Source organism: Bradyrhizobium sp. AUGA SZCCT0160 (assembly GCF_018130105.1).
Lineage (GTDB): Bacteria > Pseudomonadota > Alphaproteobacteria > Rhizobiales > Xanthobacteraceae > Bradyrhizobium.
Genome location: NZ_JAFCMD010000008.1, coordinates 1 through 57,671, shown reverse-complemented (window position 1 = coordinate 57,671; position 57,671 = coordinate 1). Strand labels below are relative to the sequence as shown.

Sequence of the window (57,671 nt, the reverse complement as noted above, 5' to 3'; positions counted from 1 at the left end):
CGGCCAAAGGCGCGCATTGCCCAACGATTTCAATGTGGGTGAACTGTTCGAGGATGTCCCGGTAGCCGGGCAACATGATCCGGACGTCGCTCCACGGGCGCAGCGCCCGGGGCAGGGCGGCGGAAACGGCGGCAAGACCGCCCACCCGGACGAAGTCATCCATTTCCGTGGTTACGAATAAGACCTTCAAGGAACGCCCTCGTACCAACCTGAACTATGACTGATGCAAGAAAGGGTCCAATTTTGATCTACGGCAATGCGCCAGGTAGCCGGTGGTTCCTGGAGAAACGCTTCCATGCCGTGACCGCGCAATCTAGGGTCATGCCGCGCCAGGAAAACCAAAAGGCGAACGAGAAGCCGCAAGGCCGAGGGAGCATCGAGTATGACCATAGATAATCCAGATGAGGGGAATTTGACAGGGAGCTTCGCTGGCCTGCGCGTTATCGATTTTTCAACCACGATCGCCGGTCCCCACTGCACGCGGATGCTCGCCGACATGGGCGCCGAGGTCATCAAGATCGAAACCGTCGAAGGCGAGACCATGCGGACCCGTCCACCGGTGCGGAATCATTGCAGCACCGCGTTCGGGCAGCTCAATGTCGGCAAGAACAGCCTCGTGCTCGATCTGAAATCGCCCGAGGGAGTGGAGGCGGTGCGCCGGCTGGTGGCGAACGCGGACGTGCTGGTCGAGAATTTCCGCCCCGGTGTGATGCGGCGATTGAAGCTCGATTACGCTTCACTGCACGCCCTCAATCCGAAACTGATTTACTGCTCGATCTCCGGCTACGGCCAGACCGGGCCATCGGCCGAACTGCCGGCCTATGCGCCGGTGATCCATGCGGCCTCGGGGTATGAGATGGCGCATCTGGCCTATCAGCCCGGGCGTACCCGGCCGGACTATTGCGGCATCTATCATGCCGACGTGCTCACCGGCGTCTACGCGTTCGGCGCGATCTCGGCGGCGCTGTATCAGCGCGCCCACAATGAAAAGGGCCAGCACATCGACGTTTCGATGCTGGAATCGATGCTGAGCCTGACATTGAACGAATTGCAGTGGTCGCAGTTCGAGGTCAAGGCGACCCAGCGGCCGATGTTCGGCCCGATCGAAACCTCGGACGGTTATGTCATGGTCGCGATCGCCAGCGAAAAAACCTTCCAGAGCCTGATGAAGGTGATCGGTCATCCCGAGTGGGTCAGCGACCCGCGCTTTGCGAAATATTCCGATCGCCGGGAAAACTGGGGCAACCTGATGGAGGGCGTCGAGGCGTGGTCGCGCGCGGTAACGACCGAGCAGTGTCTCGTCGCACTCAATGAGCACGGCGTGCCGTCATCGGCCTATCGCACGGTGGCCGAGGCGCTGAAGGATCCGCAGATCGCCCATCGCGGCGCGTTGGCCGAGGTCCAGGATGGCGGCGGCAGCTTCAAGGTCCTCAATCTGCCGTTCCGCATGTCGGGCGCCAGGGTTTCTGCCGCGAAACGCATGTCGACCCTTGGCGAGCACACGCGTGCCTACCTGAAAGAGACCGGCCTGTCGGAAGACGAAATCGCGGCCTTTGCCGGCAAACCGCCGAAGTCGGCGCGCGGTTGAGGGCGATCGCGCTTCGGCAACAAGGCCCAAGCCTGCGGCTTTTCATCCCGCCTCGCGAACGGCCTTGCCCGGGACTGCGATTCCAGACAATCTTACCGTCAGCCATCGACGATCCGGAACACCGGACGGACGACACTTTGAGAGGGAGCATCCATGACAGCTGCGGTCCGGTCGAGCGCACTCGCGCGATTATTTCTTGTGGCGGGATTTGCGGTCTCGCTCTGTGCCGTTCCCGCCAACGCCCAGAAGAAGGGCGGCAGCATCACGATGGGGCTCGAACTCGATATTGCAGGCTTCGACCCGCTGAAGGTCGGCGTGTACGATACGGCCGCCTTGACGGCGGCTGCGGCGATCTTCGACACCCTCACCTATCTCGATGACAAGGGCGTCGTTCAACCGAAGCTCGCGCTGTCCTGGTCGTCCTCGGAGGATTTCAAGACCTGGACCTTCAAGCTGCGGCCCGGAGTCAAGTTCCACGACGGCACACCGTTCAATGCGAAAGCCTTCAAGGAGAATTTCGACCGGCAGAAAGATCCGGCCAACAAGTGCCGCTGCGCGTTTTACATTTCGTTCGTCAATTCCGTGGAGGCGACCGATGAACTGACACTGGTCTACAATCTGAAGGATCCGTCGGTGAACTTGCCGTCGCTGGTGAGCTTCGCAAGCGGGAACAATTCCGTGCATTCACCGACGGCGTGGAAAGCCAAGGGAGACGACTACAACCGCAATCCGGTCGGCACCGGACCGTTCATATTGAAATCCTGGACCGCGGGCGACCGCTTGGTGCTTGAGAAGAACCCGGACTACTGGGACAAGGACCGCGTTTATCTCGATCGCATCGTCCTGAAGCCGCTGCCGGACGCGCAGTCGCGTTTCGCCAGCCTGCAATCCGGCGAAGCCGATGTCATCTGGGACGATGAGGCCGACGCCGACAATATCCAGAAGGCGCAGAAGGATCCGAAGCTGACGGTGCATACCTATGCCGGCTCCGGCGCGGCGGTTGCAGCCTTCAACACCAAGGTCGCGCCGTTCGACGACGTTCGCGTGCGCCAGGCGCTGGTGATGGCGCTCGATCGCAAGAAGATGTCGCAGGCGCTTACCAATGGCCTGGCCCGGCCAGCCACCAACCCCTATGGCGACGGCTCCTGGGTCAAATGCAAGGACGATGGTGCGCTTCCTGAAGACGCCGAGAAGGCGAAGGCGCTGATCAAGGAATACGGCAAGCCGGTCGAGTTCAAGATGCTCGTCACGGCGACGCCGCGCGGGCGCGCCACCGGCCAGGTGCTGCAACAGTTCTGGAAACGGGTCGGCGCCAACATGGAAATCGAGCAGGTCGACCAGGCCACGATCCCGCCACGTGCCTTCATGCGCCAGTTCCAGGTCACGCCATGGCGGATCGTCGATCTGGCCGATCCCGACGTCCAGATGTATGCCAATTTCCGCACCGGCAGCCCGGTTGCGCTGGCTAACTATTCGAACCCGGAACTAGATCAACTGCTCGACCGCGCGCGGGTCACCGCCGACCAGGCCAAGCGCGCCGAGGATTACTGCGCCATCAGCCGGCTCATCAACAAGGAAGCGATCTGGTACTGGACCTTCCAGAACACCTATTACGCAATGTCGAGCGCGAAGGTTAAAGGCTTGCCGAAGATGTACAGCGGAATCGTCGACGTATCCCGCGTCTGGCTGGAATAACAGCGCATGCTCGGTTTCGTCGCGCGAAGGCTCCTGTATCTCGTGCCGGTGCTGATCGCGGTATCGCTGCTGACGTTTCTGATCGCGTCGCTGCTGCCGGGCGATCTCGCCTACACGATCCTCGGCGATCAGGCGACCCCGGAAAAGGTTGCGGCCCTTCGTCAGGAAATGGGATTGGACCAGCCGATCTGGGTCCGTTACTTCGGCTGGCTCGGTAACATCCTCCAGGGCGATCTGGGCCGATCGTTCCGTACCGGACAAACCGTATTGCAGGCGGTTACCGAGCGGCTTCCGATCTCGCTGGAACTCATGGTCCTGGCCCAGGTCATCGCGCTCGCAATCGGCGTTCCCCTGGCGATCATTTGTGCTGCGCGCAGCGGCGGACCGTTCGATCGCTTCATGACCGGCACCGCTTTCGGCATGCTGTCGGTGCCGACTTTTCTGTCGGCGATCCTGCTGATCTATCTGTTTGCGGTGGAGTTGCGCTGGCTGCCGGCGACGGGCTACGTGCCGTTCGGCGAAGATCCGGCCAAAAACCTGCGGTTCATGGTGCTGCCGGCGTTGACGCTGGCGCTCGCCGAATGGCCCGGCATCATGCGCGTGCTTCGCTCCGACATGATCGCGACGCTGCAGGAAGATTATATCGCGCTGGCCAAGGCCAAAGGCCTGAAGGCATCGCGCATCCTGTTCGTGCACGCGCTGAAGCCTTCGTCGCTGACGCTGGTCACGATCACCGGAATCAATATCGGGCGATTGATCGGCGGCGCCGTCATCGTCGAGACGGTTTTTGCGCTGCCGGGAATCGGCCGGCTCCTGGTCGGCGCCATTACCACGCGCGACCTCATCATTCTGCAGGGCGTGGTGCTGCTGGTCGGAGCCGGATTCGTGCTGATCAACTTCATCGTCGATATGCTCTACGCCATGCTCGATCCGAGGATCCGCCATGGCCACGCTTGAACTCGGCATCGACGCGTCAGTTGCCGAAGCCCCGGTGCGGCGCGGCCGCCGGCTCGGACCGCTGTTCTGGATGGCGATCGTCTGGATGATTTTCGTGTTTGCGGTGGCGATCTTCGCCGACGTGCTGCCGCTGCCGAGCCCGACCGACATGGACATGCTGGAAAAGCGCGCACCGTTCTCGGCAGAGCACTGGCTTGGCACCGACGGCCTCGGCCGCGACGAACTCGCCCGGGTGATCTACGGCGCGCGGATATCGCTGATTGTGGGGCTGTGTGCGCCGATCATCGGGCTCACCTTCGGCGGCGCGCTCGGCATCCTGGCGGGCTATTTCCGCGGCCGATTCGAATCGGTGGTGGTCGGCAGCATGGATGTGCTGCTGGCGTTTCCGCCGCTGATTCTGGCGCTGGCCGTGACCGCCTATCTCGGCCAGTCGATCCTGCACTTGACCTTTATTCTCGGCCTGCTCGGCGTTCCCGCCTTCATGCGGGTGGCGCGGGCGGCAACGCTGACACTGGCGCGCCGCGAATTCGTGATCGCGGCGCAGGCGCTAGGCGCGACGCATACGCGCATCCTGCTGCGCGAGTTGCTGCCTAACGTGATGCTGCCGTTGTTTGCGTTCTTCCTGCTCGCCGTCGCCATCACCATCGTGGCCGAAGGTTCATTGTCGTTCCTGGGCCTCGGCGTGCCGCCGCCGATATCGAGCTGGGGCAGCATGATCGGGGAGGGGCGCGAAAGTCTCGAGATGGCGCCCCGGCTGGCCTTCATTCCCGCCATCGCGATGTTCCTGACCGTCTTGTCCTTTAACCTGGTCGGCGACACGCTCCGGGCTCTCACAGATCCCCGTCAGGGCGCGCTGTGACAGAGGGTACCCTGCTTTCCGTCGAGGATGTCATCGTCGATTTGCCGACGCCGCGCGGCAATCTGCGCGCGGTGGACCGTGTCGACCTCACCATTGGCGTCGGTCGGACGCTCGGCGTGGTCGGCGAGTCCGGTTGCGGCAAGACCATGCTGTCGCGCGCGATCCTGCAATTGCTGCCGAAAAGAGCAAAACTCTCCGGCCGCGTGATGTTCGACGGGCAGGATCTGCTGCAGCTGTCGCCGGAAAAACTGCGCAAGCTTCGTGGCCGTTCGCTGGCGGTGGTGTTCCAGGATCCGATGACCTCGCTCAATCCGGTGCTGACCATCGGCACCCAGTTGATTGAGACCCTGCAGGAACACCTCGAACTCGATATGGCCGCCGCGACCAGGCGCAGCGTCGAGCTGCTCGCAGCGGTCGGCATTCCCGCGCCCGAGCAGCGCCTGATGCAATATCCGCATCAGCTGTCGGGCGGCATGCGGCAACGTGTGGCGATCGCGATCGCGCTATCCTGCGAGCCGAAGCTGCTGATCGCGGACGAGCCGACCACCGCGCTCGATGTCACGATCCAGGCCCAGATCCTCGATTTGCTGGCGCGCGAACAGCGCCGCCGGCATATGGCGATGATCCTGATCACCCATGACCTCGGCGTCGTCGCCGGCCGCACCGACGAGGTCGCGGTCATGTATGCAGGCCGCGTGGTGGAGCGTGCACCGACGCCGGCCTTGTTCAAGAAAATGCGGATGCCCTATACCGAGGCGCTGCTTGCAGCGCTTCCAAAGATCGACGCCGCGCCACATACGCCGCTGCCGGCGATCTCGGGCCGTCCACCCGATCCGACCCGGCCGCTGAAAGGCTGTTCGTTCTCGCCGCGCTGCCGCTATGCGTGGGCCCAATGCCATGTCGAGAAGCCGCGGCTTGAGGAAGCGGACTCGCCCGGTCACCAATTTGCCTGCTTCCGTCCGATCGACGCCAGCGCGGGTGCCAGCGCATGATGCAGCAAGCCTCACCCGCCGTTTCAAACGACCCGCTGCTCGACGTCGATAATCTCGTCGTAGAGTATCCGGTCGGCAACAAGATCGTGCACGCGGTATCCGGCGTTTCCCTGCAGATCGCCCGCGGCGAAACGCTCGGGCTGGTCGGCGAATCCGGTTGCGGCAAGTCGACGCTCGGCCGCGCAGTGCTGCAGCTGCGCCGGCCGGTATCGGGACGGGTGCTGTTCGACGGCCAGGACCTCACGGCGATGCAGGGCGATACGCTGCGCCTGATGCGCCAGCGCGTGCAGCTGATCTTCCAGGACCCGATCGCGTCGCTGAACCCGCGGCGACGGATCGGCGACATCATCGCCGAGCCGCTGATCATCTCGGGCGTCAGGGATGCGGCCAAACGCCAAAAGCTCGTCGACGAAGCGCTCAGCGCCGTCGGGCTTGATCCGGCGCTCGTGGTCGGACGGCTGCCGCATGAATTCTCCGGCGGGCAATGCCAGCGCATCTGCATTGCGCGCGCGCTGGTGCTCAATCCGGAATTCATCGTTTGCGATGAGCCGGTCTCCGCGCTCGACGTCTCGATCCGAGCGCAGATCCTCAACCTGCTGGAGGAGATGAAGGCGCACTATGGCTTGACCCTGCTGTTCATCGCGCATGATCTGGCTGTGGTGAAGGCGGTGAGCGACCGCGTCGCGGTGATGTATCTCGGGAGGTTGTGCGAGGTCGGTCCTTCCGAGCAGTTGTTCGCAAGGCCGGCGCATCCCTATACCGCACTGCTGATCGAGGCGATTCCGATGCCCGATCCCGACGTGCGTCCCGCCGAGACCGTGCCGGTCGGCGAGCCGCCTTCGCCGATTTCGCCGCCATCCGGCTGCCGTTTTCGGACCCGCTGTCCCCGCGCGGACCAGCGGTGCAGCGACGAGATGCCGGAACTTCGCGCCGTGGCGTCCGGACAGTTCGTGGCTTGCCATCATCCGCTGATCTGAATATCGAAGGATCGAGTGCGTTTGTCTCGTCTGGACAGACGTGGCAATGTCGGGCCGAAATTACCCATTCAAGAACAAGAATGACGGGAGAGAACCGATGAAAAGTTTCCAGGTCGCCGAGTTCAACGCCCCTCTGAAAGAAGTCGATCATCCGACGCCGGAGCCCACGGGCTCGCAGGTGTTGATCAAGGTGAAGGCGGCCGGCGTCTGCCACAGCGATCTCCACATCTGGGAGGGCGGCTACGATCTCGGTCACGGGCGCAAGCCGCTGTCGCTGAAAGACCGCGGCGTTTCGCTGCCCCGCACGATGGGCCACGAGACCGTTGGCGAGATCCTGGCTTTCGGTCCCGACGCCAAGGCCGCGAGCGGTGGCCTTAAGGTCGGCGACGTCACGCTGGTCTATCCCTGGCTCGGTTGCGGCAAATGCGAGACCTGTGTCGGCGGCGACGAGAACATGTGCGTCGTCAAGCCGAACTCGCTCGGCGTCTATTGCGACGGCGGCTACGCCGATCACATGACCGTGCCGCACCCGAAATATCTGTTGAACCTGAACGGGCTCGATCCCGTCACGGCGGCGCCCTATGCGTGCTCGGGTGTCACCACCTACAGCGCGCTGAAAAAAGTCGAGAACGTCCTGCATACGCCGATCGTGATCTTCGGCGCCGGCGGCCTCGGCCTGATGGCGCTGTCGCTTCTGAAGGCGATGGGCGGCAAGGGCGCCATCATGGTTGATATCGACGCGCGCAAACGCGAAGCCGCCGAGGCGGCAGGCGCGCTTGCGACCGTCGACGGCAAGGCCGCGGATGCACTGGAGCAGCTGCAGAAAAAAGCCGGCGGTCCGATCCGCGCGGTGATCGACCTCGTCGGCAATGCCCAGACCACGCAGCTCGGTTTCGACTGCCTGACCAAGGGCGGCAAGCTCGTGATCGTCGGCCTGTTCGGCGGCGGGGCGACCTTCGCGCTGCCGCTGATTCCGATCAAGGCCATCACGATCCAGGGCAGCTATGTCGGCAATTTGCGAGAAACCCAGGAGTTGCTCGATCTGGTCCGCAGCAAAAAGATCGCGCCGATCCCGGTTACGACAATGCCGCTCGCCAAGGCCAACGAGGCGCTGACCGATTTGCAGAAGGGCAAGCTGGTCGGCCGCGCGGTGCTGACGCCGTAGAGTATTTTTCCGTCATGCCCGGCCTTGTGCCGGGCATCCACGTCTTGCTTCTCGAAACAGCGATGAAGACGTGGATGGCCGGGAAAGGCGAGCGGAAGCGACGCCGTCCTTTCAGACGGCTTTGCCCGGCCATGACGAACTCATTATCAATCCGTCGTGAAGGAAATCCATGTCCGCCAATAACGCACTCCACATCGCCGTACTCGGCGGCGATGGCATCGGCCCCGAAGTGATGGCCCCGGCGCTCGAAGTCTTGCGAAAGATCGAGGAGACAACGGATCTGAAATTTCGCTTCACCGACGCGCCGGCGGGCGCCAATAATTATCTGGCGACAGGAAAATCGATGCCGGACAGCACGGTGCGGCTGTGCGAAGAAGCCGACGCCATCTTGCTCGGCGCCTGCGGTCTGCCGTCGGTACGCTACCCAGACAATACCGAGATCGCGCCGCAGATCGAACTGCGCATGCATTTCGATCTCTATGCCGGCGTGCGCCCGGCGCGGCTGATTCCGGGCGTGCCGAGCCCGATCGTCGGCGCCGATCAGAAGGGCATCGATCTGGTTCTGATCCGGGAATCCACCGAAGGCCTGTTCGCGTCGATGGGCAAGGGCGTCGTGACCGATACCGAGGCGCGCGAGACACTCGTCATCACCCGCAAGACCTCGGAACGGCTGTTCGAGTTTTCATTCCGCCTCGCTGAACGCCGCAAGGCGCGCGGGCGCACGAATGGCGGGCTAACCTGTGTCGACAAGGCAAATGTGTTCAGGGCGTTCGCGTTCTTCCGCGGGATGTTCGACGAGGCCGCGCAACGCCACCCTGATGTCAGGGCCGAGCGGGTTTACGTCGATGCCTGCTCGCTCATGATGGTGAAGCGCCCCTGGGATTTCGACGTCATGGTGACGGAGAACATGTTCGGCGATATTCTTTCCGACCTCGCCGCCGGCCTGATCGGCGGTCTCGGCATGGCGCCGTCGGCGGATATCGGCGACCGCCACGCGGTGTTCCAGCCCTGCCATGGCACGGCGCCCGATATCATGGGGCAGGGCAAGGCCAATCCAACGGCCATGATCCTTTCGGCGGCGATGATGCTGGACTGGCTCGCCGAAAAGCACGGGCTGGAGACCGCCGCCGAAGCCGGCGAGCGCATCGAGCGCGCGGTCGACAAGGCCTATGCGAATGGAATCAAACCGATGGAGTTCGGCGGCGGCAACGGCACGGCGGATATTACCAAGGCGGTGCTGGCGGCGTTGTGATTTTTGTAGGGCGGATTGAGCCGAAGGCGTAATCCGCCGTCTCGTTGTCGACAGAACGGCGGATTGCGCTCACGCTAATTAGCGAAGGATAACCCACCGAAGCAAGCAAGATGGCGGATTACGCTGACGCTAATCCGCCCTACGAAGACTCATCGTCCCTTGAACTTCGGCTTGCGCTTTTCCATGAACGCAGTGCGGCCCTCGCGAAAATCCTCCGAGTCCATGCAGGCGGTGCCGATCTGCTTGATCGCGTCCATGTCGCGACGGCTTTCGTCTTTCAGCACCTCGGCGATGGTGATCTTGGCGGCCTTGATCGCGAGCGGTGCGTTGCCGGAAATCGTGCGTGCGATCTCCATGGTCGCGTCCCACAAATCAGGCCCGGGCAAGACGCGGTCGACGAGCCCGATCCGCAATGCTTCGGTGGAGTCGATCCGCATGCCCGTGTACATGATGAGCCGCGCCCAGGACGGGCCGACCAGCGAGACCAGGTGCTTGAGGCCGTCATAGCCATAGGCGATGCCGAGCTTGGCGGCGGGAATGCCGAACTGGCTGTTGTCGGCCGCAAGCCGGATGTCGGCCAGCATCGCAACCTGCATGCCGCCGCCGAGACAGAAGCCCCGGATGCAGGCGATCGTCGGCTTCGGATAGTCCGCCAACAGCGCGCGCTGTGCGGCGCTGCGTTTTGAGTACTCTTCGGAGGCTTCGGCGTTGTGGCGGGTCTTTTCGAACTGGCTGATGTCGGCGCCCGAGACGAACGCCTTGTCGCCGGCGCCGGCCATGATCACGACGCGGATGTCGGGATTGTCGCGCAATTCGATCAGCGCGCTGCCGAGCCCTTCCCACATCTCGAGCGACATCGCGTTGCGCTTCTCGGGATTGTTGAAGGTGATAACCCCGACGCCGTCGCTGACGCGCTGCAGGATCTTGCCGTCGGCGTAGGATTTTTCAGAGTTGTTGGGAATATCTAGCATCGCTCGGACTCCGGTCCGTGTTCAGGAGGCTTTCGGCTGTCGTGCCACGGTTCGGCGATCCCGGGCAAGGTCTGGAAGCACGCCCAATCCTGCCATGCGTTTTCGCTGTGGCGTGCTATGGTGGTTCGCAACAGACAAGAAGCAAGAAGCGTCATTCTCTCGGGAGGAATGCATGCCGCTGACGCGCCGGGAAGCGATTGCGGGATGCGGCGGTGGGCTGGCCTGGCTGGCCGTTTCGCCAGCGCAGGCCCAGGCGACCTATCCCAACCGGACGATCAGGATGATCGTGCCGTATCCGCCGGGCGGCACCACCGACCTGCTTGGCCGGCTGGTCACCGACCAGTTCAGGAGCGGCCTGGATGCAACCGTCATTGTCGAGAACAAGCCGGGGGGCGGTACCACGCTGGGCGCAGACCTGGTCGCAAAGTCGGAGCCCGACGGCTACACGCTGCTGATGGCGACCTCGACCACGCTCGCCATCAACAAGACGCTGTACAGGAAATTACCCTACGACCCCACAAAGGACTTTGAGCCGATCGGCCTTGTGGCCGGCGTGCCCTTTGCGCTGATCGTCAACCCGACGATCCCGGCCAAGACGCTACCGGAGTTCATCGCCTACGCCAAATCAAAGCCCGGCCTCAGCTATGGCTCGGCCGGCAATGGAAGTCCGCAACATCTCGGCGCCGAAATGCTGAAGTCGGCAGCCGGAATCGATGTCCGCCACGTGCCATATCGCGGCAGTGTGCCGGCGATGCTCGATGTGATCGCGGGGCATATCCCCTTCATGGTGGTGGACCTGCAGCCGGCGCTGCAACAGATCCGCGAAGGCAAGGTCAGGGTGCTCGGCGTGACCACGCCCAAGCGCGTTTCGATTGCGCCTGATATTCCCACCCTCGCCGAAGCGGGCCTCACCGGCTTTGAACTGGTGGCCTGGCAGGGCGTGGTCGCGCCGGCGGGCACGCCGCGCCCGATCGTCGATGCATTAGCGGCGCAACTCGCGAAGCTGATGGCTGACCCGCCAACGCGGGAGAAGTTGATAAAGCTTTCGCTGGAGCCGCTGCCGCCGTCGACACCGGACAGTTTTGCAGCTTACATCAAGACCGAAGTCGAGCGCTGGGCCGTGATCGTCAAGAACTCCGGCGCCGAACTCGAATAACAAGAATGCCTCTGCCAAGAAGTCCTCTGTAAAGGCTCCTCTACAAGCGCACGGTCAGTGTCCGGCATGAATGATAGCAATGTCCTGATCGTTGGCGCCGGACCGGTCGGGCTCACCCTTGCGATCGACCTGGCGTGGCGCGGCATCGACGTGACCGTGGTGGAAACGCGGGCGCCCGCAGCGCCGCCGGAACCGAAATGCAACCACGTCGCCGCCCGCACCATGGAGATCTTCCGGCGGCTGGGCCTCGCCGAAACAATCCGCAATGCCGGATTGCCGGCGGATTATCCGCACGACATCAGCTACCGCACCTCGTTCACCGGGCAGGAGCTGACGCGGATTCACATTCCCTGCCGGCGCGATCGCTTCACCGCGACGGATGGCCCCGATTGCAACTGGCCGACGCCGGAGCCGCCGCACCGCATCAACCAGATATTCCTTGAGCCGATCCTGTTTGCGCACGCGGCGGCGCAATCGCGCATCCGGATCATCAACCGGACCTCGGTCGAGGACGTCGTGGTGGAAGATACCGGCGCGCGCATGAGCTTGCGTGATCTCGACACCGGCGCCGTGAGGACCGTGAATTGCCGTTACCTGATCGGTTGCGACGGCGCGCGCTCGATTGTTCGCAAGGCGATCGGCGCCGAATTGTCCGGCGATGCCGTGATCCAGCGCGTGCAGTCGACCTACATTCGCGCACCCGGGCTGATCGATCGTCAGCGATGCGAACGCGCGTGGGGCACCGGTGCCATCAACCCGCGCCGCTCGGGCATGGTATATGCGATCGACGGTCGCGAGCGCTGGCTGGTGCATAATTACATGAAGCCGGGCGAGGGCGGTTTCGACGAGGTCGACCGCGATGCCTGTCTGCGCACCATCCTCGGCATGGAAGGTGATTTCAACTACGAGATCCTCTCAAAGGAAGACTGGTACGGCCGCCGGCTGATCGCCAGCAAGTTTCGTGATCGCTGCGCCTTCATCGCCGGCGATGCCGCGCATATCTGGGTGCCCTACGCCGGCTACGGCATGAACGCAGGGATTGCGGACGCCATGAATCTGTCGTGGCTGCTGGCGGCGCATCTCAACGGCTGGGCGCCACCCTCCATCCTCGACGCCTATGAAGCGGAACGCTGGCCGATCACCAGCCAGGTGTCACGGTTTGCGATGTCGCATGCGGAAGCCGAAATTCGCCGCCGAGGGTCGGTGCCAGCGGACATCGAGGCGGCGGGTCCGCAAGGCGAGCGCGTGCGCGAAGAAATCGGCCGGCTCACCTATGAGATCAACGTCCAGCAATATGCCTGCGCCGGCCTCAATTTCGGCACCTTTTACGATCGCTCGCCGATCATCGCCTATGACGGCGCCGCGGCTCCGGCCTACACGATGAGCCTCTATACGCCCTCGACAGTCCCGGGCTGCCGTACGCCGCATTTTCGGCGCGCCGACGGAAGTTCGATTTACGACGCCATGGGCGAGGGGTTTACGCTGTTGAGGTTCGATTCAGCCGCAGACGTCGCTGCGCTCGAGGCGGCGGCTCGCGTGAGGGGTGTGCCGCTTGCGGTGCTCGATGTCGAGGGAGCGGACATTGCCACCGGTGATGGCAACGGTCTGGTGCTGCCGGGTCTGGTGTTGTCGCGGCCGGACCAGCACGTGGCCTGGCGGGGCGTTCGCGTGCCGGACGATCCGCTCGGGCTGATCGATCGTGTGCGCGGTGCCGGAAGCTAGAGCCGTTTCGGTTCTGACGGAGTCACAACCGGGCTCTATTTGTCGAAGCGTGGATTGTTGGAGCCGTGGTTATTCGCGGCGTATTTTTTTGACGCGTACTTTTTTTGACGCATACTTTTCACGCGTGTTCTTCGCGCGAACCGGCCCCGGTCCGCGCGAAAGCACCAGGCAACCGATCAGTCTTCGTTCGCTGCGATCGATTCCATCAAGGACACCAGCTGACGTTGTACGGTCTGGTCCTTGATCTTGCTGTAGGCTCGCAACAACCGCAGGCTGAAAGCGCTGTCGAGGAACAGCAGGCTCTCGACCTCACGCGCCTTGCCGTCGCCGTCGTAGAAGAAGGTGACGGGCACATCAAGCGCGGTAGCGATCTGCTGAAGACGAGCTGCGCCGACACGGTTGACGCCCTTCTCGTACTTCTGGACCTGCTGGAAGCTGACGCCGAGCTTGTCGCCAAGCTCTGCTTGCGAGATCTTCTGCTCAACACGCCGCAGGCGAATCCGCTTGCCCAATTCAATGTCGGGTTTGCCGGCACTGCGCTGCTTCATCTTCTTTGCTGCTGATGTTTTCATTCTGGTTTTACCGTCCTTCGATCGGGAAACCCTGAGCGATCGAGCCAGGGGTTCATCCGCATTTACCGCGTTAAGTTCGTCAGGGTCGTGAGTTCGTCGTTAGAACCACGGGATATCGAGTGATTGCGGGATGGTAGCCAAACGCATTTGCGCATTGGAAACACCCTGATACCGGCGCCGTCGGCTGCCTCCAGCCATTGGCGCCCGGGGCATAATTTAGCAAAACCCCGCACCCGTACATTTGGCAAACTATTCGACAAACTACAACCACCGCGAGTTCACTTGCCACAGATTTTGGGAGCATACTTACCGTGTAACGCCTGTGTACCCGGTACTTCTACGGATATTTGTGGCGGGTTGTGGGCCGATGAAATACCTCTTTAGGTGTACGAAAGGACTTCCCGTGGCTTGTATCGAGCACATGCCTCAACCGTGATATCTGAAAAAATACAGCACGGTCGATACGATTTTCAAATCGATAGTGTGCTGGACAATTGAGTAAAACTTCTGGATCATCAGGTCAGGCTCTCACACGATCCATTGCGTGACAGCGGCCGAATTATTTTGGTGCCTTTTCGTGGAGAGGCTCATGAAGCGACGATCCGAACCGCCTCCAATCTATCTTGCAAGCTCGGGAACTGACAAAATGCCGGCGGCCCATTCAGAAGAACGATTGTTGTCGCTCCTCGCAACGCTGGAGGAATGTCGGGCGTTTCTGATGGATAAGGCCAGCCCGGAGGCCGCGAGATTGCTGTCGCTGGCCATTCTCGAGCTTCGGATGGAACTGCATCGGGTGACGGATTCCGAACTCAAGGCGCTGTGCGACCTGATGGTGACGGATGCTCAGGCTGCGCATACCACCAAGGCCGCACCGGGCCCGCGGTTGCCGCCTTATTTGAAGCTCATCAAATAAGCGCTGCCTTCGGCCCGATAGGCCTGCGCAAAAACTCCCCGACCGGCCGGCCTGCACGGCGCCTTTGCCGGTGCGACTCGTTGTCGCTCTTTGGTTGCGGGCAACCCATCCCGGCTCCAGCCTGCGGTGACATCCTCCGGTTAGGCCCTTCGAACTCGCGCCGCGGCTTGTCGCGGTCGAAATCGCTATCCGCTCAAGTCTCCTGCTCGAGCGCCGCAGTCACCGTGCAGACGACGCCGCGGGGCAGGAAGTCGACGGTGGCCTCGCCGCCGAGCTGGTCTCGCGCGCTGCGCTCGATCAGGCGCGAGCCGAAACCGCGCTGCACCGGCGCAGAAACGTGCGGCCCGCCGGACTCGCTCCAGATCATCCGAAGTTTGCGGCCACCGCCTTGTGCGATGATCTCCCAATCCAGCGTAACGGTTCCACTGTCGTTCGACAGCGCACCGTATTTTGCGGCATTGGTCGCGATCTCGTGCACGATCATCGACAGCACCACGGCGAGCCGCGGCGATAGCGGCACCTTCGGTCCGAACATCCGCACCCGCTCCGGATTGTTGAGCAGATAGGGATTGCGAACCCGTGCGACGACGTCCTGCAGTTCGGACCCCTGCCACTTCTCCCGGCTGAGCAGATTATGCGCTTCGGCGAGCGCACCCAGCCGGCCCTCGAATGTCTCACGCTCGGTCCGGCTGGCGCTGCGAAAGGTCTGCATGGCGATCGACTGCAGGATCGCGAGCGTGTTCTTGACGCGGTGGTTGAGCTCGTCAACTAGGAGATCGTGCAGCATCTCGCCGCGCGCAATCGCCGTCGCCATCCGCACTGCAAAGCCAAGGCCGACCAGCAGCAGCACGCCACCGATCACGCTGGTGATCGCCAGATTGCGCCATAACGGGGCGACCAGCGAGCTTTCCGCAATCCCGCCGGCGACCGTCCAGCCGGTGAGCGAGGAGCGCGCAACGCCGGTGGTCAGCGGCGCGCCTTCGAGCGACGCGGTCGCAAAGGTTCCCTCGGGTTTGCGAAACAGCTCCGCATAGAGCGACGGCGATGCCCGCTGGCCGATCGTGTTCTGCGGGTTCGGTACAAGGTCGAGGTTGTTGCGCAGCTGAAGACAGGCGTGACCGAGGAGAACAGCTGGCGCCCTTCGCGGTCCGCCACCAGCACGACGCCGTCCCTGCCATATTGTTCGAGAAAGCCGGTAACGATGCGGCGGAAACCGTCGAAGTCGCGGTCCCGCAGCGCGTTGGTCAGCGACAGCACCTGAAGCCCGCCGATCATGCGCTGCATTTCGGCATCGAGCACGAGGCGGATGCCGCGCACGGTCTCCAGCACGCGCTGCGTCGCGTCCTTGCGGTCCTGGACGTAATTGTTGAAAACGATGCCGGCCGCGAAAATGATCAGCGGCAGCGTGGTTCCCGCCACCAGAAGGACGAGACGCATCGACAGTGAACGCTTTGGCAATGCTCGTCCCGGATCGGCGCCCCCAAACCGGCGCGAGCATAGGAGAAGCAGCCGGCATCCGCCAAGGATTTTAGTCCGATTTCGCGTTCGTGACCGGCGGAGCGGCGGCCTGCGTGGTGCGCCGCATCATTGCGTAAGCTGCAGCGCTGTGCTGTTCGATCCGCGCATTGGAATTAGCTTCCATCGCAACGTTCTTTTGAATACGCTTCGAAAATTGCAAGCCGCAACGTCGGCAAAGCTCACGACCCGGTACAAGGGCGGAGCACAGGGAGGGACAACATGAAACGCAGAACAGTATTAACCGGGCTCGGTGCGACAGCGGCCGTCTTTGGAATGCCGTCCATCTTAAAAGCGCAGGCGCCGGTCACGCTGAACGGCGCCGTGCAGTTCAACGACGACCACGCGTTTACCAAGGCGCTGGTTCGGTTCGAAGAGCTGGTGAAGAAGTATTACGGCAAGCCCGTCAATTTCACGCTGCACAAGAACTCGTCCCTCGGTCTCGAGAAGCAGTATTTCGAGTACATGTCGCAGGGCAAGGCGGTCGATTACGGCATCGTCTCTCCGGCCCACATGTCGACCTTCGCCAAGGCGGCGCCGTTCATCGATGCTCCCTTTGTGTTCAAGGGTATCGACCACATGAACAAGGTCGTCGAGGCGAACATCCTGGCGCCGGTCGCCGACGAAGTCGCTGCGAAGGCCGAGGTGGTGCTGATCGGGTACGCCGGGGGCGGCATCCGCAACATCTTCGCTAACAAGCCGCTCAAGAACCTGGCCGACATCAAGGGCCTCAAGGTGCGTGTACAGGGCGCGCCGATCTGGTCGAAGACGTTTGCCGCCGCCGGCATGTCTCCGACGGTCATCGCCTATAATGAGGTCTACAACGCCATCCAGAATGGCGTGATCTCGGCCGGCGAGAACGAAGCCGCCGGCGTCGAGGCGATGAAGTTCTACGAAGTGGCCCCGCACCTCAATCTGACCCAGCATGCGGTGTCGATCCGGCCGATCTGCTTCTCGGTCAAAACGCTCAAGACCCTGCCCAAGGATCTGCAGGACGCCATCATGAAGGCGGGCAAGGAGGCCGGGGACTTCGGCCGCAAGCTCGAGTCGAGTGAGGAAGTCATCAAGCTCGACGCGCTGGAAAAGGCGGGCAAGCTCAAGCGCGTGCCGTTCGAGGAGCGCGACGCCATGAAGAAGCTCGCCGATCCCGTGATGGCTACCTACGCCAAGGAAATCGGCGCAGAGGCCATCTTCGAGAAAATCAACGTCGCCTAGGGCTGCGCGTCGCAGACCGGAGTTTCGGGGCAAGCTTCACCGCTTGCCCCGTTCGATGAGTGTTACCGCGCGGGGGCGCCAATGACCGAACTGCCGATCGATTTCAACCCGTCGCTGTGGCGGCGACTGACGCGCGCCTACGGCAAATTGCTGGAAATCCTGCTGGCCGCCTGCGTCGGAATCCTGGTGATTCCCGTCACGCTGCAGATCATCTCGCGCTATACGCCGTTCATCCCATCCTACATCTGGACCGAGGAGATGGCGCGGTTCCTGTTCGTCTGGACCATCATGATCGGGGCGATGGTCGGCGTCAGGGAGGCTCAGCATTTCGAAGTCGATGTCTGGCCCGATTTGTCGCGGCGGTCGGAGGCCGCTGTGCGGATCACGGGACGGCTCGGGATATTGGCGCTGGCGCTGGTGTTTGTGTGGGCGGGCCTTGAGTTCACGCGGTTTGCCTGGAACAGGACGTCGGAGCTGGCCGATCTGCCGCTCTGGCTGATTCACGTCGCATGGCCGGTGGCAGGCTTCACGTGGATCGCGTTCGCGGGCGAACAGATCGTCGATGAGGCGCGGATCTTGTTCGGGGTGGCACGATGAGCGGCAGCGTTCTTTCCGCCGGGCAGGCCGCTATGGTCCTGTTCGGCGTTTTCATCGGCCTGCTCATCCTGCGCGTACCGGTCGCGTTCGCGCTCGGGCTTGCCTGCCTGCCGATCCTGCTGATCGAGCCGCGGCTGTCGATGATGATGCTCGCGCAGGAAACCTTCAACGCCTACAACTCCTTCATCCTGCTGGCGGTGCCGTTCTTCCTGCTGACCGCGAACCTGATGAGCATCGGCGGCATCACCGACCGCCTGGTGTCGCTGTCGCGTTCGATGGTCGGGCACTGGCCAGGCTCGCTGGCGCAGATCAACGTCGTGCTGTCGGTGTTCTTCGCCGGCATCTCCGGCTCCTCGACCGCGGATGCGGCGAGTCAGTCGAAGATCTTCATCGATGCCCAGACCAAGGAAGGCTACGACCTCTCGTTTTCGATCGCCATCACCGCGGTGTCGGCGGTGCTTGCGGTCATCATCCCGCCGTCGATCCTGATGATCGTGTGGGGCGGGTTGATCTCGACGTCGATCGCGGCGATGTACCTGGCCGGCATCGTCCCCGGATTGTTGATCGCGGGCGCGCAGATGGTCACCGTGCATGTCTATGCGGTGCGCCGCGGCTATCCGACCTATCCAAAGTCGAGCTGGGTCGAGATGCGTTGCGCGCTCTGGCGATCTATACCGGCGCTGATCACCCCGTTCATCATCGTCGGAGGCATTCTGCTCGGCTGGTTCACGGCAACCGAGTCCGCCTGCGTCGCGGTGCTGTATTCGGTGGCGCTGTCGGCTTTCTTCTACCGCGAAACCGGCGCCAAAGAACTTTACAAGGCCTTGCTCGACACCGGGCGCCTCGCCGGCGTCGCGCTGTTCTGTATCGGCACGGCGAGCGCATTCGGCTGGCTGCTCGCCTACTACAAGATTCCGCAGGAACTGCTGGCCAACGTCTCGACATGGGGCATGGGGCCGATCGCGGCGGGCTTCTTCATCTCCTTCTGTTTTCTGGTGGTCGGCTGCTTCCTCGATGCCATTCCGGCGATCGTGATCGTCGGCACCGTGCTGGAGCCCCTGGCGCGGGCGGTCGATCTCCATCCGGTGCAGTTCGCGATCATCTCGATCGTCTCGCTGGCGTTCGGGCTGGTGACGCCGCCTTACGGGTTATGTCTGATGATCGCGTGTTCGATTGCCGGGGTGCGGCTGCGTTATGCGCTCAAGGACACCGTGATCATGCTGATCCCGATGCTGCTGGTGCTGGCGGCGCTGATCATCTGGCCCAGCGTATCGCTGTTCCTGCCGCGCCTGATCGTGCCGGAGATGTTGAAATAGCAGGCCATCTATCCCGCGGCGATCATGCCGCGGGATGAGGCTCCGGCTTCAGAGATTGCTGTCGGTGATCGCCGCATACACCAGGGTGCGCAGCTCGCGCCGCAGCGGATAGGCGCTCGACGGCAGCACCTGGGTCATGAAGATCGTGATCAATTCTTCGGCGGGATCGATGAAGAACGAGGTCGTCGCCGCGCCGCCCCAATTATACTCGCCGGGGCTGCCGGGAATCAGCGTCTGCTCGGGATGCATGGTGACGGCAAAGCCGAGGCCGAAGCCGATGCCGTTATAGGTGGCTTCGCTGAACAGTGAGCGCGACATGCCAGGCAGGTCCAACCCGCCGGGCAGATGGTTCGACGTCATCAGCTTCAGCGTCTTTGGCCCGATGAGCCTGACGCCGCCAAGCTCACCGCCATTGAGGAGCGCCCGGCAGAAGGTGAGATAGTCGGCCGCGGTCGAGCACAATCCGCCGCCGCCGGAGACGAGCGAGGGCGGGGTAAGGAACGAACTCGTAGCCGGGTCATCCTGCAGCTTCAATGTGGCCTCGCCGGCCGTCATGCCGATCTGTACGCCGGCGGAATAGCAGGCCGCAAAACGATGCGCCTTGTCTGCCGGCACGAAGAAGTCGGTGTCGTTCATGCCGAGCGGATTGAAGATGCGTTCCTTCAGGAACTGCTCGAACGGCATGCCGCTGATCTTGCCGATCAGGTAGCCGACCACGTCGGTGGCAACCGAATAGTTCCAAGCTTCGCCCGGCGAAAATTCCAATGGGATCTTGGCAAGATCCTCGATCATGCTTTGCAGCGTGCCGGCCTTGATGACCTCGCCGATCTTGTTCTCGCGATAGGCGGCGTCGACATTGGAGCGCTGCTGGAAGCCATACGTAAGACCCGAGGTGTGCCGCAACAGGTCCACGATCAGCATCGGCCGCGACGGTGGCCGGGTCAGGAAGGCCGGGAAGCTGCCGGCCTGGAACACGCCGAGGTTCTTCCATTCCGGAATGTATTTGTGGACGGGCTCGTCGAGCGCGACGCGGCCCTCCTCGAGCAGCATCATGAAAGCCACGCTCGTGATCGGCTTGGTCATCGAATAGATGCGGAAGATGGTGTCGTCCTTGACCGGGACCTTGCGCTCGAGGTCGGCAAAGCCCTGCGCGGTCGAATGCACGACCTTGCCGCGGCGGTAGATCAGGACCTGTGTTCCCGGGAAGCGGCCGGCGTCGATGTAGCGCTGCTTGAGATGGTTCTCGAGACGATCCAGCGCCGGCTTCGACATTCCGGCAGACTCGGGCGAGGCGGGGGTAGGGGCTAGCATCAGGGCTGATCTCCGGCTGGCGAGGGAGCCTTGATAGCCGAAAAGTGTGCCCCGTTCCAACCGCCTGCGCTTACCCCGTGCGGTATGGTGGTGTAGGCTTGACCGAGCCACCATGCACCCCGCAGGACAGCCAAAATGCCCCAATTCAACGAAACCGAACTGACCGCCGCTGTGATCCGCAGCTTCGATGACACGCCGGATCCGCGGGCGAAATTCCTGCTGCAGGAATTGGTGAAATCGTTGCACGATTATGTCAGCCGGACCGATCTCACCTTCGAGGAATGGGAATACGCGATCGATTTCCTGACCCGGACCGGCCAGAAGTGCACCCCGATCCGCCAGGAATTCATCCTGCTCTCCGACGTGCTCGGGGTCTCGATGCTGGTCGACGCCGTCAACCACCGCGAACGCGAAGGCGCCACCGAGACCACCGTGCTCGGGCCGTTCTATGTCGGCGAACACAAGGTGACGCCGCACGGCACCGACGTCTCGGCCAATTTGCCGGGCGAGCGGATGTTCGTGCAGAGCCGCGTCACGGATCTTGCGGGCAAGCCGCTGGCGAATGTTCCCGTCGATATCTGGCACGCCGATGACGAAGGCTATTACGATTCACAGAAGGCGTCTTATGCCACCGAGGGACCCTCGTCGCGGGCGCGCTTCGTCACCGATGACGATGGCCGGTTCTTCTTCCGCACCATTTTGCCGTGCAGCTATCCGATCCCGACCGACGGTCCGGTCGGCGAAATGATCATCCAGACGCGGCGGCACGCGATGCGGCCGGCGCATGTGCACTTCCTGGTCGATGCGCCTGGCTATCAGCCGCTGATCACGCATGTGTTCATGGAGGGCGACAAATATCTCGATTCCGACGTGGTGTTCGGCGTCAAGGACGAGCTGGTCGCGAAGATTGAAAAACGCACTGACGCAACGATGCCGGACGGCAAGCCCGCGGCCGCGCCGTGGCACCTGATGACCTACGAATTCAGGATGAAACCGGGCGATGGTGCCGCCCCAAAACCGATGATGGCCAAGACATCTGACAAGGCCACCGACAACGCCAAAGAGCACGCCTGAGGCAGGCTGGTGCGACTCTGCCCAATCCTTGTGCGGCGCACAATGATTGGGCGAATCGCAAATTTGAAAAGCGATGACTGGTTCCTGACCGCTGCCGATTTTTGCGGCATTGGTTCTGCATCGCACTGATATTTAAAAGTTTTTTGTAGTGAAGAAGGCTTGGCACGAAGCTTGAATAGCTAGTGCTGACGCCATTGATGCCGTCCCTTGAGACCACTCATCCGAATTGTGACGCCGCACTCCGGGGGCATCCCTGGAACGCGCCCTCGTGCGACCACGCGCGGTGGTCAATTCGGACGGCCCCATTTCCAACGAAGGATAGAGAGACCCATGACCAAGCCCACCCATCCGACCTCACGCGGCCTCAGCCGCCGCCGGCTCTTGAAAGCGACCGCTGGTACGGCGGCGTTGCTGGCCGCGGCCAAGCTAAATTTCCCGGCCGGCGCCTTCGCGCAAGGGGCGGGTCCGGAAGTGAAGGGGGCCAAGCTCGGCTTCATCGCGCTCAGCGATGCCGGCGCGCTGTTCGTGGCCAAGGACAAGGGCCTGTTCGCCAAGCACGGCGTCCCCGATGTCGACGTGCAGAAGCAGGCCTCATGGGGCACCACGCGCGACAACCTCGTGCTGGGGTCGGAAGGCAACGGCATCGATGGCGCGCATATCCTCACCCCGATGCCGTATCTGATCTCGGCCGGCAAGGTGACGCAGAACAACCAGCCGACGCCGATGTACATCCTGGCGCGGCTCAATCTCGACGCGCAGTGCATCTCGGTCTCCAATGAATACGCCGATCTCAAGGTCGGCCTGGACGCCAAACCGTTCAAGGAAGCGCTGGAAAAGAAGAAAGCTGCCGGCAAGCCGATCAAGGCGGCGATGACGTTCCCGGGCGGCACGCACGATCTGTGGATCCGTTACTGGCTCGCCGCCGGCGGCATCGACCCCGACAAGGACATCGAAACCATTACGGTGCCGCCGCCGCAGATGGTCGCCAACATGAAGGTCGGCACCATGGACTGCTTCTGCGTCGGCGAACCCTGGCCCGGCCAGCTCGTGCATCAGAAGATCGGCTACACCGCGGTCAACACCGGCGAGCTCTGGAACAAGCATCCCGAGAAATCCTTCGCGATGCGCTCGGCCTGGGTCGACAAGAATCCGAAGGCTGCGCAGGCCATCACCATGGCGATCCAGGAGGCGCAGCAATGGGCCGACAAGATGGAGAACAAGGAAGAACTCGCCACCATCATGGGCAAGCGGCAGTGGATCAACTGCCCGGTTGAGGACATTCTCGATCGCGCCAAGGGCAAGTTCGACTACGGCACCGGCAAGGTGGTCGAGAACTCGCCGCACATCATGAAGTACTGGCGCGACCACGCCTCCTATCCGTTCCAGAGCCACGATCTCTGGTTCATGACCGAGGACATTCGCTGGGGCAAGTTCGAGCCGGGCTACGACTCCAAGGCACTGATCGCCAAGGTCAATCGCGAGGACATCTGGCGCGATGCCGCCAAGGCGCTTGGCGTCGCGGCTGCGGATATTCCGGCCTCGAAGTCACGCGGCAAGGAGACCTTCTTCGACGGCAAGGTGTTCGATCCGGAAGATCCGGGCGCGTACCTGAAGTCGCTGTCCATCAAGCGTGCTGATGTCTGATCCGGCAGGACCGCCCGCAAGCGGGCGGTCCGCCTCGTGAACACGGAGACGCATTTCCCATGAACATGCCTGCGATCAAGACCGAACCCGCCACCGCGATTGTTACGCACGCGGCGGCCCCGGTTGCCACCCCGGTCGTGGCGATGACGCCGAAGCGTCCGCCGCGTGCCGAAAAATACAGCAAGATGGTCAAGGATACCGCGGTGCGCGTCGTGCCGCCGCTGATCGTGATCGCGCTCCTGATGCTGTTCTGGGAGCTGGTCTGCCAACGCGCCGGCTCCACCTTGCCGCCGCCCTCGCGCGTGTTCAAGGACACCAAGGAACTGATCTTCGATCCGTTCTTCGATCGCGGCGGCATCGACAAGGGCCTGTTCTGGCACTTGTCCGCAAGTCTGCAGCGCGTCGCGCTCGGCTATTCGATCGCTGCGATCGTCGGCGTCGCGCTCGGCACGCTGGTCGGCCAGTCGGTCTGGGCGATGCGCGGGCTCGATCCCTTGTTCCAGGTATTGCGCACCATCCCGCCGCTGGCGTGGCTGCCGCTGTCGCTGGCCGCGTTCCGCGACGGCCAGCCCTCGGCGATCTTCGTGATCTTCATCACCTCGGTGTGGCCGATCATCATCAACACCGCGGTCGGCATCCGCAACATCCCGCAGGATTACCGCAACGTCGCGGCCGTGGTGCAGCTCAATCCGCTGGAGTTCTTCGGCAAGATCATGATCCCGGCCGCTGCCCCCTACATCTTCACGGGCTTGCGCATCGGCATCGGCCTGTCCTGGCTCGCGATCGTCGCGGCCGAGATGCTGATCGGCGGCGTCGGCATCGGCTTCTTCATCTGGGACGCCTGGAACTCCTCGCACATCAGCGAAATCATCCTGGCGCTGTTCTATGTCGGCATCATCGGCTTCGTGCTCGATCGCTTGATCGCAGGACTGGGCAAGATCGTCACCCGCGGCACTTCCGCAGGCTGAAGGGAGCATATCATGCAGGCCTATCTGAAGCTCGACCACATCGACAAGACCTTCACCCGCGGCAATGCCTCGACCGAGGTGCTGAAGGAAATCAACCTGACGATCGACAAGGGCGAATACGTTTCGATCATCGGCCATTCCGGATGTGGAAAATCCACGCTGCTCAACATCGTGGCCGGCCTTACCGACTGCACCAATGGCTGCGTGCTGCTGGAAAACCGCGAAGTCAATTCGCCGGGACCGGATCGCGCAGTGGTGTTCCAGAACCACAGCCTGCTGCCCTGGCTGACCGTCTATGAAAACGTACGGCTCGGCGTCGACAAGGTGTTCGCTTCGAGCAAGACCCGCAGCGAACGCGATGCCTGGGTGATGCACAATCTCAACCTCGTCCAGATGGCCCATGCCAAGGACAAGCGCCCGTCGGAAATCTCCGGCGGCATGAAGCAGCGCGTCGGTATCGCCCGGGCGCTGGCGATGGAGCCGAAGGTGCTGCTGCTCGACGAGCCCTTTGGCGCGCTCGACGCGCTGACCCGCGCGCATCTGCAGGACTCGGTGATGGCGCTGCACCAGAAACTCGGCAACACCATCCTGATGATCACCCATGACGTCGACGAGGCCGTGCTGCTGTCGGACCGCATCGTGATGATGACCAACGGGCCGAGCGCGCGGATCGGCGAAGTACTGGAAGTGCCGCTGGCGCGTCCGCGCAAACGGCTCGAGCTCGCAACCAACCCCGGGTACCTCAAGTGCCGGCAGCGCGTGCTCGAATTCCTGTACGAGCGGCATCGCTTCGTCGAGGCGGCGTAGTTCTTGTTATCTCCGCGCCCGCGCGGGCGCTGAAGCGGCCGAGTGAGGGTACGTCATGAGCGAACCGCTGGTGATTGTCGGCAACGGAATGGCTGCCGCCCGTCTGGTCGATGAACTGGCCAAGGTGGCGCTCGGCCGCTACGCCATCGCCGTGATCGGGGACGAACCGCGGCTTGCGTATAATCGCGTGCTGCTGTCGTCGGTTCTTGCCGGCGAGACCGCCTCGCATGATATCGAGCTCAGGCCCGCTTCATGGTGGCGCGACCGCGGCGTCACCCTGAAATACGGCTGCCGGGCCACCGAGGTCGATGTCGGGCGGCGCGAAGTCAAAATCGAAAATGAAGAGAGTGTCCCGTTCTCGAAACTGGTCCTGACCACGGGTTCGTCGCCGCTGCGGCTCAACGTATCAGGCGCCGATCTTGCCGGCGTGCACACGTTTCGCGACAGCCGCGACGTCGATCTCCTGCTGACGCTGGCCGCGCAGAAGAAGCGCGTCGTGGTCGTCGGTGGCGGGCTGCTCGGGCTGGAAGCGGCCTACGGGCTCGCCAAGGCCGGCGCGCCGGTGACGCTGGTTCATTTGATGGACCGGCTGATGGAGCGCCAGCTCGATGCGCCCGCCGCGGAACTGTTGAAATCGCTGGTCGAGCGCAAGGGCATCGAGATCCTGCTCAATGCCAACACCGCGCGCATCCATGGCACGACACGCGTCGAGGGCCTCGAACTGACCGATGGCCGCCGCATCGATGCCGATGCGGTGATCTTCGCAGCGGGCATCCGGCCGAATATCGCTCTGGCAAAGGAAGCCGGCATTGCCGTCAACCGCGGCGTCGTCGTCGACGACGTCATGCAAACCGTCGCGCCCGGCATCTTTGCGATCGGCGAATGCGCCGAACACCGCGGCATCTGCTACGGCCTGGTCGAGCCGGCCTACGAGCAGGCGCGCGTGCTGGCGCGGCACCTCGCAGGCCGCGACACCTCCTATAGCGGCAGCATCGTGGCGACCAATCTGAAGGTCTCCGGCGTCAGCGTGTTCTCAGCGGGTGATTTCGTGGGCACTGAGGGCTCCGAAACCATCGTGCTCAGCGATCTCAACTACGGCACCTACAAGAAACTCGTGGTCGCGGACGGACGGCTGACCGGCGCAGTACTGATCGGCGATGTCAGCGACGCGCTCTGGTATCTCGAACTGATCCGTACCCGCCAGCCCACCGCGCCCATTCGCGCCGACATGATGTTCGGCCGTTCGCTCGCGATCCGTTCAGAGGCGGCATGAGCCGGTTGCTCGCATGACCGCCGTCGATCCCCATTTGCGCGTCACCAAGACCACCTGCGCCTATTGCGGCGTCGGTTGCGGCGTGCTGGCGACGCCCGACGGGCGGGGCGGGGCGGCGATCTCGGGCGATCCCGAGCACCCGGCGAATTTCGGCCGGCTGTGCTCGAAGGGCTCGGCGCTCGGCGAGACGCTGGGTCTGGAAAATCGCCTGCTGCATCCGATGATCCGCTGCGACAATGGGACCATGGAGCGCGTGGCCTGGAGCGACGCGCTCGACCATGTCGCGCATCGTTTTCAGCACATCATCGCGCGCGACGGACCCGGCGCCGTCGCGTTCTATCTCTCCGGGCAGCTGCTGACCGAAGACTATTACGTCGCCAACAAGCTGATGAAGGGATTCGTCGGCAGCGCCAATGTCGACACCAATTCACGGCTGTGCATGGCGTCGTCAGTCGCCGGCCACCGCCGCGCGTTCGGGGCGGACACCGTGCCCGGCTGCTACGAAGATCTCGACGAGGCCGCTTTGCTGGTGCTGGTCGGCTCCAACGCGGCCTGGTGTCATCCGGTGCTGTACCAGCGCATGCTGGTCAACAAGCAGAGCCGCGGCGCCCGCATCGTGGTGATCGATCCGCGCCGGACCGATACGGTCGGCGATGACGATCTGTTTCTGGGGTTGAAGCCCGGCACCGACACCGCATTGTTCAGCGGTTTGCTGGTGCACCTCGCCGACAACGGCGCGCTCGACCGCGACTACATCGAACGCCATACCACTGGCTTCGACGACGCGATGATGCGGGCGCGCAGCATGGCCGGCAGCCTCAGTGCGACAGCGCTCGCAACCGGCCTGTCCGAGCCTGATGTCGCGGCGTTCTTCCAGATGTTCGCCAATACGCCGCGCGTGGTCACGATGTATTCGCAAGGCGTCAACCAATCGGCGCAGGGCACCGACAAGGTCAATGCGATCCTCAACTGCCACCTTGCGACGGGTCGGATCGGTAAATTGGGCGCGTCGCCGTTCTCGCTGACCGGACAGCCCAATGCGATGGGCGGCCGCGAGGTCGGCGGGCTCGCCAACCAGCTGGCGGCCCATATGGGTTTTTCGCCGCCGGATATCGACCGCGTGCGCCGGTTCTGGAAGGCGCCGCGGATCGCCACCCATGAAGGGCTGAAAGCGGTCCAGATGTTCGAGGCCATCGCGCGCGGCGAGATCAAGGCGCTGTGGGTGATCGGCACCAATCCGGCGGTGTCGCTGCCCAATGCCGACGCCGTCAGCGCGGCGCTGAAGAAGCTCGAATTGTTCGTCGTCTCCGAAAACGTTGTTACCAACGACACCGTCGATGCCGGGGCGCAGGTGCTGTTTCCGGCGCAGGCCTGGGGCGAGAAATCCGGCACCGTGACCAACTCGGAACGCCGCATTTCCCGTCAGCGAGCGTTTCTTTCTTCGCCGGGCGAGGCGCGGCCGGATTGGTGGATCATCGGCGAGATCGCAAAGCGGCTCGGCTTTGGCGCGGCATTCAATTTTGCATCGGCCGCCGATATTTTTCGCGAGCACGCCGCACTCTCGGCGTTCGAAAACGAGGGCAACCGCGATTTCGACATCGGCGGCTTGCAGGCGCTGTCGGACGAAGCGTTCGATACGATGGCGCCGGTGCAATGGCCGATCCGGCTCGATGCGCAGCCGCAGGCGCGCTTCTTTGCCGAAGGCGGATTCTTCACTGGCGAACAGAAGGCCCGTTTTATCGCACCCGAGACTCCCGCGCTGCGGACCGAGACTACGGCCGCGCGCCCGCTGCGGCTGAACACCGGCCGCGTCCGCGACCAATGGCACACCATGACCCGCACCGGGATGAGCCCGCGGCTCGGCCAGCATCTGCCGGAGCCGTTCGTCGAAGTGCATCCGGACGACGCGGCAAGGCACGGCGTCGCCGACGGCGATTTCGCGCGGGTCACGACCGATTACGGACAATGCACGCTGCGGGTTGTCGTCAGCGAGCGCCAGCAGCGCGGCATGCTGTTCGCGCCGATCCACTGGAGCGCGGTCACCGCGACCGGCGCACGCGTGGGATCGCTGGTCGCGCCGCTCACCGATCCGTTCTCCGGCCAGCCCGAGAACAAGGCGACGCCGGCCTCGATCACCCCTTACGAATATGTGTTCCGCGGCTTTGCATTGTCGCGCACGCCGCTCGAGCTACCCGCGCATGCCTGGTGGGCGCGCGTCGCCGTCAATGGCGGCTATGGCTATCTGCTCGCGGATAACGCCGATCTCAGGGGCTGGCAGTCCTGGCTCGGATCGATCGCCGGCGATGACCTCGCCGAATACAAGGACTTTGGCGGCGGCGTCTATCGCGCGGCGTCTTTTGCCGCCGACCGTATCGAGACCTGCCTGTTCATCGGGCCCGCGCGGGACGCCGGCGACTGGAATGTGGTCAAGGGCCTGTTTGCCGCCGACGCGCTCAGCAACGATCAGCGCCGCATGCTGTTGTCGGGCAAATCGACGGACGGTCTTGCCAATGCCGGCCCGATCATCTGCGCCTGTTTTGGTGTTGGCCGCACCACGATCTGCGACAGCATCGCCGCAGGCGCGCGCTCCGCGGCCGACATCGGCGCCAAACTGAAGGCGGGCACCAATTGCGGCTCATGCATTCCGGAGTTGAAGCGACTGATCGCGCAAACCGCGCCGAACGCCGTGCCGCAGTTGGCCGTGGCTGCGAATTAAAGCAGGTCCATCAACGTCATTGCGAGCGTAGCGAAGCAATCCATTCTTGCTTCCTTTTTGCCGCCCGATGGATTGCTTCGCTTCGCTCGCAATGACGGAGGAGGCGACGCGAATGACTCGAGCACACCCGTATCATCCTACTCCGACGCCAGCCGCGAGAATCGAAAATCGCAGTGGCTCGCGCCGCCGGCCAGCGTTTGTGTCCTTTCCAAATGGATGCCCCGCGTTGCATAGGCGTCGAAATCAAGCCCGCAAATGTTCGGCAGGATTTCTTGATCTCCATGGCGAGCCGCGAATTTGCAGAAGCCGCAAGCCTTGTAGTTGATGCCGAATTCAAACTTGTCACCCGTATCAGACTCGACGAAATCGTAGACGAAATCTTCCGGAAATTCTTGGCGGTGGCTTTTTGCAGCCTGCTCGCGCAGCAGAGCCTGATTCTCTGACGACATGAACTGACGACCCGAGGCGAGGCGTTCCGCTTCGGGCACGGTGAGCAATTGCGCCTTGTAGGTTTCTCGCTCGATTTCGCCGATCGCGGACAGCGGAACGTCGTGTCGCCGGAGCACCCGGCTGATGGCCATAAAGCCGATGAGGCGCATGAAGAAATCGCTCATACGGCTTGCCGAGCCTCCGACATAGGGCATTTGGGTAAGCACGATTTCGAATTCGTCCATCACCTCCTGCCGGATCCCATCAATATCGGATAGATGCGCGCGCTCGCACAACATCGCTTCGGCAAAGTCCAGGCGATGGCGCATGGCGGTCTCCATCGCACCGCGATGCTGTTCGTAAAAGGGGTGAATCTCAGCCATAGGCAGTCTCCTGTTCGACGAACTCCAGCGCCAGGCCATGCGATGCGGCGGGCGAAGTCAGCAACACATTGCCGATGACCTCGAACGCGACGCCGTTATTCTTCAGGACTCGCCCGGTCGCATCGAGATCGGTGACCGCCAGCCGCGCCGCGCAAAAGCGCGGCGAACCATCGGCGGCGCAATTCGGCAGCCGGCGTGCCAGCTCGGACGGGCCGAGCACGGTGATCCGGTCGCCGCTCTCGCCCACCGTCAATCGCCCGGGCGCAAGCTCGGCGGCCCCCTCCGTGAGGCGCTCGAGGAACGCGCGGTGCTGCGCCGGCTCCGGCGCCGACATCACGACCTCGACCACGCGCAGGGCGCCGTTGGGGTGATGCTGGTATTCGGCCTTCCAGAACAGTTCGGGCGGATGGCGTTGCTGGCAGGTGAAGAAGGCGATCCCGGGCATCGCGGGATCAGTGGCAAACGCCAGTGAAAATCCAACGCGGGCCGTGCCACCGCCCGGCAGCACCGCGTCACGGCCAAAATCGAACGGCGCATAGGCGCCGATATGGGCCGCGTTGAAGCGCACCGCTTCGGCATGGGAGTCGGTGCTGTGCAAGGCCAGCATCGACATCCCTTCACCGGTGCGAAGAAAATCCTGATTGTGGGCGGCGAAGCTGAAGTGGCCGGGCGCGGCTGGCGGCACTGCCCCAGCATCGGTGACGGCAAGCAGCTCCAGAAAATTATTCCCGAACATCGCCAGACGGTTGCTGGTTCCAAAGGGATGGACACCGGTCGGCGTGAGAGAAAAGCCGAGCGTTTGCCAGTCCGGCGCGGCCTTTGCCAGATTGTGGACGCAAATAACGAGATGATCTAGTCGGCGAGGCATGGGATCTCCGGATGCTGCGAAGCGACCGTAACCGGGGACATCAAGTCAGCGCAAAGCATAGTTCCTTCGCTCAAGCACTAGAAAATCTATTGCAAGGCCAGGGCCCATCAGTGACAAACTGCAGCGCGATGACCTACACCCTTCCACCACTCAATGCGCTTCGCGCATTTGAAGCCGCCGCGCGACATCTCAGCTTCAAACTGGCCGCGCACGAGCTGCATGTGACACCCGCCGCCGTGGGGCAGCAGGTGAAAGCGCTGGAGGCGCGCCTCGGCGTACGCCTGTTCGAGCGGCTGCATAAGCAGCTCATCCTGACCGCGGCCGGCCAGGCCTATCTGCCCGAGATATCCGACGGCTTTCGTCGCATTGCGGACGCGACCTCGCAATTGAAACCGGCGGGCGCGGTGCTGCTGCAGTTGGGGGTCCATGGCAGCTTCGACCTGCGCCGGCTGGAGCTGGCGGCGTTTCGCGGCGCGCATGCGGAAATCGGTTTGCGGGTGCTGCAGCCCGCCGGCCTGCACGAGCTGGTCGAGGGCAAAGTCGACCTGCTGATCGCCCGCGGTCTTGGCCACCATCCGGGCTATCGCTGCGACCGCGTCAATGAGGGATTCGGTTTGGGCGATTGGCTGATTGCGCCCGAAGGCACCGCTGACTGTCCTGAGGTCGTCAGCTTCCGCGATTGGCTGCGCGCGCTGCCGGTCGAGAACCCGCTCGAAGTCCATCGCCGTCCTCGTCTGGTCGGCAACATCAGAAGTTGAGGCGATCGTGAAGCAGAAAAAATTCGGCGTCAAAGGCCCGGAAGTGTCCGTCATCGGGCAGGGCACCTGGTACATCGATCGCGGCGACCGCAAAAGCGCGGTCGCAGCACTATGCCGCGGCATCGAGCTCGGCATGACCCATGTCGACACCGCCGAAATGTATGGCGATGCCGAACCCGTGATCGCGGAGGCGATGGCCGCCGGCAAGCGCGAGGATCTCTATCTCGTCTCCAAGGTGCTGCCGAGTAACGCGTCGCGTCGCGGCACCATCGCCGCCTGCGAGCGGTCGCTGAAGCGGCTGAAGACCGATCACCTCGACTGCTACCTGCTGCACTGGCGCGGATCCCATGAGCTTGAAGACACCGTGGCGGCGTTCGATCAGTTGATATCGGCCGGAAAAATCCGCTCATGGGGTGTCAGCAATTTCGACACCGACGATCTCAACGAACTGCTGGCGGTCGCCGGCGAGGGCAGGATCGCCTGCAACCAGGTGCTCTATCATTTGCAGGAGCGCGCGATCGAGCATGCTGTCATCCCGTGGTGCGAACGGCACGGTGTTGCCGTCGTCGCCTATTCACCGTTCGGTCACAATGATTTTCCCTCGCCGCACAGCAGGGAAGGGCAGGTGTTGCAGGCGATTGCCGACGCGCGCCACGTCACCGCGCGGCAGATCGCGCTCGCGTTTCTGACGCGCCTTGCAGCGGTGTTTGCCATTCCGAAAGCCGCGAGCGCGGAGCATGCCGCGGACAATGCGGCGGCGGGAAAGTTGACGCTGAGCGCCAGCGAGATCGAAGCCCTCGACAAGGCCTTTCCGCGTGGCCCGAAGCCGCGCGGTCTGCCGATGCTCTGATAGCTGCGGCCAACTCCGTCATCCTGAGGTGCTCGCGCAGCGGTGCACGTGCACCGCTGCGCGAGCCTCGAAGGATGAATCGGCCACCGACGGGCCGTCGCCCTTCGAGGCGCAAGAGCGCGCACCTCAGGACGACGGATTGCGACGCTTTGGCAGATGACGGTTCTTAACAAAGTGTTGCAATCGCGCCCTCAGCGCATATCCGCATCCCGTTATCGGACCTTGTTGTTCCGCCTCAGATAGCGTTTTTTAGAGCCTCGCCCGATTCGATCATTATTGCTTTCGAGATTGCCGTGACACCGCCCCCCGCCGCAGCCGCCAGGCTGGACAGCGCGCCATTGCCGTTGTCCGAGAAGAAGTACTTCACTCCCAAAGCGCCCGCTCGTGCCGATCGTCCGTTCAAGGGCATCGCGCTGATCCTGGCGTCGACGGTCTTCCTCGGCGTCTCTGACGTGACGGCCAAATATCTGTCCGCGACGCTGCCCTCGATCGAGATCGCCTGGATCCGCTTCGTGGTGTTCGCCATGATCATGATGCCGGCGATGCTGCCGGGCTCGCCGCTGTTTGCGTTGCAGACCAGGCGGCCCGGCTTGCAATTGATGCGCGGCCTCACCGTGCTGGCCTCGTCGCTGTTCTTCATCTCCGGCCTGCGGTTTCTCCCGATCGCGGAAGCCTCCGCCACCGGCTTCGTCGCGCCGCTGCTCGTTACCGCGCTGTCGATCGTGTTCCTGAGCGAGAAGGTCGGCCTGCGCCGCTGGATCGCGACTGGCGTCGGCCTGATCGGCGTCATCATCATCCTGCGGCCGGGCACCGGTGCGTTTCACCCCGCGGCGTTCTTTCCGCTGGTCTCGGCGCTGGCCTGGGCCTGCACGCTGATCATGACGCGGATGATGAGCGGCACCGAGCGCGCCATCACCGTGATGACCTATTCGTCGATCGCGGGCGTCTGCATCCTCAGCGCATTGGTGCCGTTCGTCTGGGTGACGCCGACCTGGCACGACATCGCCTTCGGCATCTTCATCGGCGTCGCCTCGACCGCGGGACAGTGGATCGTGGTGCTGGCGTTCCGTTACGCCGATGCCTCGGTGCTGGCGCCGTTCTCATATACGCAATTGCTCTGGGTCAGCATCCTCGGCTTCCTGATCTTCGGCGAAGTGCCTGACGTCTACACCGTGACCGGTGCCTGCTTCATCGTCGCCAGTGGCCTCTACACAGCCCATCGCGAACGGGTGCGCCGCTCGCAGCTGCTGACGGTCGCGGCCGAGTCGTCGCCGAACGCCTGAACGGGTCCCGGCCGACGACCTTGCGCTGGATGAGAAGGACCGCGCCCTAAGCGTTGCCCGGGTACCACAGTCTGTCCGGAAAACGCCCATTTTCCGAAGCCAGAACAAGGGATTCCCGGCAAACCGTAATTGTACGGTGGAACCCATGCTAGGTTGTGCCCGGACAGCGCCGCAGAGCGCTGGGGGGTACTGGGGTTTGGGCGTGGTTTTTAGGTCGGCATCGGGCGTGGAAAAACGGCTGCGGCAGCGCGTGGCCGGGCTGCTGTTTGGCATTGGCCTGGCGTTCGCGGCGGTGCCGGCGGCACAAGCGCAGTCCGTCTGGGGCGGCACCGGCAGCACGACCGTTACGAGCGACTACAGCCTCGGCACCAACTGGTCCAATCCGCCGGCCGGTGCGCCGCCGATCCTTCCGACACAGGCGGCCGTTTTCGGTTCGACGGGATCAGCGACGATAACCATCGGTGCCGGTCCGATGTTGCCGGACTCCTGGACCTTCAACGCCAATTCGCTTTCGTTCACGATCAGCGGGAACCCGGTTGCCTTCAGCCTGTCAGGGCCAACCGGCGGCCTTATCAACAGCGCCAACACCGGCCAAACCATTACCATCTCCGCCAACGTCACTGATGGTATCGGTGGCCCCATCATGGTGCAGCAAACCGGCAACAGCACATTGGTGCTTGCGGGCACCAATGGCTATTCCGGCGGGACGGTGATTTCAGCCGGAACGGTGCAAGTAACGAACGCGGATTCGGTCGGCAGCGGCACGATCACGCTGAGCGGCGGTACCTTCCAGATGCAGTCGCCGACGGTCGTGAGCGTTGCTTTCACCAACAACATCGCCGTCAGCGCCGCCGGCGGCACGGTCGACGCGAACGGCGCCGAGGTCAATCTTCAGGGCGTGATCGCTGATGGCGTCGGCGCCGGCGTTTTGCGTTTGATCGATTCGACCGGCTCCGCGACAGCCAACGTTCAGCTATCGGGCACCAATACCTACACCGGCGGGACGCTGGTGGTTGGGACCACGGTGCTGGTCACCAATTCCTCTTCGGTCGGCACCGGAACGGTGACGCTCGACAATGCCGCATTCAAAGCCGACGGCGCCGGCGACATCACCTTCACCAATAATTTCAGGATCAATAACTCCGGCGCAGGCGCTATGATCGACGCCAACGGCATCATACTGACCATTGCCGGCAACATCTCCGACGGCGTCGGCGCGGGCAAGCTGACGGTGGACAGTGCGGGCGGTGGCACCGTCGTCCTGCTCGGCAACAACACCTATACCGGCGGCACGGAAATCTGCAATTGCGTGGCATTGCAGCTCGGCGATGCGACGCATACGGCGTCGCTCGTTGGCGATATCACCAACTTCGGGCGTCTCGATGTCGTCAACGCCAACACGTCCGGCATCACTTCGCTGACCAATGACGGCGGCGCGGCGAATTTTCTCAATGCGACCTCCGTCGGTAGCATGACCATCAACAACGTCAATGGCGGCCAGCTCACCTTTGGCGTTTTCGGCGGTACCGATACGGCCACCGCGGGTAGTGCTACCATCATCAACGATGGCGGCAGCGCGGTCGGCTTCTTCGCCAACACCAACGCCGGCACCGCGAAGATCACCAATCAGAACGCTGCCCAGCTGGTTTTCGTCGACCGGGCCTCGGCCGGGTTCGCGACCATCACCAACGACAATTTCGGCACGACGGCGTTCGGCCAGGCCTTCGGAACGGATACTGCGAGCGCCGGCAGCGCCACGATCACCAACAATAATTTGGGGTTGACCGAGTTCAACGCATCGTCGACCGCGGCCAACGCCACCATCATCACCAACAACGGCGGCGCGACCGGTTTCTTCGACAACAGCACCGCCGGCAACGCCAAAATCATCACCAATGACGGCGGCACCACCAGCTTCTTCGACAACGCCAACGGCGGCACCGCGCAGTTCATCACCAACGGCACCGGCTCTGTCGAATTCGGCGGCAGCGCTGGTCCGAACGGTGATGGGCGCATCACGGTGGGCTCGCTTGCCGGTTCCGGCAATTACTATATTGGCGGCGGCAATACCCTGGTCGTTGGTGGCAACAACCTCTCCACCGAGGTGACCGGCGTGATTGCCGATGATTGCGGCTGCTTCCCGGGTCCCGGCTCGCTGGAGAAGGTCGGTACCGGCAACCTGATCCTGTCCGGCGTCAACGCCTACACCGGCAGCACGACGGTGAACGGCGGCATACTCACCGTCAACGGTTCGATCGTCGCGTCGAGCGGCGTGACCGTCAACGCCGGCGGCACGCTCGCCGGCAACGGCATCGTCGGCAACACCACGATCAACGGCGGCGCGTTGGCGTCCGGTAACTCGATTGGCCTGCTCACCGTGCAGGGCAGTCTTCTGTTCACGGCGGCGGCCAGTTACATGGTGGAAGTCTCGCCCACCACGGCCGACCGCACCAATGCGACGGGCGTTGCGACGCTCGGCGGCGCCACGGTCAATGTGAGCTTCGAACCCGGCAACTACGTCGCCAAGCAGTACACCATCCTCAACGCTGCCGGCGGCATCAGTGGCGCGTTCAACCCGGTGGTCGGCAACGTTGCTCCGAATTTCAAGACCAGCCTGAGCTACGACGCCAACAATGTTTATCTCAACCTCGCGCTCAGTTTCACCAATGGTCTCACGCCGAACCAGCAGAACGTCGCCAACGCGTTGACGAATGCCTTCAATTCCGGCGGCGGCGTTCCGGTCGCGGTCGGCTCCCTGACGCCCGCAGGCCTGACGCAGATCTCGGGCGAGCTCGCGACCGGCTCGCAGCAGTCGACCTTCGATGCGATGAACATCTTCCTCGGTCTGTTGACCGATCCCTTCATCGCCGGCCGCAACGGCGGCGCCAGCGTCGGCGGCGGCGCGACGCCGTATTCCGAGGAGAGCGGTTCGTATGCCTATGCCGCGAAGAACAAGGGTACGGCGCGCGACGCCTTCGCCAAATTCCCGACCAAGGCCGATGTCGCACGCAACGATTTGTTCGATCAGCGCTGGAGCGTGTGGGGCTCGGCCTTTGGCGGCGGCAGCAACAGCGAGGGCAACGCCAACCTGGGATCGAACAACGCCTCGGTGCGCGCGTTCGGTCTCGCCGCCGGCGCGGACTACCGGATCTCGCCATCGACGCTGGTCGGCTTCGCGCTGTCCGGCGGCGGCACCAATTTCAACGTCAATGGCTCGGGCTACGGGCGGTCGGACCTGTTCCAGGCCGGCGCCTTCGTGCGCCATAATGTCGGTGCAGCCTATGTCACCGCCGCGGCGGTCTATGGCTGGCAGGACGTCACGACGGATCGCACCGTTACCGTGGCCGGCGTCGACCGCCTGCGCGCCGAGTTCAACGCCAATGCCTGGTCAGGACGCGTCGAAGGGGGTTACCGCTACGTCACGCCTTGGATGGGCATCACGCCCTATGCCGCCGGCCAGTTCACCACCTATCAATTGCCGGCCTATGCCGAGCAAGTGCTGTCGGGCTCGAATGCCTTTGCGCTGAACTATGCGGCAAAGGATGTCACCACTGGGCGCAGCGAACTTGGCGTCCGGCTCGACCGCTCCTTTGCGATGCAGAACGCGGTCCTCACGCTGCGCGGCCGCGCCGCCTGGGCGCATAATTTCAACACCGATCGCAGCGTCACGGCGCTGTTCCAGTCGGTGCCCGGCGCCACCTTCCTCGTCAGCGGTGCGGCGCAGGCGCCGAACACCGCGCTGACCACGGCCTCCGCCGAAATGAAATGGCTGAACGGCTGGTCCGCCGCCGCCACCTTCGAGGGTGAGTTCTCCGACATCACCCGCTCCTATGCCGGCAAGGGCGTCATCCGCTACAGCTGGTGACGCCGTCTTCCGGGGTGAACCTCCGCCTGTTTTCGTTCTTTCCTTCCGCAGCCAGCTGTGGGAGAGGAAAAGATAACGAATAACAGGAGAGAACGCCGATGCGGGCTGCAATCTTCCGGAACGGTGAGATCGTCGTCGACCAGATGCCGGAGCCCAAGCCGGGCCCGGGCATGGTGCTGGTCAAATCACTGGCCTGCGGCATTTGCGGCTCCGACCTGCACGCGCGCAAGCACGCCCACCGCATGGTCGAACTTGCAAAACATTTTCCCGGCCGCAAGCCGATGGACCTTTCGCGTGACGTCGTGTTCGGCCACGAATTCTGCTGCGAAATTCTCGACTACGGCCCGGGCACCACGCGAAAGCTCAAGGCCGGCACCAGGGTATGTTCGCTGCCGGCGCTGCTGACCGCGGAAGGCCCGCAGGGCATCGGCTATTCCAACGACAATGTCGGCGCCTATGCCGAGCGCATGCTGCTCAGCGAAGCGCTGCTGCTCGAAGTCCCGAACGGCTTGGCGGCCGAGCATGCGGCGCTGACCGAGCCGCTGGCGGTCGGCGTTCACGCGGTTGCGAAAGCCAATATCAAAGGCGGCGAAGTGCCGCTGGTGATCGGCTGCGGCCCGGTCGGGCTTGCCGTGATCGCCGCCCTCAAGATCAGGGGATTGCACCCGATCGTGGCGGCGGATTATTCGCCGGCGCGCCGGGCGCTCGCTGAAAAGCTCGGCGCCGATATCGTCGTCGACCCTGCGCGCACGCAACCTTATACGACATGGGCCGAGCACGCCGCGATGTCGCCGGAGGAAAAGGCCGCGCGGCCGCCGCTGCAGGCCCAGTTGCCGGCGCTGAAGCCCGCGCTGATCTTCGAATGCGTCGGCATCCCCGGCGTGATCCAGCAGGTGTTCGAGGGCGCGCCGCGCGATGCGCGCATCGTCGTGGTCGGCGTCTGCATGGAGACCGACCGCTCCGAGCCGATGCTCGGCATCCTCAAGGAGCTCAACATCCAATATGTGCTCGGCTACACGCCGGATGAATTCGCCTATTCCCTGCGCCTGATCGCGGAAGGCGAGGTCGATGCGGCCTCGCTGGTGACCGCAAGCGTCGGCATCGACGGCGTCGCGCAGGCGTTCGCGGATCTGGCCAATCCGGAGCGGCACACCAAGATCATCGTGGAGCCGTGGCGGTAGTTTCCGTCGTCCCGGCCTTGAGCTCAGATGTGCAATTGCACATCGGGGGACCCATACGCCGCAGCGGAAATTGTTGAGCAGACTGGGCGACGACTTTTTCAACAACAGATGACCGGGATTATGGGTCCCGGCGTTCGCCGGGACGACGAATAGATAGAGGGAGCCAGGAAATGATCACACTGACCGCAAGAGACGTCCTGCCGGAAGACGGCGCTGATGGCACGCTGGTGGGGCGGGTCTGGATGCCTGATCTCGCAGGCCCGGCCGTGGTCGCCGTCCGCAACGACGGCGTCTTCGACGTCAGTGCACGGTTCTCCACCGTCAGTGCGCTGTGCGACGAGGCCAACCCCGCGGAGGCGCTGCGCGGCACTGCGGGGACGCGGATCGGCGACCTCGAAAGCATCGTCGCCAACACGCCGCCCGATCGGCGTGACCGGGCAAAGCCCTGGCTGCTGGCGCCGCTCGACCTGCAGGTCCTGAAAGCCGCGGGCGTCACGTTCGCGATCTCGATGCTGGAGCGCGTGATCGAGGAGCGGGCGCGCGGAAATCCGGCCTCGGCGGACGCAATCCGCAAGGAAGTGGTTCGGCTGGTTGGCGACGACCTTTCAAAACTCAAGCCCGGCTCACGCGAAGCGATGAAGCTGAAGGCGGTGCTGATCGAGCAGAACGCCTGGAGCCAGTACCTGGAAGTCGGCATCGGTCCCGACGCCGAAGTGTTCACCAAGGCGCCGACGATGTCTTCCGTCGGCACCGGCATGGACGCCGGCCTGCATCCGAAATCGACCTGGAACAATCCGGAGCCGGAAGTCGTGCTTGTGGTGTCGAGCCGCGGCACGATCGTCGGCGCGATGCTCGGCAACGACGTCAATCTGCGCGACTTCGAGGGGCGCTCGGCGCTGCTGTTGTCGAAAGCCAAGGACAACAACGCCTCCTGCGCGGTTGGCCCGCTGCTGCGGCTGTTCGACAACGGTTTTTCGCTCGATGACGTCAGAAAAATGGATGTCGGGCTGACCGTGAAGGGACAGGACGGTTTTGTCCTCGACGGCCATTCCTCGATCAGCAAGATCAGCCGCGACCCCACCGACCTCGTCGCGCAAACCATCGGGCCCGTGCATCAATACCCTGATGGTTTTGCGCTGTTCCTCGGCACGATGTTCGCACCCGTAAAAGACCGCGATGCGCCGGGCGAGGGCTTTACCCACAAGCGTGACGACATCGTCACGATCTCCGCGCCCCAGCTAGGCAAGCTTGTCAACCGCATGCGCACCAGCGACGAATGCGAGCCCTGGACGTTCGGCATCGGCGAATTGATGCGAAACCTGGCGAAGCGGAAGGTGCTGTAGCGTTGCTTCGTAGGGTGGGTTAGCGACTTGTCCGCCGTAGCTCGAAGAGCGAAGGCGGAAGCGAAACCCACCTCTTTTGTTGCCACGTTCACGGTGGGTTACGGCTTCGCCTAACCCACCCTACGATCTGACGCTTCTGGTTACGGCATCACGAGCGTAATCACGCCGTCCTCGATCACTCCGTCTTTGATGCCGTCGCGCGCCATCGATTCGATGACGGGCCATTTCTCGCGGAACAGAACCGACGCTTCCTGCATGCTTGGCGCGTCGACCTTGACGCAACAGGCCCGACGCTCACCGTCATTCGCTATCTGAAAGAAGAAATTGTAGCCACCCGGTTCCCCATCGCCATTCATCCGATTTCGTTCATGTCGCATTCAGTTGTCCCCTGATTTGCGTCGATCGCGGACCAGTTGCGTTTTCAATTTGGATTTTCGTGCGGCGCGATTGTGTCGCCGGAAATTTTCGCCGCACCTGTTGCAAACATAAGACAATTGGAACCAGCGCAGCTCCGCGAACTGCTCATCTCATCGGCAGATGCCCAGCGGACTAGCGCCACATCCCGCGCATGCGTGCACCGACATCAATGCGCGGACCATTGCTCGCGGGCCGATCGCCTCCCGCCACCGCGAGCGGCCAAATCGTCTTGTCGAACAGGGCGAGCAGGCGATCGGGAATGAAACGGGTTCTCGACGCATAGACGTGGCGGTCGCCCTTCGCGTGCTGCCCGTGCGTGAAGAAACGCTGCGGGACGACAAGATGCAGATCGTCCTTGGCCCGGGTCATGGCGACGTAAAGCAGCCGTCGTTCTTCTTCGATCTCAGCCGTCGTTCCGGTACCGAGGTCGGAGGGCATGCAGCCGTCGACCACATTGAGCACGTACACCGATTTCCACTCCTGGCCCTTGGCGGAGTGGATCGTCGACAGGATCAAATAGTCCTCGTCGAGCAGGGGAACGCCGGCCTGGTCGCTGGTGGCGTCTGGCGGATCGAGCGTCAGTTCGGTGAGGAAGCGTTCACGGGACGCATATCCGCTCGCGATTTGTTCAAGCTGGACGAGGTCGGCGCGGCGGGTTTCGGCATCCTCGTGAATGCGGTCGAGGTGCGGCTCGTACCACGAACGGGCGCGTTCGAGATCGGCCGGCCAGTTTGAATGACGCAGGTCCGCAATGGCGGAAGTGAATGTTTTCCAGTCCTCGCCGGCGCGCGGCGGGATCGGCGCCTGCGCAAGGGATGCAATCGGATCGGGATCGCCAGCCATGTGATCAAGCACGCGCTGCGCCGAGGCGGGGCCGACGCCCGGGATCAGGTGCATCAGGCGGAAGCCGGCCACACGGTCGCGCGGGTTCTCGACAAAGCGCAGCAACGCCAGCATGTCCTTGACGTGGGCGGCGTCGAGGAATTTCAAACCGCCAAATTTGACGAACGGGATGTTGCGCCGGGTCAACTCGACTTCCAGCGGACCGCTATGGCTGGATGTCCGGAACAGGACGGCTTGCTCCTTCAGCCGCGCGCCGGACTCCCGGTTCTCCAGGACGCGTTCCACGATGCAGCGCGCCTGGTCGGCTTCGTCGCGCACCGTGACGAGTTGAGGTCTCGTGCCCGAACTCCGGTCGGTCCATAGATTCTTGGTGAAGCGCTCGCGTGCCAGATCGATGACGCCGTTGGCTGCGGCCAGAATGGCCTGTGTCGACCGATAGTTGCGGTCAAGCGTGATGATGCTGGCCGGTGGCGAGAATTGCGTGGGGAAGTCGAGGATGTTGCGCACGGTCGCAGCGCGGAATGAATAGATCGCCTGCGCATCGTCGCCGACGACCGTGAGGCCGTGGCCGCCGGGCTTGAGTGCCAACAGAATGGACGACTGCAGACGGTTGGTGTCCTGATATTCGTCGACCAGGACATGGTCGAAGCGGCCGCCGATATCGTCGGCGATTTCAGGCTCGTTCATGGTCTGCGCCCAGTAGAGCAGGAGATCGTCATAATCCAGCACGTTCTGGCGCTGCTTGGCCTCGACATAGCCGGCGAACAGCTCTTTCAGTTCGGCGGCCCACCCTGCGCACCAGGGGAACGATGCCCCCAAAACCTGCTCGATCGACGCTTCGGCGTTGACGCATCGCGAGTAGATCGCAAGACACGTACCCTTGGTCGGGAAACGGTTTTCGGTCTTGGAGAAGCCGAGATCATGCCGGACCAGATTCATGAGGTCGGCGGAGTCTTCGCGGTCGTGGATCGTGAAGGCGGAGTTGAGGCCGATCTGATCGGAGTATTCACGAAGCAGACGCGCGCCGATGCCGTGGAAGGTGCCTGCCCAGGCCAGGGCATCGGTCATGATGCCGGCGTTGTCACCCATCACCTTCCGCGCGATCCGTTCAACGCGCCTGGTCATTTCGGACGCGGCGCGGCGTGAAAACGTCATCAGAAGAATGCGGCGGGGGTCGGCGCCGCCGACGATCAGATGGGCCACGCGATGCGCAAGCGTGTTGGTCTTGCCGGATCCGGCTCCGGCAATCACCAGCAAGGGCGCGAAGGGGCCCGGTCCGATCGCGCCATGCTCGACCGCACGGCGCTGTTCCGGATTGAGATTGTCGAGATAGGCAGCGGCAATTGACACGAATGGTTCGTCCCCAGGAGCGAATCAACGGTCACTGATTCTCGCTTTGTTCGCAATGATCCCTCGCCACGGCGAGCAAAGGAACTCAGCCAGTTCCCGGGCGTTTGAATGGGATATGTACTCGTTCCGCAGAGGTGACAACTGCTTCAACGTGCATCGATTCTCGTCCCTGGCCAGACCATCTGGAAAAAGGGCGAAGCAAGCCGGGTGGCGGTGCTGAACGACGCGGCCGAATATTTCGCGGCCCTGCGGGACGTGCTGCTCCGTGCGGAGCGGCAGGTCTATATCGTCGGCTGGGACATGCACAGCGAGACCGACCTGGTGGGGCCGTCAGGCCGGGCCGAAGATGGCTTGCCGGTCAGGCTCGGCGCCTTCCTGAAGGCCTTGCTGCAGAGCAAGCCGGCGCTGCGCATCAACATCCTGACCTGGGACTTCGCGGCGCTATATGCCTCGGAGCGCGAATGGAATTCCGCCAAAAAATTCACTTCCGGATGTGACGGCCGGCTTTGCTTCTGCCTGGATGCCTGTCTGCCGCTGGGCTCCGCCCAGCATCAGAAGATCGTCGTGGTCGACAATGCGATCGCCTTCGTCGGCGGCCTCGACCTCACGATCCGCAGGTGGGACACCAGCGAGCACTGTCTCGATCATCCGTTGCGCCGCGATCCCGACGGCAAGCCTTACCCGCCATTCCACGATGTCCAGTGCATGGTCGAGGGATCGGCGGCTGCCGCGCTCGGCGAAATCGCAGTGGCGAGGTGGACGGCGGCCGGCTGCACCAGCGAACCTTTGCTGCCCGTCGCAGGCGATCATTGGCCGGCATCCGTACCGGCGCAGGCGCGGGCGATTACGGCCGGCATCGCGAGAACCGAACCGAAAACCGAGACCTGCGAGGAAATAGATGAGGTCGCCCGGTTGTTCGAGGCCTCGATCAACGCGGCGAACCGCTTCATCTATATCGAGAACCAGTTCACCAGCGCGAACGAGATCGCGCGTTCGCTGGCGCGGCGGATGGTGGACGTTCCCGCACTGCGTGTTCTCATCGTGACTCCGAAGGGACATTCGTCTTGGTTCGAATCCCAGGCGATGCAAGGCGGCCGCGGAGGCTTTCTCGATCCGTTCGTTGCCGCCGGCGTCACCGATCGTCTTCGTATCCTCTATCCGTCGGTCGCCGATGAGAAATCATCCGCGGCGGTGATGGTGCACAGCAAGGTCATGATCGTCGACGACGGCTTTCTCCGCGTCGGCTCCGCCAACATCAACAACCGCTCGATGGGGGCGGATACCGAATGCGACCTGGCGTTCGAGGCGACGTCCGAACGTCACCGCGATTTCATCCGCCGCCTGCGGCGCCGGTTGATCGGGCACTTTTGCGGGCTTGAAGAAGCTGTGATCGCTGATAACGAGGACGACCTGTTCGGATTTATCGAACGCCATGCGGCGAGTGGCGCGGGCAGGGCGCTGGTGCCGATCGATTTTGAACATGCGCCGGCGCTGATCGGCATCGTGCAGCCGATCGCGGATCCCAGGCATCCGCTCAACCTTCAGCGCACCGCACGGCGGATGTGGAACGGGCGTACCGTGATGGCGGCGGCCGGCACTGCGGTCGCGCTGGCGGGGCTGGCCCTTGCCTGGCGCTATACGCCGCTGAGCAGCTACACCGATCTCGGATACGTAGCCTCGCTGATTTCGCAGCACGCGCAGTCGGCATTCGCACCGCTGTATGCGGTTGCGCTGTTTGTGCTGGGCGGGCTGGTGGTATTTCCGGTGATCGTCCTGATTGCCGCGACGGCGGCGGCGCTGGGGCCCTGGATCGGTGCCCTCAGCGCCACCGTCGGGGTCCTCTTGAGCTCACTGCTGTTGTTCATGATTGGACGTCTCATGGGTCACAAACGCCTTCAGGCGGTACTCGGCGCTCGCGCCTTGCGCGTACAGAAACGCGTCGCCGGCCGGGGTGTTGTCGCGGTGGCGATGATCCGGATGGTCCCGATCGCTCCATTTACGCTGGTCAACCTTCTGGCCGGCGCGAGCCAGCTCCGACTGAGCGACTTTCTGATCGGAACCCTGCTTGGAATGGCGCCGGGCATCATTATGATGGCCGCGCTGGGCGCGCAGATCGCGGACTTCGCCAGGAATGCCTCATGGTCGAACATCGTGCCGCTCGGCCTGACCATCGTGCTGTGGATCGCGGTTTGTCTCGCGGTCCAGTTCCTGGTGACCTGGCTGAGCGGTCGGCGCACGTGACGGGTACGCTGCGCGTCATGACATGGAACGTGCACGGCACGTTCAATCTCAATCCCGATTTCGACCTTGAAGGCGTCTGTTCGGTCATCGAGAGATGGTCGCCTGACGTCGTCGCGCTGCAGGAGGTCGACTCGCGCGGACGCTCCGACGATGTTTTCGGACGGCTGGCGGACGCCGTCGGCGAGCACCGTGTGGAGGCCCGCTCGATCGTCGCGCAGGATGGTCACTATGGCCAGACCCTGCTGAGCCAATGGCCCTTCGCCTGCGAGCCTGATGTGACCGACGTGTCCTATCAGGAAAGGGAACCGCGCCGGGCGATCTCTGCGCGCATCCTTACGCCGATCGGCGAAGTGACTGTGGTCGCGACCCATCTTGGCCTCTCCATGCACGAGCGCTATGCGCAGGCGCAGGCGCTCGCCGCGCTGGTGAATGCGCCTCGGACCATCGTCCTCGGCGACTTCAACGACTGGTTCTGGTTCAAGTCGGTGCGCCGGGCGCTGGCGGCGCGATGTCCGGTTCGAACCCGCCTGCGGACGTTTCCGTCCCGACTTCCCATCCTGCGTCTCGACCGCATCTACGTCACGCCGAGCGGGACGATCGTGAAGGCGTGGACCGATGACAAGGCGAGGAGTTGCTCAGATCATCTGCCTGTTATTGCGGACATCGCGTTTTCGCATGATATTTTGTGATATCGGTTGACTATTCCACCCGAGCGATCGCCCGCCATGAATGATTTGCGCATCCGGCCGATGCAGCCCGACGAAATCTCGATAGCCGTCGATTGGGCGGCGGCCGAAGGCTGGAACCCGGGCTTTGCCGACGACGCGTGCTTCGCAACCGTCGATCCCCAGGGCTTCCTCATCGGCGAGCTCGATGGCGCGCCGGCCGCGACCGTCTCCTGCGTCAATTACAGCGATCATTTTTCCTTCCTCGGTTTCTATATCGTGCGCGCGGATCTGCGCGGCCGCGGCTACGGTCTGCGGATATGGAACGCGGCCATCGCGCATGCGGGATCGCGCGTGATCGGGCTCGACGGCGTGGTGGCGCAGCAGCAAAACTATCGGCGGTCCGGCTTCGAACTGGCCTATGCCAATGTCCGTTACGGCGGCACCGTCGCTGCCCCTCCTGTGCGACAGGCGGGTATGGTCGCGCTCGCCGAAATCCCGATGGCGGCCGTGGAGGCCTACGATGCGACCGTGTTTCCGGCGCCGCGCGCCGCGTTCCTGCGCGCCTGGATCAGTTCGCCCGGGCATAGCGGCCGCGCGCTGCTGCGCGATGGCGCGCTCGCCGGATGGGGCGTGATCCGTCCATGCCGGCAGGGCCACAAGATCGGCCCGCTGGTCGCCGACGACCGCGCCACGGCCGAGGCGATTCTGTCGGCTTTGCTGGCCGATGTGGGCGGCGGCGAGGTCTTCCTCGACGTGCCCGCCATCAACCGCGACGCCGTCGCGTTGGCGCAGGATCTGGGGCTCACGCCGGTGTTCGAGACGGCGCGAATGTATACCGGCGCGATTCCGCCGTTGCGGCTGGACCGGGTGTTCGGCGTCACGACCTTTGAGCTCGGGTAGCGGCGCTATTCTGCGGGTGCGAGCTGTCCGCCAGGGCGTGATGTTGCGGTCTGGCGCACCCGGACCCGGGCACGGCGCTTGCGCCACCAGATTACGACGCCGGTCACCGACAGCGCCGCAACCACCAGCCCCATGATCGAGATCAGGATGCGGCCGGGCAGCCCGACGATACGGCCGGAATGCAGGGGGAATTGCGCCTGCACGAAGATGTCGGCGGCGGTGCCGACCCACGGCAGTCGCGCGCCGATCGGCCGTCCGTCCTCGCTGTCGTAATAAAGCTGCGCCGGGCCGACGCCGCCGGTGCCATGATCGTCGCCGGGGTGGAAGAAGGCCGCGGCATAGACGCCGTGCGCCGGGCCATAATTGATCGAGCCGACCGGCGTGGTCCAGCCGCGGGCCTTGCCATCGGCGGCCGCACGCGCGGCGATGTCGGCAAAGCTGACCCGGGGTTCGATCGGATCGTCGAGATGCCGGTACGGACGCTGCTCATAGGGCGTCGGGGTGTAGTCCGACACCGTCTTCATCAACGGCGAGAACACCTCGAAATACAGGTTGAGCGAGAACGCCGTGAAGGCGATCATGAACAGCAGCGCCCAGGTCCACAGGCTGAAGGCGCGGTGGAGGTCGAAATTGATCCGGTAAGCGCTGCCCGAGGTCTTGACCTTCCAGGCCGGCGCCCAGCGCGCCCAGAAGCCGCGGCCGAGCTCGCGCTCGACGGCAGGGGCGCGGCCCACCCGGGCGCGGCGACGCGACGGCAGCGTCAGATAGAAACCGACGAAGCAATCGATGGTCCAGATGATGGCGATGACGCCGAGCACGCGCATGCCCCAGCGGTCGCTGCCCCAGAACTCCGGAATGTGCATGGTGTAGTGCAGCTTGTAGAGGAACGAGACGAAGTTCTCGCGCGTCACCGGCCACACCGCGCCCCAGTAGCGCCGCCCGAGCTCCGCGCCGGTGTTGGGATCGAGGAAGATCTGATTGTAATCGAGGCTGAATCGCGTGCCGGTGGCGGGATCGATCCGCGGCAGCACGAAGAACCACAGCGAGTGGTCTTTTTCCGGCGTCATGAACATGTGGATGACGCGCGCGCGGGGATCGCGCTGCTCGATCAGCTTGACGAGATCGATGGAGGGTATCGCCGGACCGCTGCTGGTCACGTCGAACAGATGCTTGTTGAGCGCGTCGTCGATCTCGTGATCCCACGAGATGATCGCGCCGGTAATGCCCGAGAAAAACAGAAAGCCGGCGGTGAGAAGGCCGGCCCAGCGATGCAGTCGCCCGAAGATCGCTCTCATGGCGTTCGCCCGTGTTGGGGTTGCCTCACCATCGATAGGTCACCTTGCCGATCGCCTTGCGCCCCTCCGCGTAGAAGCATCCCGACAGGCTGTAGCAGGCGGCGACATAGCGCGTGTCGGCGAGATTGGTGACGTTCAGCGACAGGCGCCAATTGTCCTTGTTATAGGCGAGCAGCGCATCCAGCACGGTGGCCGCTTCGACCTTGAAGGTGTTGGCGTCATTGCCCCAGGTCGCGCCGACATAGCGGATGCCGCCGCCGAACTGGACCCCGGCAAGCGGCCCGCTCCGCAGCGTGTAGTCGCTCCACAGCGAGGTGCGGTTGAGCGGCACCGTGGGGGGCGCCTTGCCGACATTGACCGGGTCCTGCGTGATCACGGCGTCGACATAGGCGTAGGCGGCGCGCAGGTTCCAGCCATCGGCCAGCGATACCGTGCCTTCGAGCTCGATGCCGCGCGACTTCACCTGGCCGGTCTGTTCAGCGGTATAGAGCGGTGGCGGGTATGTAACGACGTTGGAGCGCGTCAGGTCGAACGCCGCGAACGTGAACAGGGCGTTCAGGCCGACCGGCTGGTACTTGACGCCGACCTCATACTGAACGCCGGTCTCGGGGTTGAGCAACTGGCCCGCCGCGTTGGTCGCCAGCACCGGCAAGAAGGATTCCGAATAGCTGATATATGGCGCGATGCCGTTGTCGAAATTGTACATGACGGCTGCGCGGCCGGTGAACGCCGAGGCGTCGGTCGTGGCCGAGGTGTTGAACAGACCGCTGTCGACCTTCGTGGTGACGAAATCCTGGCGGCCGCCGAGTTGGAACGAGAGCCGGCCGAGCTTGATCTGGTCCTGCGCGTAGAGCCCGACCTGCGATTGCTTGATGCCGGTGTTGTCGCTCATGGCCCCGATGGCCCAGTCGTAGCTGTAGACCGGGGCGAACACGTTGATCTCGGGAGCCGAGGTCGTCACGCCATAGGCGGTGTCGCGGAACGAGGTGTTGCGGTAGTCTATGCCGACCAGCGTGGTGTGGCTGAGGAAGCCGGTGGTGAACTTGCCCTGCAGCTGATTGTCGACCGCGAAGGAATTGATGTACGAGTTGCTCGTGCTGCCGTAGCGCGCGAGCAGACCTGCGGCCTCGTTGGTGTAGCCGCCGCCATAGAACACTTTTTCTTCGTTGTGCTGGTAGGCGTAGCGCAGATTCTGCCGGAAGGTGACGGCGTCGCTGAAGTTGTGCGAGAGCTGGTAGCCGGCGGTCGCGATCTCGGTGTTGAAGGCGTCGAAACTGGGCACGCCCGCGAAAAACGAGACCGGGATGGTGCGGCCGTTATTGGGCCACACCGTGCCCGAAGCCGGCAGGAACTGCAGTCCCCATCCGGCCCTGTCCCTCTGATAGTTGGCCAGGAAGGTGATGGTCGTATCCTCGTTCGGCTTGAAGGTGACGGCCGGCGCGATGAAGACGCGGTTGTCCTTGGTGAAGTCGACCTGGGTCTCGCCGTCGCGAACGACGCCGGTCAACCGCCACAGCACCGTGCCTTCCTTGTTGGCGGGACCGCCCATGTCGAACTGGCCCTGATAGCGGTTGAAGCTGCCGCCCGAGATCGAGGCTTCACCGAACTGCTGCGCGGTCGGCAGCTTGGTAACGTAGTTGAGGATGCCGCCGGTGCCGCTACCGCCATACATCGCCGACGACGGCCCCTTGAGGACCTCCAGCCGCTCGGCGCCGTATGGATCGAGACCGTTGAAATGCACGTAGTTGCTGGACGGCACCCGCAGACCGTCGATGTAGAGGCCCGGCATGGTCATGTCGAAGCCGCGGATCTGCAGGCCGCCGAAGCGCGTGTCGGAGCCGCCATTGACATCGCCGCTGACGCCGGCGGTGTAGCGCAACGCCTCGCCGATCGACACGGCGCCCTGGTTTCTGACCTGATCGGTGGTGACGACGGAAATCGATTGCGGGGTTTCGATGAGCGGCGTGTCGGTCTTGGTCGCGGTGGCGGAGCGGGTCGCGACGAAGCCCTGCACCGGACCATTGGCGCGCTCGCCGGCGCCGGGGCCCGATGGGATCGCAGCCGGCGCCGCCTGCGGCGCGCGGGCGGTGCGATTGGCGCGCGCGCCGCGCGCGGTTGCCGCGCGGCGGGATGGCTGGGCCGCGGCCGGGCGCGCGCGCTGCTGCGGCGATTCCACTGTGATTGGCGGCAGTGACGACTGCGCCAGCGCGGCGCCCGTCGGCAGGGCGAGGGCAAATCCGCTGACTGCCCCGAGGCAGATCATCCGTGTCAGTTGAAGTCGGGTGGCGAAAGGCGAGTGGAACTCTTTTGGTATCACGCTGCGATGTATCCTGAAGCCTGCCGGCTTGGCCGGTACGATTTTTTTGAGGCTTCGCTCTAACGCAGGCACCTTCGCAACGCGATGGGTGGTTACTAGAATTGCTCCAGATTGAAAACTTCCATTCTATGGATGGTCGCGCGACATCCGCTCTGCTTCCAGAGCGGATGTCCACGGCGCCCGGGCGTGATCGCGGCTTCAGATCGTCGAAGCCCCGGGTTCTTCGGACAGCCGCCGTTATCTCACCGCGACCGGCGACACTGTCGAGCCCGAGCCGCCCTGAATCTTGAGCGGCTGCATCACGAAGGCGAATTCCCCGACGCCCTTTTGCGCGAGTTCGTCGAGTTTCATGTTCTCCAGCAGGTGGATGCCGTTCACGACAAGCGCGAGCTGGTGCACCGGCAGCGACAATTGCTTGTCGGGGTTGGGCGCGACCTCGACCGGCCAGTTGTCGGCGCCGAGCAGCATCGGGTCTTTCGCAGCAAGCCAGAGCGCGGCCGGCACGCCGATGCCCGGGCAGGATTTCACGTAGCGCGGATTGTCCTTGCCGTAGAGCTTGCCCCAGCCGGTGTGGATGACCACCGCGTCGCCAGGCTGCAGCGTCAGGTTCTGCTTCTTCAGCGCGCCCTCGAGATCCTCCACGGTGATTTCGTAATTGTCACCCAGCATCTCGACGCCCTTGAATCCCGCGACGTCGATCAGGACGCCGCGCGTGAACAGCGTGCCGACATTGTGGATGCCGAACTTCTTGAAGCCGGTGCGATCGACATTCTCGTCGACCTTCTGGCAATTGTACCAGCTGTTGAGATGGGTCTGGTGCGCAAAGCCGTCGAACTGCGTGCCGACCTGGCCGAGCTCGGTGATGATGATCTCTTCGTTCGAGCCGCGCATGTTGGAGAACTGGTTCATGAAGGTGCGCTTGGTGTGCACGTCGAAGCGCCGTGTCCCGAAGAACGCCATGCTGGGACCGAGCACGTGCGCGAGCTCGATGACCTCGCCGCTCTTGATCAGCTTCGCGGCGTTCATCACGGCTGCGGGTTTCTGGTGATTGGCCGAACCGCGCTCGTCGGCCGCGCCCCATTTCGATGGGCAACGCTGGCTTTCCGCCGGAACGGTCCAGCTTGGCGCCTGCGCATAGGCGGCGGCGGAAAACGCAAGCGTGATCGCCGCACCCAAAGTGAATGCTTTCATCCCTGTTCCTCCCAAGAGCGGGTGCTCTGGAAAACGGCACCCCAGGATTGAGTATGCGGGTCCCGTCCAGCCGGTTCAAGGCATGACAACGTGCCTGAGACGATGTGCCATCCGGGCGAGGTAATCCATGATGCCCAAGCAGACCATGCACCGCAGCAAACAACATGGTGCTGCTTCCGGCGAAAAACACGCTAGATTGAAGTCGCCACGTGCTCGCGATTCGGAGGAGCCATGTCAACACAGCGCCGGCGAGGCTTGCAGGGTGCGGGTCCAGCGAAGCGACCAACCGTCGATAAATATCCGGCCCGGCAATTTCCGGTTCAACATGGAATTCAGAAATTGGAAGAAGAACTGAACGCCTTCAACGACCGGATCGCAGAACTGGAAGATGAAGGTCACCGCGGCCATGCGATGAACGTGTTGAAGGAAAATGCGATAGATCTTGCGCGACGGATCGACGAACTTCGCAGCTTGCTCGTCGACCCCACAAAGAGAGGCCGGTCTCCGTAGGCTGCTCCAGGCGATGCCCTCGGGCTCAGTCTCTGATGCCCTCGGGCTCAGTCTCTGATGCCCTCGGGCTCAGTCTCTGATGCCCTCGGGCTCAGCCTCTGATGCCCTCAGGCTCAGTCTCTAAGAGCTTTCTCGTGAGCTTTTAGCGCGGCCGCCATCAGCTTCGGAAGGTTCCTGGCGTAGGACTCGATGAAGGCCGCATCGCCGCACGCCTGGGGGGCGCGGGCAGCCTGCTCGGCGATGCGCGCGGCCTTTGCCTCGCACTTCGCGAAGATGTGCCAAAACCATTCCGGCTTTTTGGCCATCGCATGCTTATGCTTCTTGAGGACTGCGGCCCCAACGGCGCTCATCGCACTTACCGCGCCCGCGCTCAGGGAACTGAGGGCTTGCGCGCTGATGATATCTTCGCGCGCTTGCGCGGGTCCGGTGGCTGCGGTTGCTCGAGCTTTGGTCGGCATGATCGGCTCCTGATGCGCCCCATCTCGATCATCTGCCCGCGAAGTTGAGGAACACTCAATTTAAATAGGTTGCGAACCGTTCTGGATTTCGCTCCGTTTTATGTATCTTTTTAGATTTTCCGATGGCTCTGCTTCAAAGCAGTGCAGGCGCAAGGCACGTTTCGATTCTTGCGCCGCCAGGCGCCTCATTTTTCCAGCCCTTTGGCGATCTTGCCCTTGATCTTCTTCGCTTCGGCTGGATCGGGCTTGAGCGACAACGCCTGCTCCCAGGATTTGCGCGCCTCGTCCTGGCGTCCCGCCCGCCAGTGCACATCGCCGAGATGGTCTCTTATTTCGTTGTTGTCGGGTTCAAGAGCGGCTGCGCGCTCCAGGACCTTGAGCGCCTCCGGGTAGTCGCCGAGGCGGTAGTGCGCCCAGCCGAGACTGTCGAGCATGTTGCCGTCGTCCGGCCTGAGCTTGACGGCCTTCTCGAGCAGCGCCAGGCCCTCCCTGAGCTTGAGATTCCGATCGACCCAGTTATAGCCGAGTTGATTGAGCACGTCGGGTTGATCGGGGTCGAGCTCCATCGCCTTGAGAAAATCCGCCTCCGCCTGCGGCCATTTGCCGAGGCGCTCAAAGCTCACGCCGCGATAAAGCCACCAGGTCCAGTGTGCCTTCTCCGGCTTGCCGGCCAGTTCGATCGTCTTGCCGTAATCCCTGGCGGCGCGATCGAAATCGCTCTTGCGGCGCCAGGCATCGCCGCGACCGCTATATGCCCGCATATTTTCCGGATCGAGGCGGATCGCCTCGCTGAAATCCTTGATGGCGCGGTCGTTGTCGCTCTTGCTGGCGTAGACGCTGCCGCGATTGGAATAGGCCGCCGCATCCTTCGGCCTGAGGCGGATCGCCTCGTCGTACTCCTTGATGGCGCGTTCAGAATCGCCCTTGGCGACGAAAACAGCGGCGCGATTGAAATAGGCAGCCACATATGTCGGATCGTGGCGGATCGCCTCGCTGTAGTCAGCGATGGCGCGGTCGTTGTCGCCCTTCTCCCGGTGGATATTGCCGCGATTGTAATAGGCAATCACATATTTCGGATCGAGGCGGATGGCCTCGTCGAAATCCTTGATGGCGCGGTCGTTATCGCGCTTGTTGGAGTAGACGACGCCGCGGTTGTAATAGGCCTTGGCATCCTTCGGATCGAGACTGATCGCCTCGTCGAAGTCCTTGATGGCGGGGTCGTAATCGCCCTTGTAGGAGTTGACAGACCCGCGATTGAAATAAGCAGCCGCATATTTCGGGTCGATGCGGATCGCCTCGCTGTAATCCTTGATGGCGCGGTCGTTATCGCCCTTGTCCTTGTGGGCATTGCCGCGATTGAAGTAGGCAACCACAAATTTCGGGTCGAGGCGGATTGCTTCGTCGAAATCCCTGATGGCGCGGTCGTTGTCGCCCTTGTTGGAGTAGGCGCCGCCCCGATTGCTGTAGGACGTGGCATTTTTCGGATCGAGGCGGATCGCCTCGGCGAAATCCTTGATGGCGCGGTCGTGATCGCCCTTCTCGGAATAGGCATGTCCGCGATCGTTATAGTCGTCGGCATTCTTTGGAATCTGCGCCGTTTGTCCCGCTCTCGGCCGCAGCCGCGTCGCCTCGTCGAAATCCTTCCGAGCTCGGGCGGAGTCTCCCTTGTTTTCAAAGGCCCGCCCGCGGATCTCATAGGCTAGCGCATATTTCGGATCGAGGCGGATCGCCTCGTCGTACTCCTTGATGGCGCGGTCGTAGTCGCCTTTGAAGAAGTAGGCGCCGCCACGATGCAAATGGGCGCTCGCATCTTTCGGATTGAGGCGGATCGCCTCGCTGTAATCCTTGATAGCGCGGTCGTGATCGCGCTTGCTGGTGTAGGCAAGCCCGCGATTGAAATAGGCCTCCGCAAAATTCGGATCGAGGCGGATCGCCTCGTCGTGATCCCTGATGGCGCGGTCGTTGTCGCCTTTGCCGGAGTAGGCATTGCCGCGATTGCTATAGGCATCCGCCAATTTCGGATCGAGGCGGATCGCCTCGTCGTGATCCCTGATGGCGCGGTCGTTGTCGCCCTTGCCGTGGTAGGCCTTGCCGCGACCGGTATAAGCAAGCGCATATTTCGGATTGAGGCGGATCGCGTCGTCCAGGTCCTTGATGGCGCGGTCGTAATCGCCCTTCAAGAAGTACGAACGGCCGCGGGCGTTATGGGCACGTTCCAATTTCGGATCGAGGCGGATCGCCTCGTCGTAATCCTTGATGGCGCGGTCGTTATCAACAGTGCTGTAGCCATAGCCGCGATTGACATAGGCGTTGGCGCGGCTCGTCTCGCTCTCTGCCGCGCCGCGCGCCAACACCTGCGTGCATCCGGCGATCTTGCGTTCCTGGTCGGCGATTTGACCGCAATCCTCCCACGCCTTGTCCGCCGCGCGGGCCGGCGGTGCGAGCAGGGGCAGGAACGCCAGAGCCAGGATGAGGGCTAAGAAACGGCAACGCCGGAACATCACGTACTCCATCCAAAGCGCGCAAGGGGGAGGCGGCGCGGCGCATATTGTCGTCACGGCGTGGATCGCCCCCGGGCATGGCCAGCAAAGCCTGCGATGAGAATGAGCCCGCTTGGTAAGTCTGACCGACGTCTCCTTCGGTTCAAAAGCTGACCTGGCTCGAACGGCCGCTTCCGGCGCAAGGCAGCCGCTCGTTGCTGTTTGCAATTTGGCATCGTTCGGCCGCATTATGCGCGCCTGATGGCTTGCGGGGAATGACGCCCGCGGTGAACCGAAGGGAGGACCGACATGACGGTTTCGACGGAACGCGCAGTCCTTGCCGGTGGCTGCTTCTGGGGCATGCAGGATTTGATCCGCCGCTACCCCGGCGTGATTTCGACGCGGGTGGGCTACACCGGCGGCGAGGTGCCGAACGCGACCTATCGCAACCACGGCAATCACGCCGAAGGCATCGAGATCATCTTCGATCCGAAAGTGATCAGCTATCGCAAGCTGCTGGAGTTCTTCTTCCAGATTCACGATCCGTCAACCCTGAATCGCCAGGGCAACGATCTGGGCCCGAGCTACCGGTCGGCCATCTTCTATACCAATGATGAGCAGAAGCGGGTCGCAGAAGACACCATCGCCGACGTCGATGCCTCAGGTCTTTGGCCGGGCAAGGTCGTCACCGAGGTGGCGCCCGTCGGTCCGTTCTGGGAGGCGGAGCCCGAGCATCAGGATTATCTGGAGAAATATCCTGACGGGTACACCTGCCACTTCATCCGGCCGGACTGGACGCTGCCGCACCGGGCGGAGAAAGCGGAGCCAGGGGTGAGGGGAGCCGCGTGACCAAAGCCTCCGATCTCCTGGTCGCGGCCCTCGAAAACGAGGGCGTCGAATACATCTTCGCCATTCCCGGCGAGGAGAATCTCGACGTGCTGGACTCGCTGCGGCGCTCGAAGATCAAGCTCGTGCTGACGCGGCACGAGCAGGCCGCCGGCTTCATGGCGGCCACCTATGGGCGGCTCACCGGACGGGCGGGCGTCTGCCTGACGACGCTCGGTCCCGGCGCGCTCAACCTGACGACATCTGCGGCCTACGCCCATCTCGGCGCGATGCCGATGGTGATGCTGACAGGACAAAAGGCGATCCGGAGCAGCCGTCAGGCGCGCTTCCAGATCGTCGACATCGTCGCGACCATGCGGCCGCTGACCAAGATGGCGACCCAGATCGTGTCAGCGCAGAGTATTCCGACCCTGGTTCGCGATGCCTTCCGCGTGGCGCAGCAGGAACGACCGGGCCCGGTGCATCTCGAACTGCCCGAGGACATCGCGGCCGATGAAGCCACAGCCGATATGATTCCCCCGCACACCGTCGAGCTGCCGGTGGCGCCAGCGGCAGCCATCGATCGCGCCGCCGCCATGATCATGGCCGCCAAAAAGCCGCTCGTGATGCTGGGCGCCGCGGCAAGCCGCCCGCAACTTGCCGAGCCGCTGTCGGCGTTCGTGCGGCGGTGCAAGATTCCGTTCTTCAACACCCAGATGGGCAAGGGCGCCGTCAATGCCGGCTCCAACCTCTATATGGGCACGGCCGCGTTGTCGGAACGCGATTGGGTGCACGAGGCCATCGACCAGGCCGACCTGATCATTTCGATCGGCCATGACACCGTCGAGAAGCCTCCGTTCCTGATGGGTCATGACGGTCCGCAGGTGATCCATGTCGGCGTCACGCCGGCGACGGTGGAGCAGGTCTACTTCCCGCAGGCCGAGATCGTCGGCGACGTCGGCGCGGGCCTTGCCGCGCTCGCCGATCGCCTCGAAGGCAAGCTCCCCAATGGTCAGGCATTGCTAAGTTTGCGCGATGGGATTCTGGCCCATCTCGCCGAGCGTTCGACCGAGGACCGGTTTCCGCTGACGCCGCAGCGCATCGTGCACGACGTCCGCGCCGTCATTCCGCCGGACGGCATCGTTGCCCTCGACAACGGCATGTACAAGATCTGGTTCGCGCGCAACTATCGCACCAGCGTCGCCAACACGCTGCTGCTCGACAACGCACTGGCGACCATGGGGGCGGGGCTGCCTTCGGCGATCGCGGCGGCGCTGCTTTATCCCAAGCGGCGCGTGCTGGCGGTCTGCGGCGACGGCGGCTTCATGATGAATTCGCAGGAGCTGGAAACGGCGGTGCGGCTCAAGCTGAACCTCGTCGTGCTGATACTGGAGGATCGCGCCTACGGCATGATCCGCTGGAAACAGGAAGTCGACGAATTTCCCGACTTCGGCCTCGAGTTCGGCAACCCTGATTTCGTCGCCTATGCCAAATCATACGGCGCCAAGGGCGCGCGCGTCGGCAAGGTCTCGGAGCTCTCGACGATGCTGGAGGGAGCTTTCAGCGAAGGCGGCGTGCATCTCGTCGTGGCGCCCGTCGACTACAGCGAGAACATGCGCGTGCTCGTCGACGAGTTGCACTCGGTAGCCCAGGCCGGCTGAAAGCGCGTTTCTGGCGCCAAGCGGCCAATCCGCGGTTGGCGAGCGCTGGCAGTTCCGCAAGTGCGACAAAACAACCCGACGGGCAAATCAGTTCCGATTTACGGAATTTGTGTCAAGCCCCAGGATAAAAAATATTTCTGTTTACCGGAAGGCAAATCAGGTGCATATCTTTGCCCATCCCGTCCTGGTCAGAAGGGCGTCGGCCGTCGTCACGGACGTTGGGCGGGTTGCGGTGGACGCTTGTTTACGCTGAGACGATGGCGTGGATGGGCGTACGGCAAAACCGTGTGGTCCTGGCAC

General features: G+C 63.3%; 45 protein-coding genes and 1 pseudogene (1 of these 46 running past the window's edge). 32 read left to right on the top strand and 14 right to left on the bottom strand.

Annotation, left to right across the window (positions count from 1 at the left end):
* Nucleotides 1-190: the start of a glycogen synthase GlgA gene (gene glgA, locus JQ558_RS15255; RefSeq protein WP_212276989.1), read on the bottom strand. The gene continues 1,238 nt to the left of window position 1, outside the view; the window shows 190 of its 1,428 coding nt (coding positions 1-190); its start codon is at nt 188-190; the stop codon falls past the left edge of the window.
* Nucleotides 191-382: 192 nt separating this feature from the next.
* Here glgA and JQ558_RS15250 point away from each other — a divergent pair, with 192 nt between their 5' ends.
* The 8 genes from JQ558_RS15250 to JQ558_RS15215 all read left to right on the top strand — a co-directional run bounded on the left by JQ558_RS15250 (nt 383) and on the right by JQ558_RS15215 (nt 9,485).
* On the top strand, nt 383-1,588 hold the full coding sequence (locus JQ558_RS15250; RefSeq protein WP_212276990.1) for a CaiB/BaiF CoA-transferase family protein: 1,206 nt from the start codon (nt 383-385) through the stop codon (nt 1,586-1,588).
* A gap of 153 nt (nt 1,589-1,741) precedes the next feature.
* Nucleotides 1,742-3,283, top strand: a complete 1,542-nt coding sequence (locus JQ558_RS15245; protein WP_212208467.1) for an ABC transporter substrate-binding protein — start codon at nt 1,742-1,744, stop codon at nt 3,281-3,283.
* A 6-nt stretch (nt 3,284-3,289) separates the two neighbouring features.
* Nucleotides 3,290-4,240, top strand: coding sequence for an ABC transporter permease (locus JQ558_RS15240; protein ID WP_212208466.1), 951 nt, complete (start codon nt 3,290-3,292; stop codon nt 4,238-4,240).
* A complete protein-coding gene (locus JQ558_RS15235) occupies nt 4,227-5,099 on the top strand; it encodes an ABC transporter permease (protein ID WP_212208464.1) in 873 nt (290 codons plus the stop codon). The genes JQ558_RS15240 and JQ558_RS15235 overlap by 14 nt, the downstream gene beginning before the upstream one ends.
* On the top strand, nt 5,096-6,091 hold the full coding sequence (locus JQ558_RS15230; RefSeq protein WP_212294093.1) for an ABC transporter ATP-binding protein: 996 nt from the start codon (nt 5,096-5,098) through the stop codon (nt 6,089-6,091). Before JQ558_RS15235 ends, JQ558_RS15230 begins: the two co-directional genes overlap by 4 nt.
* Complete coding sequence (locus tag JQ558_RS15225; protein WP_212294092.1) at nt 6,088-7,068, top strand: ABC transporter ATP-binding protein; 981 nt, start codon at nt 6,088-6,090, stop codon at nt 7,066-7,068. Before JQ558_RS15230 ends, JQ558_RS15225 begins: the two co-directional genes overlap by 4 nt.
* 97 nt (nt 7,069-7,165) lie before the next feature.
* The gene (locus JQ558_RS15220; protein ID WP_212208461.1) at nt 7,166-8,233 is read left to right on the top strand and encodes an alcohol dehydrogenase; all 1,068 of its coding nucleotides are present in this window, start codon (nt 7,166-7,168) and stop codon (nt 8,231-8,233) included.
* Between the two features lie 169 nt (nt 8,234-8,402).
* Complete coding sequence (locus JQ558_RS15215) at nt 8,403-9,485, top strand: isocitrate/isopropylmalate dehydrogenase family protein (protein ID WP_212294091.1); 1,083 nt, start codon at nt 8,403-8,405, stop codon at nt 9,483-9,485.
* A 149-nt stretch (nt 9,486-9,634) separates the two neighbouring features.
* Here the strand turns inward: JQ558_RS15215 and JQ558_RS15210 are convergent, their stop codons facing one another.
* Nucleotides 9,635-10,456, bottom strand: coding sequence for an enoyl-CoA hydratase (locus tag JQ558_RS15210; protein ID WP_212294090.1), 822 nt, complete (start codon nt 10,454-10,456; stop codon nt 9,635-9,637).
* A gap of 172 nt (nt 10,457-10,628) precedes the next feature.
* Here JQ558_RS15210 and JQ558_RS15205 point away from each other — a divergent pair, with 172 nt between their 5' ends.
* Nucleotides 10,629-11,612, top strand: coding sequence for a tripartite tricarboxylate transporter substrate binding protein (locus JQ558_RS15205; RefSeq protein WP_212294089.1), 984 nt, complete (start codon nt 10,629-10,631; stop codon nt 11,610-11,612).
* A gap of 66 nt (nt 11,613-11,678) precedes the next feature.
* Nucleotides 11,679-13,334, top strand: a complete 1,656-nt coding sequence (locus JQ558_RS15200; protein ID WP_212294088.1) for an FAD-dependent oxidoreductase — start codon at nt 11,679-11,681, stop codon at nt 13,332-13,334.
* Between the two features lie 176 nt (nt 13,335-13,510).
* Here JQ558_RS15200 and JQ558_RS15195 read toward each other — a convergent pair whose 3' ends face one another.
* Nucleotides 13,511-13,906 (bottom strand): helix-turn-helix domain-containing protein, encoded by a 396-nt coding sequence (locus JQ558_RS15195; protein WP_192734827.1) that lies wholly within the window; start codon nt 13,904-13,906, stop codon nt 13,511-13,513.
* Nucleotides 13,907-14,495: 589 nt separating this feature from the next.
* Here JQ558_RS15195 and JQ558_RS15190 point away from each other — a divergent pair.
* On the top strand, nt 14,496-14,819 hold the full coding sequence (locus tag JQ558_RS15190; RefSeq protein WP_212276765.1) for a hypothetical protein: 324 nt from the start codon (nt 14,496-14,498) through the stop codon (nt 14,817-14,819).
* A gap of 193 nt (nt 14,820-15,012) precedes the next feature.
* Here the strand turns inward: JQ558_RS15190 and JQ558_RS15185 are convergent.
* Nucleotides 15,013-16,256: pseudogene (locus JQ558_RS15185) on the bottom strand (sensor histidine kinase).
* A 300-nt stretch (nt 16,257-16,556) separates the two neighbouring features.
* Between JQ558_RS15185 and JQ558_RS15180 the strand changes: the two are divergent.
* The 3 genes from JQ558_RS15180 (at nt 16,557) to JQ558_RS15170 (ending at nt 19,462) form a co-directional block, all read left to right on the top strand.
* Complete coding sequence (locus JQ558_RS15180) at nt 16,557-17,549, top strand: TRAP transporter substrate-binding protein (RefSeq protein ID WP_212208454.1); 993 nt, start codon at nt 16,557-16,559, stop codon at nt 17,547-17,549.
* 81 nt (nt 17,550-17,630) lie between these two features.
* Nucleotides 17,631-18,146 (top strand): TRAP transporter small permease, encoded by a 516-nt coding sequence (locus tag JQ558_RS15175; protein ID WP_212208453.1) that lies wholly within the window; start codon nt 17,631-17,633, stop codon nt 18,144-18,146.
* On the top strand, nt 18,143-19,462 hold the full coding sequence (locus JQ558_RS15170; RefSeq protein ID WP_212208452.1) for a TRAP transporter large permease: 1,320 nt from the start codon (nt 18,143-18,145) through the stop codon (nt 19,460-19,462). Before JQ558_RS15175 ends, JQ558_RS15170 begins: the two co-directional genes overlap by 4 nt.
* A gap of 48 nt (nt 19,463-19,510) precedes the next feature.
* Here JQ558_RS15170 and JQ558_RS15165 read toward each other — a convergent pair whose 3' ends face one another.
* Nucleotides 19,511-20,773 (bottom strand): serine hydrolase, encoded by a 1,263-nt coding sequence (locus tag JQ558_RS15165; protein ID WP_212208451.1) that lies wholly within the window; start codon nt 20,771-20,773, stop codon nt 19,511-19,513.
* A gap of 135 nt (nt 20,774-20,908) precedes the next feature.
* Between JQ558_RS15165 and JQ558_RS15160 the strand changes: the two genes are divergently transcribed.
* From JQ558_RS15160 to JQ558_RS15135, 6 genes are all read left to right on the top strand, one after another.
* Entirely contained in the window at nt 20,909-21,847 is a 939-nt protein-coding gene (locus JQ558_RS15160; protein WP_212294087.1) for a dioxygenase, read from the top strand.
* 330 nt (nt 21,848-22,177) lie between these two features.
* Nucleotides 22,178-23,491 (top strand): CmpA/NrtA family ABC transporter substrate-binding protein, encoded by a 1,314-nt coding sequence (locus JQ558_RS15155; protein ID WP_212294086.1) that lies wholly within the window; start codon nt 22,178-22,180, stop codon nt 23,489-23,491.
* Between the two features lie 59 nt (nt 23,492-23,550).
* Nucleotides 23,551-24,459, top strand: a complete 909-nt coding sequence (gene ntrB / locus JQ558_RS15150; RefSeq protein ID WP_212294085.1) for a nitrate ABC transporter permease — start codon at nt 23,551-23,553, stop codon at nt 24,457-24,459.
* Between the two features lie 12 nt (nt 24,460-24,471).
* Nucleotides 24,472-25,266: an ABC transporter ATP-binding protein gene (locus JQ558_RS15145; RefSeq protein ID WP_212208447.1), complete on the top strand. Its 795-nt coding sequence runs from the start codon at nt 24,472-24,474 to the stop codon at nt 25,264-25,266.
* 55 nt (nt 25,267-25,321) lie between these two features.
* On the top strand, nt 25,322-26,539 hold the full coding sequence (locus JQ558_RS15140; RefSeq protein ID WP_212208446.1) for an NAD(P)/FAD-dependent oxidoreductase: 1,218 nt from the start codon (nt 25,322-25,324) through the stop codon (nt 26,537-26,539).
* Nucleotides 26,540-26,552: 13 nt separating this feature from the next.
* Nucleotides 26,553-29,255: a nitrate reductase gene (locus tag JQ558_RS15135; RefSeq protein WP_212294084.1), complete on the top strand. Its 2,703-nt coding sequence runs from the start codon at nt 26,553-26,555 to the stop codon at nt 29,253-29,255.
* A 137-nt stretch (nt 29,256-29,392) separates the two neighbouring features.
* Here the strand turns inward: JQ558_RS15135 and JQ558_RS15130 are convergent, their stop codons facing one another.
* On the bottom strand, nt 29,393-30,067 hold the full coding sequence (locus tag JQ558_RS15130; protein ID WP_212294083.1) for an L-2-amino-thiazoline-4-carboxylic acid hydrolase: 675 nt from the start codon (nt 30,065-30,067) through the stop codon (nt 29,393-29,395).
* On the bottom strand, nt 30,060-30,935 hold the full coding sequence (locus JQ558_RS15125; protein ID WP_212208443.1) for a VOC family protein: 876 nt from the start codon (nt 30,933-30,935) through the stop codon (nt 30,060-30,062). The genes JQ558_RS15130 and JQ558_RS15125 overlap by 8 nt, the downstream gene beginning before the upstream one ends.
* A gap of 128 nt (nt 30,936-31,063) precedes the next feature.
* On the opposite strand from JQ558_RS15125, the gene JQ558_RS15120 reads away from it, so the two are divergent.
* From JQ558_RS15120 to JQ558_RS15095, 6 genes are all read left to right on the top strand, one after another.
* Nucleotides 31,064-31,693 carry a LysR family transcriptional regulator gene (locus tag JQ558_RS15120; protein WP_212294082.1) on the top strand — a complete coding sequence of 210 codons (630 nt, stop codon included), beginning with the start codon at nt 31,064-31,066 and terminating at the stop codon, nt 31,691-31,693.
* Nucleotides 31,694-31,700: 7 nt separating this feature from the next.
* Nucleotides 31,701-32,543 (top strand): aldo/keto reductase, encoded by an 843-nt coding sequence (locus JQ558_RS15115; protein WP_212294081.1) that lies wholly within the window; start codon nt 31,701-31,703, stop codon nt 32,541-32,543.
* A 338-nt stretch (nt 32,544-32,881) separates the two neighbouring features.
* Nucleotides 32,882-33,826 carry a DMT family transporter gene (locus tag JQ558_RS15110; RefSeq protein ID WP_249142491.1) on the top strand — a complete coding sequence of 315 codons (945 nt, stop codon included), beginning with the start codon at nt 32,882-32,884 and terminating at the stop codon, nt 33,824-33,826.
* A gap of 226 nt (nt 33,827-34,052) precedes the next feature.
* The gene (locus tag JQ558_RS15105; protein WP_312014992.1) at nt 34,053-37,691 is read left to right on the top strand and encodes an autotransporter domain-containing protein; all 3,639 of its coding nucleotides are present in this window, start codon (nt 34,053-34,055) and stop codon (nt 37,689-37,691) included.
* A gap of 98 nt (nt 37,692-37,789) precedes the next feature.
* Nucleotides 37,790-38,872 carry a zinc-binding dehydrogenase gene (locus tag JQ558_RS15100; RefSeq protein WP_212294078.1) on the top strand — a complete coding sequence of 361 codons (1,083 nt, stop codon included), beginning with the start codon at nt 37,790-37,792 and terminating at the stop codon, nt 38,870-38,872.
* A gap of 170 nt (nt 38,873-39,042) precedes the next feature.
* Entirely contained in the window at nt 39,043-40,215 is a 1,173-nt protein-coding gene (locus JQ558_RS15095) for a fumarylacetoacetate hydrolase family protein (protein ID WP_212294077.1), read from the top strand.
* A gap of 140 nt (nt 40,216-40,355) precedes the next feature.
* On the opposite strand, the gene JQ558_RS15090 is transcribed toward JQ558_RS15095, so the two are convergent.
* Both JQ558_RS15090 and JQ558_RS15085 read right to left on the bottom strand, forming a co-directional pair.
* Nucleotides 40,356-40,571: a hypothetical protein gene (locus tag JQ558_RS15090; protein ID WP_212208437.1), complete on the bottom strand. Its 216-nt coding sequence runs from the start codon at nt 40,569-40,571 to the stop codon at nt 40,356-40,358.
* A gap of 193 nt (nt 40,572-40,764) precedes the next feature.
* Nucleotides 40,765-42,825, bottom strand: a complete 2,061-nt coding sequence (locus tag JQ558_RS15085; protein WP_212294076.1) for an ATP-dependent helicase — start codon at nt 42,823-42,825, stop codon at nt 40,765-40,767.
* 207 nt (nt 42,826-43,032) lie between these two features.
* Between JQ558_RS15085 and JQ558_RS15080 the strand changes: the two genes are divergently transcribed.
* Genes JQ558_RS15080 through JQ558_RS15070 form a run of 3 tightly spaced genes read left to right on the top strand, consistent with a single transcriptional unit; the run spans nt 43,033 to nt 46,634 of the window.
* Nucleotides 43,033-45,066, top strand: a complete 2,034-nt coding sequence (locus tag JQ558_RS15080) for a VTT domain-containing protein (protein WP_212294075.1) — start codon at nt 43,033-43,035, stop codon at nt 45,064-45,066.
* Complete coding sequence (locus JQ558_RS15075; RefSeq protein WP_312014991.1) at nt 45,063-45,755, top strand: endonuclease/exonuclease/phosphatase family protein; 693 nt, start codon at nt 45,063-45,065, stop codon at nt 45,753-45,755. Before JQ558_RS15080 ends, JQ558_RS15075 begins: the two co-directional genes overlap by 4 nt.
* Before the next feature lie 36 nt (nt 45,756-45,791).
* Nucleotides 45,792-46,634, top strand: coding sequence for a GNAT family N-acetyltransferase (locus JQ558_RS15070; protein WP_212294073.1), 843 nt, complete (start codon nt 45,792-45,794; stop codon nt 46,632-46,634).
* A 5-nt stretch (nt 46,635-46,639) separates the two neighbouring features.
* Here JQ558_RS15070 and fsrB read toward each other — a convergent pair whose 3' ends face one another.
* From fsrB to JQ558_RS15055, 3 genes are all read right to left on the bottom strand, one after another.
* Entirely contained in the window at nt 46,640-47,929 is a 1,290-nt protein-coding gene (gene fsrB, locus JQ558_RS15065) for a siderophore utilization protein FsrB (RefSeq protein ID WP_212294072.1), read from the bottom strand.
* 25 nt (nt 47,930-47,954) lie between these two features.
* Nucleotides 47,955-49,943 (bottom strand): TonB-dependent siderophore receptor, encoded by a 1,989-nt coding sequence (locus JQ558_RS15060; protein WP_212208591.1) that lies wholly within the window; start codon nt 49,941-49,943, stop codon nt 47,955-47,957.
* 540 nt (nt 49,944-50,483) lie between these two features.
* Entirely contained in the window at nt 50,484-51,437 is a 954-nt protein-coding gene (locus tag JQ558_RS15055; protein WP_212208431.1) for a cyclase family protein, read from the bottom strand.
* A gap of 231 nt (nt 51,438-51,668) precedes the next feature.
* On the opposite strand from JQ558_RS15055, the gene JQ558_RS15050 reads away from it, so the two are divergent.
* Entirely contained in the window at nt 51,669-51,947 is a 279-nt protein-coding gene (locus JQ558_RS15050; protein WP_212294071.1) for a hypothetical protein, read from the top strand.
* 113 nt (nt 51,948-52,060) lie between these two features.
* On the opposite strand, the gene JQ558_RS15045 is transcribed toward JQ558_RS15050, so the two are convergent.
* A complete protein-coding gene (locus JQ558_RS15045) occupies nt 52,061-52,405 on the bottom strand; it encodes a hypothetical protein (protein WP_212294070.1) in 345 nt (114 codons plus the stop codon).
* Between the two features lie 185 nt (nt 52,406-52,590).
* Nucleotides 52,591-54,906, bottom strand: coding sequence for a tetratricopeptide repeat protein (locus JQ558_RS15040; protein WP_212294069.1), 2,316 nt, complete (start codon nt 54,904-54,906; stop codon nt 52,591-52,593).
* Nucleotides 54,907-55,194: 288 nt separating this feature from the next.
* On the opposite strand from JQ558_RS15040, the gene msrA reads away from it, so the two are divergent.
* Together msrA and JQ558_RS15030 are read left to right on the top strand one after the other, a co-directional pair.
* Complete coding sequence (gene msrA, locus JQ558_RS15035; protein ID WP_212215241.1) at nt 55,195-55,734, top strand: peptide-methionine (S)-S-oxide reductase MsrA; 540 nt, start codon at nt 55,195-55,197, stop codon at nt 55,732-55,734.
* Nucleotides 55,731-57,371, top strand: a complete 1,641-nt coding sequence (locus JQ558_RS15030) for an acetolactate synthase large subunit (RefSeq protein WP_212294068.1) — start codon at nt 55,731-55,733, stop codon at nt 57,369-57,371. Before msrA ends, JQ558_RS15030 begins: the two co-directional genes overlap by 4 nt.
* The last annotated feature ends 300 nt before the right edge of the window (nt 57,372-57,671 follow it).

Excerpts from the sequence above, each read along its gene's own strand:
- JQ558_RS15250 (WP_212276990.1), top strand. The coding sequence starts at position 383 with ATGACCATAGATAATCCAGATGAGGGGAATTTGACAGGGAGCTTCGCT.
- JQ558_RS15245 (WP_212208467.1), top strand. The coding sequence starts at position 1,742 with ATGACAGCTGCGGTCCGGTCGAGCGCACTCGCGCGATTATTTCTTGTG.
- JQ558_RS15240 (WP_212208466.1), top strand. The coding sequence starts at position 3,290 with ATGCTCGGTTTCGTCGCGCGAAGGCTCCTGTATCTCGTGCCGGTGCTG.
- JQ558_RS15235 (WP_212208464.1), top strand. The coding sequence starts at position 4,227 with ATGGCCACGCTTGAACTCGGCATCGACGCGTCAGTTGCCGAAGCCCCG.
- JQ558_RS15225 (WP_212294092.1), top strand. The coding sequence starts at position 6,088 with ATGATGCAGCAAGCCTCACCCGCCGTTTCAAACGACCCGCTGCTCGAC.
- JQ558_RS15220 (WP_212208461.1), top strand. The coding sequence starts at position 7,166 with ATGAAAAGTTTCCAGGTCGCCGAGTTCAACGCCCCTCTGAAAGAAGTC.
- JQ558_RS15215 (WP_212294091.1), top strand. The coding sequence starts at position 8,403 with ATGTCCGCCAATAACGCACTCCACATCGCCGTACTCGGCGGCGATGGC.
- JQ558_RS15210 (WP_212294090.1), bottom strand. The coding sequence starts at position 10,456 with ATGCTAGATATTCCCAACAACTCTGAAAAATCCTACGCCGACGGCAAG.
- JQ558_RS15205 (WP_212294089.1), top strand. The coding sequence starts at position 10,629 with ATGCCGCTGACGCGCCGGGAAGCGATTGCGGGATGCGGCGGTGGGCTG.
- JQ558_RS15200 (WP_212294088.1), top strand. The coding sequence starts at position 11,679 with ATGAATGATAGCAATGTCCTGATCGTTGGCGCCGGACCGGTCGGGCTC.
- JQ558_RS15195 (WP_192734827.1), bottom strand. The coding sequence starts at position 13,906 with ATGAAAACATCAGCAGCAAAGAAGATGAAGCAGCGCAGTGCCGGCAAA.
- JQ558_RS15190 (WP_212276765.1), top strand. The coding sequence starts at position 14,496 with ATGAAGCGACGATCCGAACCGCCTCCAATCTATCTTGCAAGCTCGGGA.
- JQ558_RS15180 (WP_212208454.1), top strand. The coding sequence starts at position 16,557 with ATGAAACGCAGAACAGTATTAACCGGGCTCGGTGCGACAGCGGCCGTC.
- JQ558_RS15175 (WP_212208453.1), top strand. The coding sequence starts at position 17,631 with ATGACCGAACTGCCGATCGATTTCAACCCGTCGCTGTGGCGGCGACTG.
- JQ558_RS15170 (WP_212208452.1), top strand. The coding sequence starts at position 18,143 with ATGAGCGGCAGCGTTCTTTCCGCCGGGCAGGCCGCTATGGTCCTGTTC.
- JQ558_RS15165 (WP_212208451.1), bottom strand. The coding sequence starts at position 20,773 with ATGCTAGCCCCTACCCCCGCCTCGCCCGAGTCTGCCGGAATGTCGAAG.
- JQ558_RS15160 (WP_212294087.1), top strand. The coding sequence starts at position 20,909 with ATGCCCCAATTCAACGAAACCGAACTGACCGCCGCTGTGATCCGCAGC.
- JQ558_RS15155 (WP_212294086.1), top strand. The coding sequence starts at position 22,178 with ATGACCAAGCCCACCCATCCGACCTCACGCGGCCTCAGCCGCCGCCGG.
- ntrB (WP_212294085.1), top strand. The coding sequence starts at position 23,551 with ATGAACATGCCTGCGATCAAGACCGAACCCGCCACCGCGATTGTTACG.
- JQ558_RS15145 (WP_212208447.1), top strand. The coding sequence starts at position 24,472 with ATGCAGGCCTATCTGAAGCTCGACCACATCGACAAGACCTTCACCCGC.
- JQ558_RS15140 (WP_212208446.1), top strand. The coding sequence starts at position 25,322 with ATGAGCGAACCGCTGGTGATTGTCGGCAACGGAATGGCTGCCGCCCGT.
- JQ558_RS15135 (WP_212294084.1), top strand. The coding sequence starts at position 26,553 with ATGACCGCCGTCGATCCCCATTTGCGCGTCACCAAGACCACCTGCGCC.
- JQ558_RS15130 (WP_212294083.1), bottom strand. The coding sequence starts at position 30,067 with ATGGCTGAGATTCACCCCTTTTACGAACAGCATCGCGGTGCGATGGAG.
- JQ558_RS15125 (WP_212208443.1), bottom strand. The coding sequence starts at position 30,935 with ATGCCTCGCCGACTAGATCATCTCGTTATTTGCGTCCACAATCTGGCA.
- JQ558_RS15120 (WP_212294082.1), top strand. The coding sequence starts at position 31,064 with ATGACCTACACCCTTCCACCACTCAATGCGCTTCGCGCATTTGAAGCC.
- JQ558_RS15100 (WP_212294078.1), top strand. The coding sequence starts at position 37,790 with ATGCGGGCTGCAATCTTCCGGAACGGTGAGATCGTCGTCGACCAGATG.
- JQ558_RS15095 (WP_212294077.1), top strand. The coding sequence starts at position 39,043 with ATGATCACACTGACCGCAAGAGACGTCCTGCCGGAAGACGGCGCTGAT.
- JQ558_RS15090 (WP_212208437.1), bottom strand. The coding sequence starts at position 40,571 with ATGAATGGCGATGGGGAACCGGGTGGCTACAATTTCTTCTTTCAGATA.
- JQ558_RS15070 (WP_212294073.1), top strand. The coding sequence starts at position 45,792 with ATGAATGATTTGCGCATCCGGCCGATGCAGCCCGACGAAATCTCGATA.
- fsrB (WP_212294072.1), bottom strand. The coding sequence starts at position 47,929 with ATGAGAGCGATCTTCGGGCGACTGCATCGCTGGGCCGGCCTTCTCACC.
- JQ558_RS15055 (WP_212208431.1), bottom strand. The coding sequence starts at position 51,437 with ATGAAAGCATTCACTTTGGGTGCGGCGATCACGCTTGCGTTTTCCGCC.
- JQ558_RS15050 (WP_212294071.1), top strand. The coding sequence starts at position 51,669 with ATGTCAACACAGCGCCGGCGAGGCTTGCAGGGTGCGGGTCCAGCGAAG.
- JQ558_RS15045 (WP_212294070.1), bottom strand. The coding sequence starts at position 52,405 with ATGCCGACCAAAGCTCGAGCAACCGCAGCCACCGGACCCGCGCAAGCG.
- JQ558_RS15040 (WP_212294069.1), bottom strand. The coding sequence starts at position 54,906 with ATGTTCCGGCGTTGCCGTTTCTTAGCCCTCATCCTGGCTCTGGCGTTC.
- msrA (WP_212215241.1), top strand. The coding sequence starts at position 55,195 with ATGACGGTTTCGACGGAACGCGCAGTCCTTGCCGGTGGCTGCTTCTGG.